The 54725-nt window shown below is 70.3% G+C and carries 59 protein-coding genes and 2 pseudogenes; 20 read left to right on the forward strand and 41 right to left on the reverse strand.

Annotated elements, in window-relative coordinates; all coding sequences use genetic code 11:
* The first annotated feature begins 46 nt into the window (after positions 1 to 46).
* Together dcd and ACWC09_RS33075 are read left to right on the forward strand one after the other, a co-directional pair.
* Entirely contained in the window at positions 47 to 622 is a 576-nt protein-coding gene (gene dcd, locus ACWC09_RS33070; protein WP_450854605.1) for a dCTP deaminase, read from the forward strand.
* Complete coding sequence (locus ACWC09_RS33075; protein ID WP_450854606.1) at positions 619 to 1125, forward strand: phosphoribosyltransferase; 507 nt, start codon at positions 619 to 621, stop codon at positions 1123 to 1125. Before dcd ends, ACWC09_RS33075 begins: the two co-directional genes overlap by 4 nt.
* An 82-nt stretch (positions 1126 to 1207) precedes the next feature.
* On the opposite strand, the gene ACWC09_RS33080 is transcribed toward ACWC09_RS33075, so the two are convergent.
* The 24 genes from ACWC09_RS33080 to ACWC09_RS33195 form a co-directional block, all read right to left on the reverse strand.
* Positions 1208 to 2176, reverse strand: coding sequence for a Yip1 family protein (locus ACWC09_RS33080; RefSeq protein WP_450854607.1), 969 nt, complete (start codon positions 2174 to 2176; stop codon positions 1208 to 1210).
* A gap of 62 nt (positions 2177 to 2238) precedes the next feature.
* Entirely contained in the window at positions 2239 to 2385 is a 147-nt protein-coding gene (locus ACWC09_RS33085; protein ID WP_450854608.1) for a hypothetical protein, read from the reverse strand.
* Between the two features lie 55 nt (positions 2386 to 2440).
* Positions 2441 to 3841, reverse strand: a complete 1401-nt coding sequence (locus ACWC09_RS33090; protein WP_450854609.1) for a hypothetical protein — start codon at positions 3839 to 3841, stop codon at positions 2441 to 2443.
* Between the two features lie 41 nt (positions 3842 to 3882).
* A complete protein-coding gene (locus ACWC09_RS33095; RefSeq protein ID WP_450854610.1) occupies positions 3883 to 5289 on the reverse strand; it encodes an FG-GAP-like repeat-containing protein in 1407 nt (468 codons plus the stop codon).
* Between the two features lie 70 nt (positions 5290 to 5359).
* Positions 5360 to 6838 carry an FG-GAP and VCBS repeat-containing protein gene (locus ACWC09_RS33100; protein WP_450854611.1) on the reverse strand — a complete coding sequence of 493 codons (1479 nt, stop codon included), beginning with the start codon at positions 6836 to 6838 and terminating at the stop codon, positions 5360 to 5362.
* 216 nt (positions 6839 to 7054) lie between these two features.
* Positions 7055 to 7300, reverse strand: coding sequence for a hypothetical protein (locus ACWC09_RS33105; protein ID WP_450854612.1), 246 nt, complete (start codon positions 7298 to 7300; stop codon positions 7055 to 7057).
* A 140-nt stretch (positions 7301 to 7440) separates the two neighbouring features.
* Positions 7441 to 8739 carry an FG-GAP repeat domain-containing protein gene (locus ACWC09_RS33110; RefSeq protein WP_450854613.1) on the reverse strand — a complete coding sequence of 433 codons (1299 nt, stop codon included), beginning with the start codon at positions 8737 to 8739 and terminating at the stop codon, positions 7441 to 7443.
* A 195-nt stretch (positions 8740 to 8934) separates the two neighbouring features.
* Positions 8935 to 9189: a hypothetical protein gene (locus ACWC09_RS33115; protein WP_450854614.1), complete on the reverse strand. Its 255-nt coding sequence runs from the start codon at positions 9187 to 9189 to the stop codon at positions 8935 to 8937.
* Positions 9186 to 9404: a hypothetical protein gene (locus ACWC09_RS33120; RefSeq protein WP_450854615.1), complete on the reverse strand. Its 219-nt coding sequence runs from the start codon at positions 9402 to 9404 to the stop codon at positions 9186 to 9188. The genes ACWC09_RS33115 and ACWC09_RS33120 overlap by 4 nt, the downstream gene beginning before the upstream one ends.
* 49 nt (positions 9405 to 9453) lie before the next feature.
* Positions 9454 to 10296, reverse strand: a complete 843-nt coding sequence (locus ACWC09_RS33125; protein ID WP_450854616.1) for a peptidoglycan-binding protein — start codon at positions 10294 to 10296, stop codon at positions 9454 to 9456.
* A gap of 141 nt (positions 10297 to 10437) precedes the next feature.
* Complete coding sequence (locus ACWC09_RS33130) at positions 10438 to 10731, reverse strand: hypothetical protein (protein ID WP_450854617.1); 294 nt, start codon at positions 10729 to 10731, stop codon at positions 10438 to 10440.
* Positions 10724 to 13126 carry a hypothetical protein gene (locus tag ACWC09_RS33135; protein WP_450854618.1) on the reverse strand — a complete coding sequence of 801 codons (2403 nt, stop codon included), beginning with the start codon at positions 13124 to 13126 and terminating at the stop codon, positions 10724 to 10726. Before ACWC09_RS33135 ends, ACWC09_RS33130 begins: the two co-directional genes overlap by 8 nt.
* Positions 13113 to 13949: a hypothetical protein gene (locus ACWC09_RS33140; RefSeq protein ID WP_450854619.1), complete on the reverse strand. Its 837-nt coding sequence runs from the start codon at positions 13947 to 13949 to the stop codon at positions 13113 to 13115. Before ACWC09_RS33140 ends, ACWC09_RS33135 begins: the two co-directional genes overlap by 14 nt.
* A gap of 134 nt (positions 13950 to 14083) precedes the next feature.
* Entirely contained in the window at positions 14084 to 15142 is a 1059-nt protein-coding gene (locus ACWC09_RS33145; protein ID WP_450854620.1) for a hypothetical protein, read from the reverse strand.
* A 22-nt stretch (positions 15143 to 15164) separates the two neighbouring features.
* Positions 15165 to 15752: a hypothetical protein gene (locus ACWC09_RS33150; RefSeq protein WP_450854621.1), complete on the reverse strand. Its 588-nt coding sequence runs from the start codon at positions 15750 to 15752 to the stop codon at positions 15165 to 15167.
* Between the two features lie 79 nt (positions 15753 to 15831).
* Positions 15832 to 16260, reverse strand: a complete 429-nt coding sequence (locus tag ACWC09_RS33155) for a DUF3592 domain-containing protein (RefSeq protein ID WP_450854622.1) — start codon at positions 16258 to 16260, stop codon at positions 15832 to 15834.
* Between the two features lie 108 nt (positions 16261 to 16368).
* The gene (locus tag ACWC09_RS33160; protein ID WP_450854623.1) at positions 16369 to 16731 is read right to left on the reverse strand and encodes a hypothetical protein; all 363 of its coding nucleotides are present in this window, start codon (positions 16729 to 16731) and stop codon (positions 16369 to 16371) included.
* 109 nt (positions 16732 to 16840) lie between these two features.
* Positions 16841 to 17491, reverse strand: a complete 651-nt coding sequence (locus tag ACWC09_RS33165) for a hypothetical protein (RefSeq protein WP_450854624.1) — start codon at positions 17489 to 17491, stop codon at positions 16841 to 16843.
* Positions 17492 to 17529: 38 nt separating this feature from the next.
* Positions 17530 to 17877 carry a hypothetical protein gene (locus tag ACWC09_RS33170; RefSeq protein WP_450854625.1) on the reverse strand — a complete coding sequence of 116 codons (348 nt, stop codon included), beginning with the start codon at positions 17875 to 17877 and terminating at the stop codon, positions 17530 to 17532.
* 65 nt (positions 17878 to 17942) lie between these two features.
* Positions 17943 to 18233 (reverse strand): hypothetical protein, encoded by a 291-nt coding sequence (locus ACWC09_RS33175; RefSeq protein WP_450854626.1) that lies wholly within the window; start codon positions 18231 to 18233, stop codon positions 17943 to 17945.
* Positions 18234 to 18326: 93 nt separating this feature from the next.
* Positions 18327 to 18902 (reverse strand): phage tail tube protein, encoded by a 576-nt coding sequence (locus ACWC09_RS33180; protein ID WP_450854627.1) that lies wholly within the window; start codon positions 18900 to 18902, stop codon positions 18327 to 18329.
* A gap of 113 nt (positions 18903 to 19015) precedes the next feature.
* Positions 19016 to 19423 (reverse strand): hypothetical protein, encoded by a 408-nt coding sequence (locus ACWC09_RS33185; RefSeq protein WP_450854628.1) that lies wholly within the window; start codon positions 19421 to 19423, stop codon positions 19016 to 19018.
* A 187-nt stretch (positions 19424 to 19610) separates the two neighbouring features.
* Positions 19611 to 19793, reverse strand: a complete 183-nt coding sequence (locus tag ACWC09_RS33190) for a helix-turn-helix domain-containing protein (RefSeq protein ID WP_450854629.1) — start codon at positions 19791 to 19793, stop codon at positions 19611 to 19613.
* On the reverse strand, positions 19790 to 20380 hold the full coding sequence (locus ACWC09_RS33195) for a hypothetical protein (protein ID WP_450854630.1): 591 nt from the start codon (positions 20378 to 20380) through the stop codon (positions 19790 to 19792). The genes ACWC09_RS33190 and ACWC09_RS33195 overlap by 4 nt, the downstream gene beginning before the upstream one ends.
* Before the next feature lie 236 nt (positions 20381 to 20616).
* Here ACWC09_RS33195 and ACWC09_RS33200 point away from each other — a divergent pair, with 236 nt between their 5' ends.
* Positions 20617 to 21081 (forward strand): helix-turn-helix domain-containing protein, encoded by a 465-nt coding sequence (locus ACWC09_RS33200; protein ID WP_450854631.1) that lies wholly within the window; start codon positions 20617 to 20619, stop codon positions 21079 to 21081.
* A gap of 196 nt (positions 21082 to 21277) precedes the next feature.
* Here the strand turns inward: ACWC09_RS33200 and ACWC09_RS33205 are convergent, their stop codons facing one another.
* The gene (locus tag ACWC09_RS33205) at positions 21278 to 21859 is read right to left on the reverse strand and encodes a hypothetical protein (RefSeq protein ID WP_450854632.1); all 582 of its coding nucleotides are present in this window, start codon (positions 21857 to 21859) and stop codon (positions 21278 to 21280) included.
* 331 nt (positions 21860 to 22190) lie between these two features.
* Positions 22191 to 23864, reverse strand: a complete 1674-nt coding sequence (locus ACWC09_RS33210) for a recombinase family protein (protein WP_450854633.1) — start codon at positions 23862 to 23864, stop codon at positions 22191 to 22193.
* On the opposite strand from ACWC09_RS33210, the gene ACWC09_RS33215 reads away from it, so the two are divergent.
* Positions 23814 to 24194 carry an antibiotic biosynthesis monooxygenase family protein gene (locus ACWC09_RS33215; protein ID WP_450854634.1) on the forward strand — a complete coding sequence of 127 codons (381 nt, stop codon included), beginning with the start codon at positions 23814 to 23816 and terminating at the stop codon, positions 24192 to 24194. The two genes, ACWC09_RS33210 and ACWC09_RS33215, sit on opposite strands and share 51 nt — an antisense overlap.
* 56 nt (positions 24195 to 24250) lie before the next feature.
* On the opposite strand, the gene ACWC09_RS33220 is transcribed toward ACWC09_RS33215, so the two are convergent.
* Positions 24251 to 24835, reverse strand: a complete 585-nt coding sequence (locus ACWC09_RS33220) for a TetR/AcrR family transcriptional regulator (protein ID WP_450854635.1) — start codon at positions 24833 to 24835, stop codon at positions 24251 to 24253.
* Between the two features lie 66 nt (positions 24836 to 24901).
* Positions 24902 to 25177, reverse strand: coding sequence for a GntR family transcriptional regulator (locus ACWC09_RS33225; protein WP_450854636.1), 276 nt, complete (start codon positions 25175 to 25177; stop codon positions 24902 to 24904).
* A 134-nt stretch (positions 25178 to 25311) separates the two neighbouring features.
* Between ACWC09_RS33225 and ACWC09_RS33230 the strand changes: the two genes are divergently transcribed.
* On the forward strand, positions 25312 to 25599 hold the full coding sequence (locus ACWC09_RS33230; RefSeq protein WP_450854637.1) for a hypothetical protein: 288 nt from the start codon (positions 25312 to 25314) through the stop codon (positions 25597 to 25599).
* Positions 25599 to 25880, forward strand: a complete 282-nt coding sequence (locus tag ACWC09_RS33235) for a hypothetical protein (protein WP_450854638.1) — start codon at positions 25599 to 25601, stop codon at positions 25878 to 25880. Before ACWC09_RS33230 ends, ACWC09_RS33235 begins: the two co-directional genes overlap by 1 nt.
* Positions 25881 to 25937: 57 nt before the next feature.
* Here ACWC09_RS33235 and ACWC09_RS33240 read toward each other — a convergent pair whose 3' ends face one another.
* Positions 25938 to 28244 carry a (Fe-S)-binding protein gene (locus ACWC09_RS33240; protein WP_450854639.1) on the reverse strand — a complete coding sequence of 769 codons (2307 nt, stop codon included), beginning with the start codon at positions 28242 to 28244 and terminating at the stop codon, positions 25938 to 25940.
* Between the two features lie 194 nt (positions 28245 to 28438).
* On the opposite strand from ACWC09_RS33240, the gene ACWC09_RS33245 reads away from it, so the two are divergent.
* The 6 genes from ACWC09_RS33245 to ACWC09_RS33270 all read left to right on the forward strand — a co-directional run bounded on the left by ACWC09_RS33245 (position 28439) and on the right by ACWC09_RS33270 (position 35327).
* Positions 28439 to 29458 carry an MraY family glycosyltransferase gene (locus ACWC09_RS33245; protein WP_450854640.1) on the forward strand — a complete coding sequence of 340 codons (1020 nt, stop codon included), beginning with the start codon at positions 28439 to 28441 and terminating at the stop codon, positions 29456 to 29458.
* Positions 29459 to 29552: 94 nt separating this feature from the next.
* Positions 29553 to 31397 carry a molecular chaperone DnaK gene (gene dnaK, locus ACWC09_RS33250; protein ID WP_450854641.1) on the forward strand — a complete coding sequence of 615 codons (1845 nt, stop codon included), beginning with the start codon at positions 29553 to 29555 and terminating at the stop codon, positions 31395 to 31397.
* The gene (grpE, locus tag ACWC09_RS33255) at positions 31394 to 32059 is read left to right on the forward strand and encodes a nucleotide exchange factor GrpE (protein ID WP_450854642.1); all 666 of its coding nucleotides are present in this window, start codon (positions 31394 to 31396) and stop codon (positions 32057 to 32059) included. Before dnaK ends, grpE begins: the two co-directional genes overlap by 4 nt.
* A gap of 45 nt (positions 32060 to 32104) precedes the next feature.
* Positions 32105 to 33286, forward strand: coding sequence for a molecular chaperone DnaJ (gene dnaJ, locus ACWC09_RS33260; RefSeq protein WP_450854643.1), 1182 nt, complete (start codon positions 32105 to 32107; stop codon positions 33284 to 33286).
* A gap of 5 nt (positions 33287 to 33291) precedes the next feature.
* A complete protein-coding gene (locus ACWC09_RS33265) occupies positions 33292 to 33738 on the forward strand; it encodes a heat shock protein transcriptional repressor HspR (protein WP_450854644.1) in 447 nt (148 codons plus the stop codon).
* 518 nt (positions 33739 to 34256) lie between these two features.
* A complete protein-coding gene (locus ACWC09_RS33270) occupies positions 34257 to 35327 on the forward strand; it encodes a sugar ABC transporter substrate-binding protein (RefSeq protein WP_450854680.1) in 1071 nt (356 codons plus the stop codon).
* Positions 35328 to 35369: 42 nt separating this feature from the next.
* On the opposite strand, the gene ACWC09_RS33275 is transcribed toward ACWC09_RS33270, so the two are convergent.
* From ACWC09_RS33275 to ACWC09_RS33285, 3 genes are read right to left on the reverse strand one after another with little or no spacing between them, the layout of a single operon-like run.
* Entirely contained in the window at positions 35370 to 36212 is an 843-nt protein-coding gene (locus ACWC09_RS33275; RefSeq protein ID WP_450854645.1) for a transglutaminase family protein, read from the reverse strand.
* 1 nt (position 36213) lies between these two features.
* The gene (locus ACWC09_RS33280; protein WP_450854646.1) at positions 36214 to 37146 is read right to left on the reverse strand and encodes an alpha-E domain-containing protein; all 933 of its coding nucleotides are present in this window, start codon (positions 37144 to 37146) and stop codon (positions 36214 to 36216) included.
* Entirely contained in the window at positions 37143 to 38687 is a 1545-nt protein-coding gene (locus ACWC09_RS33285) for a circularly permuted type 2 ATP-grasp protein (RefSeq protein ID WP_450854647.1), read from the reverse strand. Before ACWC09_RS33285 ends, ACWC09_RS33280 begins: the two co-directional genes overlap by 4 nt.
* A gap of 303 nt (positions 38688 to 38990) precedes the next feature.
* Here ACWC09_RS33285 and ACWC09_RS33290 point away from each other — a divergent pair, with 303 nt between their 5' ends.
* Positions 38991 to 40031 carry a LuxR C-terminal-related transcriptional regulator gene (locus tag ACWC09_RS33290; protein ID WP_450854648.1) on the forward strand — a complete coding sequence of 347 codons (1041 nt, stop codon included), beginning with the start codon at positions 38991 to 38993 and terminating at the stop codon, positions 40029 to 40031.
* Here the strand turns inward: ACWC09_RS33290 and ACWC09_RS33295 are convergent.
* Both ACWC09_RS33295 and ACWC09_RS33300 read right to left on the reverse strand, forming a co-directional pair.
* A pseudogene (locus ACWC09_RS33295) lies at positions 39994 to 40951 on the reverse strand (helix-turn-helix transcriptional regulator). The gene ACWC09_RS33290 and the pseudogene ACWC09_RS33295 sit on opposite strands and share 38 nt — an antisense overlap.
* A gap of 19 nt (positions 40952 to 40970) precedes the next feature.
* Positions 40971 to 41915 carry a helix-turn-helix transcriptional regulator gene (locus ACWC09_RS33300; protein ID WP_450854681.1) on the reverse strand — a complete coding sequence of 315 codons (945 nt, stop codon included), beginning with the start codon at positions 41913 to 41915 and terminating at the stop codon, positions 40971 to 40973.
* A 182-nt stretch (positions 41916 to 42097) separates the two neighbouring features.
* On the opposite strand from ACWC09_RS33300, the gene ACWC09_RS33305 reads away from it, so the two are divergent.
* Both ACWC09_RS33305 and ACWC09_RS33310 read left to right on the forward strand, forming a co-directional pair.
* Entirely contained in the window at positions 42098 to 42349 is a 252-nt protein-coding gene (locus ACWC09_RS33305) for a hypothetical protein (RefSeq protein ID WP_450854649.1), read from the forward strand.
* The gene (locus ACWC09_RS33310; protein WP_016437222.1) at positions 42346 to 42681 is read left to right on the forward strand and encodes a Rieske (2Fe-2S) protein; all 336 of its coding nucleotides are present in this window, start codon (positions 42346 to 42348) and stop codon (positions 42679 to 42681) included. Before ACWC09_RS33305 ends, ACWC09_RS33310 begins: the two co-directional genes overlap by 4 nt.
* 149 nt (positions 42682 to 42830) lie before the next feature.
* On the opposite strand, the gene ACWC09_RS33315 is transcribed toward ACWC09_RS33310, so the two are convergent.
* On the reverse strand, positions 42831 to 43244 hold the full coding sequence (locus ACWC09_RS33315; RefSeq protein ID WP_450854650.1) for a pyridoxamine 5'-phosphate oxidase family protein: 414 nt from the start codon (positions 43242 to 43244) through the stop codon (positions 42831 to 42833).
* 130 nt (positions 43245 to 43374) lie between these two features.
* Between ACWC09_RS33315 and clpB the strand changes: the two genes are divergently transcribed.
* Entirely contained in the window at positions 43375 to 45981 is a 2607-nt protein-coding gene (gene clpB / locus ACWC09_RS33320) for an ATP-dependent chaperone ClpB (RefSeq protein WP_450854651.1), read from the forward strand.
* A 36-nt stretch (positions 45982 to 46017) separates the two neighbouring features.
* Here the strand turns inward: clpB and ACWC09_RS33325 are convergent, their stop codons facing one another.
* On the reverse strand, positions 46018 to 46149 hold the full coding sequence (locus ACWC09_RS33325; protein ID WP_450854652.1) for a hypothetical protein: 132 nt from the start codon (positions 46147 to 46149) through the stop codon (positions 46018 to 46020).
* A 138-nt stretch (positions 46150 to 46287) separates the two neighbouring features.
* Between ACWC09_RS33325 and ACWC09_RS33330 the strand changes: the two genes are divergently transcribed.
* Complete coding sequence (locus tag ACWC09_RS33330; RefSeq protein ID WP_450854653.1) at positions 46288 to 46818, forward strand: YbjN domain-containing protein; 531 nt, start codon at positions 46288 to 46290, stop codon at positions 46816 to 46818.
* 19 nt (positions 46819 to 46837) lie between these two features.
* Here ACWC09_RS33330 and ACWC09_RS33335 read toward each other — a convergent pair whose 3' ends face one another.
* Complete coding sequence (locus ACWC09_RS33335; RefSeq protein WP_450854654.1) at positions 46838 to 48034, reverse strand: hypothetical protein; 1197 nt, start codon at positions 48032 to 48034, stop codon at positions 46838 to 46840.
* Between the two features lie 94 nt (positions 48035 to 48128).
* Positions 48129 to 48563 (reverse strand): annotated as a pseudogene (locus ACWC09_RS33340) (aminotransferase class I/II-fold pyridoxal phosphate-dependent enzyme); the annotation flags it as partial.
* 174 nt (positions 48564 to 48737) lie between these two features.
* On the opposite strand from ACWC09_RS33340, the gene ACWC09_RS33345 reads away from it, so the two are divergent.
* Complete coding sequence (locus ACWC09_RS33345) at positions 48738 to 49292, forward strand: Uma2 family endonuclease (RefSeq protein WP_128379781.1); 555 nt, start codon at positions 48738 to 48740, stop codon at positions 49290 to 49292.
* Between the two features lie 170 nt (positions 49293 to 49462).
* The gene (locus tag ACWC09_RS33350; RefSeq protein ID WP_450854655.1) at positions 49463 to 51556 is read left to right on the forward strand and encodes a hypothetical protein; all 2094 of its coding nucleotides are present in this window, start codon (positions 49463 to 49465) and stop codon (positions 51554 to 51556) included.
* Between the two features lie 214 nt (positions 51557 to 51770).
* Here the strand turns inward: ACWC09_RS33350 and ACWC09_RS33355 are convergent, their stop codons facing one another.
* The 3 genes from ACWC09_RS33355 to ACWC09_RS33365 all read right to left on the reverse strand — a co-directional run bounded on the left by ACWC09_RS33355 (position 51771) and on the right by ACWC09_RS33365 (position 54072).
* Positions 51771 to 52196, reverse strand: coding sequence for a cytotoxic translational repressor of toxin-antitoxin stability system (locus tag ACWC09_RS33355; RefSeq protein ID WP_450854656.1), 426 nt, complete (start codon positions 52194 to 52196; stop codon positions 51771 to 51773).
* On the reverse strand, positions 52193 to 52609 hold the full coding sequence (locus ACWC09_RS33360; protein ID WP_450854657.1) for a prevent-host-death protein: 417 nt from the start codon (positions 52607 to 52609) through the stop codon (positions 52193 to 52195). The genes ACWC09_RS33355 and ACWC09_RS33360 overlap by 4 nt, the downstream gene beginning before the upstream one ends.
* 272 nt (positions 52610 to 52881) lie before the next feature.
* Complete coding sequence (locus tag ACWC09_RS33365) at positions 52882 to 54072, reverse strand: pyridoxal phosphate-dependent aminotransferase (protein WP_450854658.1); 1191 nt, start codon at positions 54070 to 54072, stop codon at positions 52882 to 52884.
* A gap of 128 nt (positions 54073 to 54200) precedes the next feature.
* Here ACWC09_RS33365 and ACWC09_RS33370 point away from each other — a divergent pair, with 128 nt between their 5' ends.
* The gene (locus ACWC09_RS33370; protein ID WP_450854659.1) at positions 54201 to 54479 is read left to right on the forward strand and encodes a hypothetical protein; all 279 of its coding nucleotides are present in this window, start codon (positions 54201 to 54203) and stop codon (positions 54477 to 54479) included.
* The last annotated feature ends 246 nt before the right edge of the window (positions 54480 to 54725 follow it).

The following is a 54725-nucleotide window of genomic DNA, read 5'->3' on the forward strand; positions in this document are numbered from 1 at the left end:
GGCCCACGACAATCGTGGGCCCGCGCGCCTTGCGTATCCTCGGGGCGTGCTTCTCTCAGACAAGGACATCCGGGCCGAGATCGACGCCGGGCGAGTGGTGATCGATCCCTATGACGAATCCATGGTGCAGCCGTCGAGTGTCGACGTACGGCTGGACCGGTACTTCCGGGTGTTCGAGAACCACCGGTACCCGCACATCGATCCCTCGGTCGAGCAGGTGGATCTGACGCGGCTGGTGGAACCGGAGGGGGATGAGCCGTTCATCCTTCATCCCGGGGAGTTCGTCCTCGCCAGTACCTACGAGGTCATCACTCTTCCCGACGATCTCGCGTCGCGGCTGGAGGGCAAGAGCTCCCTCGGGCGGCTCGGGCTCGTCACCCACTCCACCGCCGGCTTCATCGACCCCGGCTTCTCCGGGCATGTGACGCTGGAGCTGAGCAACCTCGCCACCCTCCCCATCAAGCTGTGGCCCGGCATGAAGATCGGGCAGCTGTGTCTGTTCCGGCTCACCTCGCCGGCCGAGTTCCCGTACGGCAGCGAGCGCTACGGCTCCCGTTACCAGGGGCAGCGCGGGCCCACCGCCTCCCGGTCCTACCTCAACTTCCACCGGACCCAGGTATGAGCGACACGGCAGCCGCGCGGGAGAACCTGACCTACGAGGCGTTCGGCACCGCCGTCCGCGAGCTCGCGCAGACCATCGCAGACGACGGGTACGAGCCGGACATCGTGCTGAGCATCGCGCGCGGCGGGGTGTTCGTCGCCGGTGGGCTCGCCTACGCCCTCGACTGCAAGAACATCCACCTGGTGAACGTCGAGTTCTACACGGGGGTGGGGACGACCCTCGACATGCCCGTCATGCTCGCGCCCGTCCCCAACGCCATCGACTTCTCCTCCAAGAAGGTCCTCATCACCGACGACGTCGCCGACACCGGCAAGACGCTCAAGCTGGTGCGGGACTTCTGCCTCGACACGGTCGCCGAGGTGCGTTCCGCCGTCGTCTACGAGAAGTCGCACTCGCTGGTGAAGTGCGAGTACGTGTGGAAGCGGACCGACGACTGGATCAACTTCCCGTGGAGCGTGGAACCTCCGGTGATCAAGCGGGCGGGACAGGTCCTCGACGCCTGAGGCCCGGCGGTCGTCCTTCTCTTCGCCGTCGGGCGGGCTCCCCTCGGCGTCGTAGCCGCAGAGACCCAGGGCCGCCGGAAGCCTAGAACGTGCCCAGTTTCACGATCGACAGCAGGGCGATCAGCTGGATCGCGCTCGCGCCCAGTGCCTTCGGCCAGGGGAGGTCGTGGGAGCGGCTGACCATCATGGTCAGGAGGGCACCGGCGGCGACCCAGGTCGCCCAGCCCAGGCCCTGTACGAAGGTCGCGTCGCCGCCGAAGAACATGGCGAAGACCAGGCGGGGGGCGTCCGTGAGGGACATGATCAGCATGGAGAGGCCGACCGTGGGCTGCCAGGCGCCGTCGCCGCCGAGCTGACGGGCCAGGGTGTGGGTGACCACGCCCAGGACGAAGGACGAGAGCACCATCGCGACGGCCGTCGTCAGGACGATCGGGACCGCGTTCGCGAGGGTCGCGTCGATGGCGTCCTTGCGGGCGCCGTCGAAGCCGAAGACGGCCAGGAGGCCGTAGAGGAAGGTGACGACGAGGGCGGGGCCCCACATCGTGTAGTCCCGCATCTGGAGGAAGGTCTGGGCCGGGGAGAGGACGATCCCCCGGAGCAGGTCCTTCCAGTGGAGGCGGGGGCCGATGGGGCCGGAGGGCGGTTGCGCCGAGCCGGCGCGGTAGGTCTCGCCCTGGTTGTACGGGTCCTCGCCGACCGAGAACGCCTGGGTGTGGCCCGGGTTGTTGGCCGCGTACGGGTCCGGGTTGCCCTGCGGGGCGTAGCCGGCGCCGTCGCCGAAGTACTCCGGCTCGTCGCCCTGGCCGCCGTAGCCGCCGGTGTACTGCTGCTGTCCCGGGTACGGCTGCGGAGCCGGAGGGTAGCCGTACGACGGGCCCTGCGGCGTCTGCGAGCCGTGCGGGGGGTGTTGCGGTCGCGTTTGCGGAGCGCCGTTGTTCCGGCCGCCGCGTCCGTTCCTGAATCCAGCCACGTCTTCGAACGTACCTGGTCCCGGAGAGTGACGTGCCGGGCCCGGCGGTCCGGACCCGGCTTTGCTGCCGAGCTGTGACATCCCCTAAGGGAAACCAGGAGTGGGATCAGGGAGTTGCTCAGGGAAGTGCCGTACGGGCCGGTTCATCCCGGCATGACCTGGCCGAACCTCAGGTGGCCCGAGGGCGGCAGGCCCACCGAGGCCGGGCCGAAGCTGACCGCGTTTCTCGTGGTCAGGTCCGATGCCGAGCCGCGCAGGCTGTAGACGGCACCGGCCGAGTCGCGCAGCACGGTGACGCTGCCGGCGCTCCTGGCGCTGCCGACGGCGGGGGATCGGCCGGCGGGGTCAACCGCCCAGTACCGTCCCGTAGCTGGGGGTGCCCGAGGTGGGGATTGCGGTGGTCGACGGGCCGAAGGACACGGCCGTGCTGCCGCGCAGGGACCACACCGCGCCGTCGCCGTCGTTCTCGCCGGGGGCCGAGACCGTGAGGCCCGTGGCCTTGCCGAGCAGGACCCGGGCGCCGAACAGGTCGCCCTTCTCCGAGGTGCCGGGAACGCCGGCGGTGTTCTGGGTGTAGGTCTTGGCGCCGGTGGTCTTCAGGCCGGAGGCCGAGCCGTACAGGACCGTCACCGCGCCGGCGCCGGAGTTCTCGCCCGCCGCGCCGATCGCCAGGTCGGCGTAGCCGTCGCCGTTGACGTCGCCGAGGGAGACGCTGCTGCCGAAGCGGTCGCCGGTCTCGGCGGTGCCGGGGACGCCGGCCGTGTCCTGGGTGAGGACCAGCGGGTCGCGTTCGGTGTTGCCCGGGTCGTCGGGGCCGGTGCCGTAGACGATGGTGACCCTGCCGCCCTTGGCGCCGGACGGGTCGGCGGAGGTCTCGTGGTCGTTGCCGACCGCGATGTCGCCGTGACCGTCGCCGTCGATGTCGCCGATCGCGGACACGTAGCCGCCGGGCAGGGACTGCAGCCAGTCGGTGTAGTTGCCGATCGTGGTGTCGGGCACCCAGTCGGTGACCGCGGCGCCGGTGCCGGGCTGCCGGCCGTGCACGACCAGGCTGGTCTTCCCGGAGGTCGTCACGCCCCCGGCGGTCAGGCCGGTGAGGCCGTACGAGTCGGAGTAGGAGTCCGGGAATCCGGAGCCCGAACCGCCGTTGACACCACCGGACTTGGCGAACGGGCCGTCGACGAAGGAGAGCAGGAGCGGGCCGTTCGAGCCGACCGCGACGTCCAGGTCGCCGTCGCGGTCGAGGTCGCCCACCGCGAGCGACTGGCCGTAACGGTCGACGTCCTCGGGGAAGTTGTTGATGAGCGTACGGGCCCCGGACAGGCCGGACCTGGCGCCCCAGACGATGACCACGGTGCCGTTGTTGGTGTCGTTGTCGGTGTCCTCGCCGGGCGCGCCGATCAGCAGGTCCGCGTAGCCGTCGGTGTTCAGGTCCGCGGAGGCGAGCGCGCTGCCGAAGGCGTCCCCGGCCTCGGCGGTGCCGGGGATACCGGACGTGTTCTGGGTGATCAGCTGGTGCGTCGAGGGCTTGAGGCCGGACGCCGAGCCGTACACCACGGACACGGCGCCCGCCTTCGCGTGGCCCGCGACGGTGGCGGCGGGTGCGCCGATCGCCAGGTCGGCACGGCCGTCGCCGTTGAAGTCGTACGGGGCGGCGGCGGTCGCGGCGTGGGCGGCGGGCGCGGTCAGGGCGAGCGGGGTCAGTGCCGCCGCGAGGAGGGCGGCGGTGGCGGTGCGCAGGCTCATGAACGTCCTTGGAAATGACGGGAGTTGTCGATGACGAGGGGTCACTGGGCGATGGCCCAGCCGAAGTCGCCGTTGCCCTTCAGGGCGACGTTCGCGGCGGTGATGGACGCCGCGCCCGAGGTGGTCAGGCCGGAGGCGATGCCGCGCAGGACGGTGACGGCGCCATGGCCGTTCTCGCCTCCCGCGCCCGCGACGAGGTCGGCCCTGCCGTTCTTGTCGAGGTCGACGAGGCGGACGGACTGGCCGAAGTCGTCCCAGGACTCGGCGGTGCCCGGGACGCCCGCGGTGTTCTGGGTGTAGGTCTTGACGCCGGTGGTCTTCAGGCCGGAGGCCGAGCCGTACAGGATCGTCACGGAGCCCGCGCTCTTCGCGGAGCCGATGTCCTCGCCGAGGGCGCCCACCACCAGGTCGGCGTAGCCGTCGCCGTTGATGTCGCCGCTGCTCAGCGACGCGCCGAAGCCGTCGTCGGTCTCGCCGGCGCCGGGTACGCCGGCGGTGTCCTGGTTGATGATCTGCGGGGTCTGGTCGGGGTCGGGGCCGTTCGGGCCGCCGTACCAGACGCTGATCTGGCCGCCCTTGTGGCCGGAGGCCTTGTACTCGTACGGGTCCTGGGAGTCGCCGAGGACCAGGTCGCCGTACCCGTCCTTGTCGAAGTCGGCGACCGTGCCGGAGAAGCCGTCGGCCTTCGGCAGGTCCTTCTGGGCGTACTTGCTGCCGGTCCAGGTGAAGTAGCTGATGTCGCCGCCCTCGTCGCCGTCGACGGCGAAGGGGTAGAGGCGCTCGGCCGCGCCGTCGCCGTTCAGGTCGCCGGCGGTCACCTCGTACGTGGAGCCGACCTCGCCGATGGTGGTGTGGCTCGCCGGGGTGCCGGTGCGGGTGAAGGGGCCCTTGTAGAGGCGGGTGCGGTTCTGGCCGGTGAGGGTGACGTCGTTCTTCCCGTCGCCGTCGAAGTCCGCGACCGCGACTCCGGAGGCGAAGCCGCCCCATTCGGCGAGGTCGGAGGGCTGGGGCAGCCCGGCGCCGCCGGACAGGCCGGACTTGGAGCCCCACAGGATCGTGGCGGCGCCGACGCCGTCCCGGTCGCCGATGCCCTCGCCCGGAGCGCCGACGACGAGGTCCGAGTAGCCGTCGCCGTCCAGGTCGCCGGCGGCCAGGCTGGTGCCGAACTGGTCCTGCTCCTCGGCGGTGCCCGGGACGCCGGCGGAGTTCTGGGTGATCACGGTCCGCTTGGCCGCGGAGACCCCGGAGGAGGAGCCGTAGAGCACGACCACGGCGCCGGCCAGCTGCGCGGAACCGACCTGGGTGCCGGCGGCGCTGATGGCGATGTCCCGGTAGCCGTCGCCGTTGAAGTCGCCGGCCAGGCCCGAGGGGGCGGCGGAGGCGGCGGGCGTGACGCCGAGGAGGCCGGTGGTGAGGGTGGCGGCCAGGAGGAGGGTGCGCTTGCGCAAGGTGGGGGCTCCGGGGAGAAGGGGGAGGAGCCGGGCCCGAGGGTGAGGGCCCGGCTCCGGAACAGGGGGGTCAGTCGGCGAAGTTGGCGCCGAAGTACGGCGTTCCGGTCGTCGAGACGCCCGAGGTGCTCGGGGAGATCGTGCGGGAGCCGGTGGTGGTGATCGTGGTGCCGTCGGAGGGCAGGTAGGTCACCGCGCCGTTGCCCGCGTTCTCGGCGGAGCCCACGATCAGGTCGGCCTTGCCGTCGCCGGTGACGTCGTCGAGCTTGACGTCGAGGCCGAACTCGTCGCCGTCCTCGTCGTTGCCCGGCACGCCTGCCGTGGACTGGGCGAAGGACTGGGCGCCGGTGGTGGTGTCCAGGCCGCTCGCGGTGCCGTAGAGGACGGTGACCGCGCCGGTGTCGGTGGCGCTGCCGATGTTCTCGCCGGAGACGCCGATCGCGAGGTCGAGGAAGCCGTCGCCGTTGATGTCGCCGAGGTCCAGCTCGGAGCCGAACCAGTCGTTGTTCTCGGAGGTGCCGGGGACGTTGCCGGTGTCCTGGGTGATGCCGGTGGACCCGCTGGGGCCGCCCGCGGAACCGTAGGTGACCCAGACCTTGCCGCCCTTGGCGGAGTCGGGGATCGACGTGCCGTCACCCGTGGTGGCGTTCCAGTAGGCGCCGCTGACGATGTCGCCGTAGCCGTCCTTGTCGATGTCGCCGATCGCGGTGATCACACCGGGCTTGAGGGCCTGGGCGGAGGAAGTGCTCAGGCCGCTCGCGGTGCCGGGGATGTAGTAGTTGCGGTTCCAGCCGTAGTCGGTGTTGGTCTCGAAGCCGTCGACGACCAGATCGGTGCGCATGTCACCGTTGATGTCGCCCGCGGTCAGGTTCAGCGGGCCGTTGGCGTCGCCGCCGCTCTGGATGGGGGGCTTGATCGTGTAGCGGCCGCCGGGCGTGCCGGAGGTGGTGAAGCCGCCCTTGTAGACGTAGAGGGTGGAGGCGGAGCTGCCGACGGCCAGGTCGGCCTTGCCGTCGCCGTCGAAGTCGCCCGCGGCGAGGTTCTTGCCCCAGTAGTCGTGGCTGGAGGGGGCCGGGTCGGGGATGCTGACGCCCTTGCCGGTGATGCCGGAGGGCGAGCCCCAAAGGATCACCAGACCGCCGCCGTCGGTGTCGCTGCCGACGTCCTCGCCGGGGGAGCCGACCGCGAGGTCGTGGTAGCCGTCGCCGTTGAAGTCGGCGTACGCGGTCTCCGCGCCGAAGGCGTCGCCGGTCTCGGCGGTGCCGGGGTTGCCGGTGGTGTTCTGGCTGATGGTGGAGCGCTTGGCGGAGGAGATGCCGGTGGGGCGGGTGCCGTAGAGGATGACCAGCTGGCCGGCGTTCTTGTGGCCGCTGACGTAGGCGCCGGAGGCCGAGAAGGCGACGTCGCCGACCCCGTCGCCGTTGAAGTCGGCCCGCGGGACCTGCGTGGAGTCCGCGGCCGTGGCGGACACGGCCGAGAAGGTGAGCAGACCGCCCGTCAGAGCGACGGCGGAGGCCGTCGCGAGGGCGAGTCGCAGAGGCTTGTGCATGCAAGGTCTCCTGCAGCATGCGGGGATGCCTGGCGGGCATCCGCAGTCGATGGGGTGCGCGTCGACCTGTGTTCGCCGGGAGTTGTCCCGGCGTTCACACAGGTCGGGCGGCGATCAGGAGACCCTTGGCGAGGAGTAAGGGTTGTACGTGATTTCGGTAAAGTTCTGCGGCTGTTGTGGCGGGAGAGGCGATCGGTCTCCGTGCCGGAGGGGCGCTCAGCCCGCCAGGTCCGTGCCGAACGCGCCTCCCTGGGCCGTCGACAGACCGAGTGCGGTCGGGCCGAAGCTCGTGGACGCCGTCGTGGAGTAGAGCGTGGACGCGGCTCCCGGCAGGAACCAGGCGGCGCCCGCCGGATCGTTCTCCTGGGCGCCGATCGCGGTGAGGTCGGCGCGGCCGTCGTGGTTCACGTCGGAGGCGAGGAGGGCGGCGGTCAGCAGGGCGGTGCCGGTACGGGTGGTCAAGACGTCTCCAAAGGGCGGGGGCGATCCCCGGACCGGTCCCGGAGTCGCACGAGGTCGCTGAGAGGAGACCTCCGGTGGGAGGTAAGGGTTGTACGGGAGTTCGGTAATTCTCCGGGCCTGCTGGGACGCCTGCTGTGACGTCAGTCGTCCGCCAGGAACTCCGCCGTCGAGAAGGTGACCGCCGGCTTCCGCGCCAGCAGCCCCTTCTTCGCGCTCGCGCCCGGATAGACGGCGACCGTGTCCTTCGTCTCGCCCGCATACGTCCGTACGACGAGGTCGTCCCGCCCGTCCCCGTCGAAGTCGCCCGCCGTGACGACCCTCGTGGTGCCGTGGGCGGGTGGCTCGACGGTCACCATGCCGGTCGCGGTCAGGCCCGCGGCACGGGCCCGGAACACCTTCAACCCCGAGCCGCTGGAGACGAGTTCGGAGAGTCCGTCGCCGTCGAGGTCGGCGGTGTCGAGAAGGGTGCCGGGGGAGGGGAGGGTGGCCCGGGTGGGGGTGGGGAGGTCGTAGCGCAGGGACGTTCCGTCCAGGGTGCCGATCGCCGCGTCCAGGGCCTTGCCCCTGCCGAAGCGGCCGAGGGCGACGTCGAGGCCCTCGGGGAGGGCGGCGCCGGTGCGGGTGGGGCCGGCGGGGGAGCCGAGGACGACGGACGACCTGCTCGAGCCCTCCGTCGTACGGACCAGGAGGTCGTCGTATCCGTCGCGGTTCACGTCGGCCGCGGGGCCGGTGGGGAGTTCGCCGGTGGCGGGGAGGGGGGTGGCGGCCGCGCGGGGGGCTCCCTTACGGCTGAACGGGCCGCGCAGATAGGTGAGTTGACCGGCCGACGCGTGCAGCACCAGGTCCTGTGCGCCGTCGCCGTCGAAGTCGCCGCAGACCGGCTGGTCGGGCCAGTCGTTGCCGAAGCGGGCGCGGGCCGGGACGGTGAGGGGGACGGCGCGGGTGAGGCCGGTGGGGGAGCCGTAGAGGAGCTGCAGGGGGACCGGGGGCTGTCCCTGGCCGTCGTAGGGCGGGTCCGTCGACACCACCACGTCGGTGAAGCCGTCCCGGTCCAGGTCGCAGGTCGCCTCCGCGTCGAAGACGGCCGGGAGCCGACCCTTGGTGCGGGCCGCGTACTTGGCGGGGCTCAGCAACTGCCGGGCGCCCGGGGTGAGTCCGTGCGCGCTGCCGTAGACGATGCCGATGCCGGCGTCGTCGGCGTGGCTCTGGGCCTTCACCAGGTCGTCGAGGACGAGGTCACGGTGACCGTCGCCGTTGAAGTCGACGGCGACCCTGCTGCCCTTGCCGTGTGGGATCGGCAGCTCGGCGGGGGCGTTCGCGATCTGTACGGGGGTGTGCTTCGCGGCGCCCGCGTCGGCGCCGGGGCCGCAGGCCGCGAGGAGAAGGAGACAGCCGCAGACCGATGCCGTAACCGCCGCCCCACCTCTTCGCACGCGCACCGTCTCCCTCGTCAGCACCGTCGACAACGCCTGGGTAATGATGCACGTGTTCGAGATGCCGCGACAGCCTTCCTGCACAGGGGACAGCGGAGGCATGACCGCGGACGGACCGGGCGAGGGAAATCCGCCGGCGGTCGGGCAGCCGGTGTCCTGAGGACGGCCGGCCCGTGCCGGGGGCGGGCCGGCCGTATCCGGTCACCTGCCGACCGTCTCCCACAGCGCGAGCCCCAGCGCCGTGCACGACGTCACCGCCGCGAGGGACGGGAGGGGCCAGCGGGCGCGTTCCAGGGCGTCGAGGCGGTCCTCGTGGTCGCCGAGGGTCTTGTCGGTCTGGTCGGCGCGCTGGAGGAGGAGGGCGAGGTCGCCGCGGGTGGTGGCGAAGCCGACGTCGACGGAGCGGCGCAGGCGTTCGAGCTCCAGGGCGACCCCTTCGGCTTCTCGGGTGGTCATGACGGTTCCTCCTCCCTGCGCAGCCAGGACGGCAGCGCGTTCTCCACCGCCGGCATCGACATCAGCCGGCTGAACGCGGTCGCCGCCGCCACCAGCACCGCGAACGCCGGGAGGTCGGCGAGCCCGGGGGCGGCGGCGAGCAGAGGGAGCGCGGCCGCCACCGCCAGCGCGGTCTGGAACGTCGTACGGAGTGCTCTGCGGGTCGAGTCCTTCATGTCGTGGGCTTCCTTTCCCGTCTTCCCTTCCTCGGCTTCCCTGCGTGTCTCACACCCGCGGCACCCGCAGCTTCGCCCAGCTCGTGGCGCCCGGGACGCCGTCCGCGTCGGTGCCGCCGTAGCCCAGCTTGTGCTGCCAGGCCGCGTACGAACGGCGGTCCGCCGCCGTCCAGTCGGGTCCGGGCCCGACCTCGTAGCGGCCGCAGCCCTCCGCGACCAGGCGGCGGCCCATCGCCGTGATGACGGCGCTGCGGCGGCCGGCGGTGAAGAACGCGGCGCCCGGGAAGGGCTCGTACGCCGGCGTTGCCCGTGTGCCCAGTCTCCCGGCGACACGTGTGCGCATCGACGCCATCGAGAAGCTCGGGTCGATCTTGCGGGTCGTCCACTCCTTGTGGCCGATGACGTGGCTCGCACTCCAGCCGTGGGTCCGGCAGACGGCCGCCGCGACCTGCTCGACCGCCGCCAACTGGGCCTCGGGGTAGGGGTCCTTGCCGTTGCCCAGGTTCTCGATCTCGAAGCCGTAGAAGTGGGCGTTGCCGTCGACCGTGTCCACGCCCGGGCGGGACGGGAGGGCGGTCGCGGCGCGTACGGCGTCGTAGACGGCCTGCGAGCCCGATCCGGCATGGTTGGTGCGGCCGTAGCCGACGAGGTGGACTGTGCCGTCCTTGGCGATCACCGCGACGCACAGCGGGCCCGGAAGGTCGGAGCGGCCGGTGCGGCAGAGGGAGACGCTGTTCGTGCCGGCGGTGTGGTGCAGCATCACGCCGGCCACCGGGCCCCAGGCGCCGACGGAGTCGCGGTTGTGGGTGGACCAGTCGCCGTGCTCGACGACGGTGACGCCCTCCGCGCGCAGTGCGGCGCGGAAGGCGGTGGCGGACAGGGGTGTTGCCATGCGAAATGCCTTTCTGCGGTGGGGAGTTCAGGGGGTTCAGAGGATCGGGTCCACCCGGACTTGCCGCCCGGCGGCGCGGTGAACGCGGCCACCAGCGGGTCGCCGCTCGCGCCGGTCAGGGTGTCGGCGGCGGCGGAGCGGTCATCCGGTGGTCTCCTCGGCGGTGGCGGCGGTGTCCGGGTCGGTCTGTGCCGGCGCCGGCGCCGTGCTGCCGCCGCTCGCCGCCTCGGCCCGCTCGGCGCCGGTCTCCTCCGGCTCCGTCGGCGTCGGCTCCTCCTCCGCCACCCCCTCCGTGACGGTGACCGCCACCGGAGTGGCGACCACCCGCGTGTCGTCCCGTGCCTCGAAGTACGCGGTGAGGCTGGTCGCCACCGCCGTGGCCAGCTGCTGCAACTGCGCCTCGGCCAGCACGACTTCCGTCGTCGGCTCAGACATGAGCGCCCTCCTCGATCTCGCCCCAGGTCAGGCCCGACGTGGTGAGGTCCGCCAGCGTCGGGAAGGCGGCGGCGACCGAGGCGTACGTCGCGTAGGTCACGGTGGCCGGGTTGCTCGGCGCGTCCGGGGTGAGCCCGGAGTCGGCGGGCAGGGCGCCGGGGTCCATGCCGCGCAGGGTCAGGGTCTGCTGCACACCGCCCTCGGCGGTGGCGGCGGTGCGGATGCCGACGACCCAGGCGAGGGTGTCGAGTTCGGCGCCCGTGGTGTCCACGACCCGTACCGCGTCGCCGAGTTGGATGCGTGGGTCGTACAGCACGTCGACGTCACCGATGACCGGCACCGGCAGCACGCCTGCCGCGCGCATCGCCTGCGCGAGGTCGGCCGCCGAGCCGGCGTCCTGCACCCAGTCCGTGGAGTCGGCGGTGTACTCCTGGCGGCCGTAGAACTTCTCGCTGGCCACGCCGTTCGGGTCGTTCGCGGGGTCGTCCAGCAGGGCGATGGCCTCGCGGTCGACCGGGTCGGCGCTGGGCTTGAGCGTCTCCAGATAGAAGGACGGCTTGCCCGCCGTGGTGACCGTGTAGAGGGTCTGGGTGCTGCGGTTGCCGTACCGGACGACCAGGTAGCCGTCCTCGCGTCGGACCAGCATGTCCACCATGCCCTTGACGGCGGTGCCGCCCGAAGGGCTGGTGCCGAAGCGGACGTTGGTGCCGGGGGTGGCGCCGGTGTCGTCGTCGGTGCCGGGCGGGCTGATGTCGTACTCGTCGTCCGACATCAGGTACTTGACGGTGGTCGTGGCGCCGGGCTTGAGCACCCGGATCACATCGTCCTGGAGAGTCGTGCCGGAGACGCCGGAGATGCCCGTCCAGTCCTTGTAGGGCTGGGTGCAGTAGTTGCGGCAGGCGTCGATCTCCTCCGTCGCGGTCAGGGACGCGATCTCCCGGACGCTGGTGAGGGTGAGGTCGGGGGTGGCCGGCCGGGTGGCGAACCGGGTGTGGTTGCGCCAGCGGAAGACGCCCCGCTCGTCGAGCTCGGCGGTGGACATGCTCGCCTTGGCGATCTGCGAGACCACCTCCCACTGCGAGCCGGAGACCCGGGGGACCGTGTACGACGGCAGGATCACGTCGTCGAGTTCGACGCTCTTCGTCCAGCTCTGCGCGAACTCGGCGGCCGTCGGCATCGCCGCCATCCCGCTGGTGACCTGCAGGCATTCGGACGGCAGGTCGGTGAAGAGGCTGACCTGGCTCAGCTCGGAGGCCGGCTGGGCGGCCGAGGAGTCGCTGAACGTGGCGACACCGCCGATGAGCTGGCTGCCGTCGGGCGCGGTGAGCCGTGGCTGCACCGTCGGCTGGACGCTGGTGGTGCCGCCGCTCATGTCGAGATACGCACCGATGTGCCACACGCCCCGCTGGCCCAGCGCGGGCCACGTCCACTCGAAGTACCAGCCGCTGGAGACATCCGTGGACGCGATCCGCACCCACCGCTCGGCGAAGTTCACGAGCAGTTTCAGGAACCCGGTGTTGGAACCGTTCCGGTTCAACTCCAGCTGGACGACGACCAGATCGCCGTTCCCGATCCCGTCGTCGCCCGAAGTGCTGTCGTACCGAACCGAGTTGTTCACCCACACCTCGGCGAAGAGCCGACTGCCGGGCACGGTCACCCGGCTCCTGGGGAACCAACTCGCCCTGATCTGCTCCTGCTTGGGCACGAACGCCATCTCGTGCGGCGCGCCCGCGCGGCCGAAGGTGTAGGTCGCCGGGTCGGGCAGGATCTCCGGCTGGCCGTACGGCGTGGCGAACCCGCCGTGCAGCGTGGCGTACACCAGGGTCAGCGGCTTGCCCTCGACGAAGTCCGGGTAGCGCGGCGGCGGGCAGGCGTACAGGCCGCCCTGGCGCAGCAGTTCGGACACGCACCAGGTCGCCGAGGAGACCGGGCGCTGCCGCAGGAAACCCGCGTACGGCTTCGGCAGCACGGCCGGTCCGCGCAGCCGCTCCGCGCCGTCGAGGGCCGTGACCTGGAGCGAGTCGGTGCCGGAGGCGGCGCTGCGGGAGCGGACGGTGCCGCGGAACGCGGGCAGCGTGCCCGCCGTGCCGACGCCGCCCTGGTGGACGACGGACTGCCCGGGACGGGCGATGTCGCCGTTCGTGCGGTCGGCCCACGGCGAGTACAGCTCGGGCGCCGACCGGCCGCCGGTCCCGGAGAGCTGGACCTGGAGCTGGGCCGCGGACGAACCGGAGAAGGCGCGCATCGCGGCGGGCAGATCGGTCGCGTACGACCGCTCCAGCTGCCAGGACTGCACTTGCGCGGAGACGTCCCTGCCGCCGAGCCGGGTGGTGTGCCGGACGGTCCGTTCACCCGCGGTGAGCGCCGCCTCGGTGGAGTCGTCAGCCTGCTGCACCGGACACCTCCACCAGGTCGAGGCTCATGCTGCGGTACGGCAGCGGGCGGCCCGGGGCGTCGCTGTAGCCGGTGACCGACATCGGCGGCAGCCCGTCGCCGGGCACGCCGTCCGTAGCCGTGGCGCCGTAGGTGAGGCAGGCGCCGGCGAGGGGGTAGGTGCCGGCGGTGCCGGGCCTGACGGTCGGGGTGGCGAAGGCGGCGGCGGCCGGGGCGGTGCCGGTGACGAGGGGGCCGGTGGCGGTGATCGAGCTGATGTATGTCCCGTCGGCCTTCTTGAAGTCCACGCCGACGACCACCGTGCCGAGGGCGGCGAGGGCGGTCGGGGCGCGGAAGGAGACCTGCAGTCCGGGGGAGAGGGGGAAGTTGCCGACGGTCGCGGTGCAGCGCCAGCCGACGGTGCCGGCGGTGTCGGCGGCGGTGAAGGTGAAGGTGCCGGGGGCGGTGGTGCTCTCGGCGACCGTGCCGGTGCTGGTGGTCTTGAACCACTGCGCGAGACCGGTGATGTCGGTCGCGCCGGGCACGCCCGATCCGCCGGCCTGGGCGGGTGCGAGGACGTTCCCGGCGGCCGGGTCGACGACGTACACCGGGCCGGGGCCGTCGACACGGCGGGCGATGCGGTCGAGGGCGCGGGCGTGGACGGGGGCGAGCAGGTCCCAGGACAGCTTGAGGCGGCGGACGGGGGCCTGGTTACGGGTGACGGTGACCCGGCCGCCGAGCGACTTGAACTCCGTGACGCCCAGGTCGGCGCTGCGGTCGTAGGACTTGGCGGCCTGGTCGATCTCGGTCATGGCACCGGGCGGGCCGATCCAGAGGTTTCCCATGGGGGCTCCTGAGGGGTCTGGCTGCGGGCGTGGGCGTGGGCGTGGGCGTGGGCGTGGGCGTGGTCAGGGGCAGGGGCATGAAAAAGGGCCGACGGGCGTGAGCCGCCGACCGTGGGGTGGGTGTGCTGCTCGGGTTACCGCCGGGCGAGCTGCCGTTGCCCCAGGAACACCGCGCGGGCGATCTCCTGCGAGTCGACCTGCACGACGACGGGCCGGTCGGCGAGCTTCTCCACGGCCGCCGTGAGCGTCCGCAGTCCACCGCCGTGCCCGAGCATCCGCTCCAGCTTGGACAGCGGGACGACGGCCTCGTTCTCACCGGCCTCGCCGAGCAGGGCGAGGGTGCCGCCGGGGCGGGCGGTGACGACGCCGCCGGCCGCGAGGTGCGGGACGGGCACGTGCAGCCGCGGGAAGCCGAACGAACGGCCACCGAACTTCGGCACCCAGTCGGGGATGCTGATGTGGATGCCGGCGAGCGCGCCGAGCAGGCCGTTGAGGGCGGTGGCGAGGCCGGTCATCGGCGCGAGCATGGCGTTGCCGAGGCCGCGCAGCAGCGGACCGGCGTTCTTCACCAACCCGCCGACCGCGGACCCGATGTGCTTCATGGCGTACGAGACGCCCTTCTGCAGCAGGGCGGTGATCTTGTCCATGTTGACGAACTGCGCGATGAGCGGCGTGAGAAGCGTCATCACCAGGCCGAACGGATTCGCGGCCATGGCGAGGTTGAGCCCCTTCTGCGCGAGGGACGCCCCCTTGACGCCCTTCCCGAGCCCACCCATGGACTTCCCGCCCCTGTCGGCGTTCTTGGCGGCCTTCCCGACGGACTTCTCGACGGCGTCGGCCTGCTGCTTGACCCCCTTCAGCTCACCGTGGGCGCCCTTGGCGGCGGACTTGAGCTTGTCGAAGGAGGCCTTGAGCTTGTCGGTGGTGGTACGGGCCTTGTCGAGACCGCCGCCGCTCTGGGTGGCGTCGGTCCTGAGCTTGCCGAGAGAGGTGCCCAGTTGGTCGGAGCCGGTCCTGACCTTGGTGAGAGCCGGAGCGACCTGTCCTGCCGTCGACTTGATACGGCCCACGGCGGTGTCGGCGGTGCCGGCGGCCTGGCGCAGGGTGCCCACGCTCCCGCCCGCCTGGCTCAGCGCCGTACGGAATCGTCCTACGCTTGCGGTTGCCTGGTTCAGTGAGCTCGCGAGACCCACGGTTCCTCATCTCCTTCGGGATTCACAGGACGCCTTCGAGCTGCCGGACCCGCTGTTCGAGCGCGGCGAGGTTCTGGCCGGCGCGGGAGGCGCTGTCGGCCGCCCTGCGGGCGCTGCCGTTGGCGCTGCGCAGCAGGTTGTCGGCTCGCTCGGCGTCCTTCTGTGCCTTGTGGGCGACGTCCTGCGCCTGACGGGACGCGGACTTGGCGCGGTCGACCTGATGCTTGATGTCCTGCTCGAACTGGGCGACGCGCTCTCGCTCCGCCTCTCGCTCCAGCCGCGCGGCCTCCTCTTCCGCACGCTCCTTCTGCTTCTTCGCCTCCTCCTTCCGCGCGTCACTCCTGCCGTGGACCAGGTACTGGAGCGACAGTTTCGGGAAGAGCTGCTTGCCCGCGAAGGACAGGCCCTTCTCGTCGTATTTGAGAAGTGACGTGTCGAACTTCAGGAACTGGCCGCCCATGCTGGTGAGTTGGACCTGGACGTCCTTCAGCCACTCCGACTTGAGCTTGGGCATCTGGGCCGCGAGCACGGAGTTGGCCGTCTGCTGGGCCTGTTGCGCGGCCAGCGACCGCACCTGACTCGGGTCGTAGGGCATGGGACTCGAACCCATGGGAGCCTCCTCACGGGACGGATGTATGGAAAAACCCCCGCCCGAAGCCCGGGCAGGGGTCGCAGGGGATGTTCGCGGGTTATCCGAGGGCGGCCAGACCGGCGACGGCGAGGAAGACGAACAGGCCCGCGACAACGGCCAGGCCGAGTGCCACGACGACCACCATGTGCCGGTGGTGCACCAGCGCCGCCCCCAGGAGGTTCTTCAGTTCCGCCGTCCCGGGTGACTGGGGGTCGTACACGACTTTCACGGTGTTTCCGGGGGCCACGGACACCTGACGCATCGCGACCGACTCGGCGTAGTGCTCCGTGCCGTCGGGCAGCGTGTAGGAGAAGTGCACGGATCCCTCGTCCTCGTTCCAGGACAGTGAGGTGCACAGGCCGTCCGTCTCGATGCCTGATTCCTCGAGGCGCTGAGCCGCCCGGTACTTGCGGCGGGACTGGACGAGGGTGGTGCCGAGAACAGCCAGTACCAGGGCCAGGACGACCAGGTAGACGACGGTGCCCATCTCTTGCTCCCCCAACCCCCGTGCGGCGGACCGGACCTCATGATGACCGAAGTGATCGCGGGTGTCGACGGTCGACTTCCGTCCCACCGGCTCCGCTCTCACCGCCGCTCACGACGGTTCGTCATCGGGGTGCGGGCGGGCCGTCGAGGGGACGGACGGGTGCGTGTGCGATGCCGGGTGCGCGGGCTGCGAGCCCTGCTGGGGGAACGGCAGCACCTTCGCGCCGTCGGACGCCCCGCGCCCGGACTCGGCATCCGCCCGGCGCCGCTCCTCGTGCTCCCCCCGGTCCCGCCACCCCTGCCCGTACGCCCGGAACTCCCGCTTCTCGATCTCCGATCGTGTGGTGACCACGAGGTCGGGTGGTACCGGGCGGCCCCGCAGTCGCTCGGCCAGCGTTCGGCGTAGCTCGGTCGTGGCCTCCGCGTACTCCGTACCGCCCCACACCGTGTCCGTGCCCTCGTTCTTGGTCACTCGGCCCCCATCCCTTCGCACCCGCTCGACCGCATCTTCGAACGTATGAGCGATTACTCTTGGGGATGATACCCGACCGGTCTGTGATCACCAGGCGATAACACCGGTCTCACGCAACCTCGTAAGTACCGCTGATCCGGATGACGTTGCCGCTCGCGTAGGCCGTGCCGAGCACACCGGCGCTGCCGAGCTGGGTGGCCGTCGGGCTCGATGCCGAGGCCGGGCCCCAGAGCGTGTACGACGTCGCCCCGGTGCTCGCGTTCGGCTGGCAGGAGATCAGCGCACGTCCGCCGCTGATGGCCGCGATCCCCTGGAACTGCGGCAGGCCGCCCAGCGCACCCGCCGTCACCGGCAGACCGAGGCTGTAGCTCCCGCTGCCGTACGCCGTCGACGCACCGAACGTCACCAGCGTGGTGAAGTGACAGACCTTCCCGACGACCGCGTACCTGCCGGTCAGTGTGCCGTCGCCGATCGCCGGGTTCGTCGTGGTGGCGGTCCAGGTCGGGGTGTACGTGTTCCAGGCACCGAGCGCGATCCACGCGGAGCCCGTGCAGTAACTGAGCGTGCCGGGTGTCGTCAGCCAGGCGACCATGCCGGCGGCCGGGGTGGTGATCGCCGCATCCCGGGCGGCGGCGTTGGCGTAGCGGAGGATCGTGCGGGCGTCGATGCCCTCCGCCAGGGACTGGAGGTGGAGGGGGAGGTTGGCGGTGTCGGTGGACTGGGGGTAGGGGAGGCCGTTGAGCGGGGTGTAGAGGGTCATGGGGAATCGCTCCTACGAGGGCTGCTTGAGCCGGTGAACTATGAGAAGAACCGGGCCAGTTCGGCGGGACTGGGATTGCGGACGGCCGGCGGGTCGGGCTCCGTTTCCGGTACGGGCGGCTCCGCCGACGTCGATGTGCCGGGCCGCGGCACCGGCTTCGGGTACTCCAACGGCTCCGCGTCCTCGTCCCGGTTGACCGTCGCGAACATCCAGTTGGCCTCGGCGAGTTGGTCGACCGCGGCGGCGAGGAGGTGGTCGGTGACCGACCAGTCCGCCGCCTCGCCGTGCAGTTCGCGCAGCGTCGCGCTGTCCGACGGCAGATGCCGGACCAGCACCGCGAGCCGGCGTGCGGAGAGCCGGCCGCGGTGCCAGTCGAGCAGGTCCACGCCGTAGTGGCGGAGCAGGTCCGCCTCCAGAGCCTCGGCGTGCTCGTCGACGAACTCGCCGAGGCTCAGCCTTCCCCCAGGCCGAGCCCGGTCTCCTTGCCGTACGCCTCCATGATCGCGGCGATGTCCTGCATGGTGACCTCGTGCCGGTCGAAGCGCGCGAACTGGGCTTCGCCGAGCAGCACGCCCAGCAGGCCGTCCACGTCGTTGTCGTCGAGCTCCCGCAGGGCGCGGGCGGTCTTGCGGGTCAGCTCGGTGGGCAGCGTGAAGGTGTCGCCGTCGATGGTGAACGACCAGCTGCGGCCGAGCGCCTCCAGGCGCTGGGCGCGGGCGGCGCCGACGTCGAAGCCTGTCATGGATCAACTCCGTTCAGGGAAGGGGTGGGGCGCGGAGGGGCCGGGGCGCGGGAAGGTGTGGTGCGCCCCGGCCCACTCACGGAGGGGGGAGGGTCAGGCCGCGCTGTACGCCGGGTCCTTCATCAGGAAGCTGGCCAGCGGCTTGGTGTCGTCGGCCGACAGGGCGGTGAAGGTGACGCCGAGCTTGATCGAGGCCGTGCGGGTCAGCGACAGCTCCTCGGAGTCGGTGACCTGGCCGCGCGGGACGATGAAGCGGTAGGTGATGGCGCTGCCGTCGCTGAACTCGATGCCCAGCGCCTTCTCGTTGAACTTCGGGGCGGAGGCGAGGTCGTACTTGTAGATGCCCGAGCCGGTGGCGGTCTCGGCGACGGCGTCGCCGCCCATGAAGAAGGGCAGGGTGTCCTCGTTGAGCTGCAGCAGCTGGAACTTCACGGTCAGGTCGCGGTCCGAGTAGATGAACCGGGCCGGGGAGACCGACTGCCAGGTCTCGACCGGGTCCAGCTTGTCCTTCTTGGCGATCTTGATGCCGTCCTGCGAGGTGTAGCCGAGGTCCTTCCAGGCCGCCGCCCACGCGGCGGTGGTGTCGGCCGGCGCGGCCGTACCGACCGGGGCGACCAGGATGCGGCCGGTGCCGGCGACGCGGATCTCGCCTGCGTTGTTGCCTGCCATGCGTAACTCCTCTTGATGGGTTGGGTGTTGAGGGGTGGTGCCGGTGCCGGGACATGGCGAAGGCCCTGCCTCCGTCTCGGAACGGGAGGGCAGGGCCCGGTATGAGGGGGAACTCAGGCGGTGTGGATGCTCAGCCGCACCGTGGAGTAGTAACGGTTGGCCGCCGACCGGTTCCAGTCCGGCAGCCACCGCGGCCCGTCGGCCTCGACGACGTCGGTGACGCGCGCCGTGCCGTAGAGCGTGCCGCGCAGCGCGAGGAGCGCGGCGCGGACCGTCAGGGCCAGGGTGTGGGCGGTGGTCTTGTCGGGGCCGTAGACCTCGAAGTCCACCAGGGGCGTGTCGAGATGCTGGTCGTCGATCCAGGCCCCGCCGGAGCGGGAGACCAGGACGACCTGCTGGGTGCCGTCGAAGCCGGCCGGCGGGACGTTGTCCACGGTGGCGGCGGCGAGTTCGGCGCGGTCGGTCAGGAAGTCGACGACGAGTCGCTCGACGTCGGGAAAGGTGACCGTCGGATTGGCCACGGGATGGCCTCCCTTCGCGGTGCTTCTGTGGAGGGGCGGTGGATACAGCTCCGCCGCTGCACCAACTGTGACATGTTGCGAGCGCGAGCGCAACATGCGTTTTCCGGAACCTCTGGTGTCTCCTGAAAACGCAGGTGGCCCCGCCTCACCACAGGGGCACGACGGGGCAACAGGCTTGTTCCGTACGTCAGTTACGAGCGGACCGCCCCCGCGCGGCCCGCTCCGCGGCGAACACGTCCTCCAACCGGAAGAGATGCGTACGCCCTTGCCGCCCGGCGGCCGTCAACCGCCCCAGCTGAACCCACTTCCGTACGGTCGCCGGGGCAACTCCCGCTTCCTCGGCGGCCGTTGCGCCGGTCACCAGGGTCATCGGCCCACCCCTTCCTCCTCGTCCCAACTGTGCCTGTGCGCCGGGTCGTCGGAGCACCCGCACTCCGGATCACCGCACCGGCACCCGGGATTGACGCAGAGCACCGTCCCCGCGGCCGGCAGTGCGCGCAAGGAGACGGAATCGCACCAGGGGCAGCGTCCCTCGACCCTCACCATCGCCTCGGGAGTGCCGAGGGTGCGCCCACAACGCCGGGCCATACGGCGGCACTCGTCGAGGACGTGACGTGCGAGAACCGGGTGGTCGGCCACCTGGTCCAGCAGTAACGCGATCCGCGCCAGCCGCTCGGGAACCCCGACCCGCGCCGCCCTCCCGAGCCCGAGCCTGTCCCGGACGGCCTCCTCCAGTTCGACCACACCGTCGGTGATGTCCCGTACGGCGTCGGAGACATGGAGCCGAACGGGAGCCGAGCCCACGCCGCCACCGCCGCCCCGGGTACGGGAAACCAGGACGCCGGGGCTGCGCCCGCCCGGCGCCAACTCATCCAGAAGCTCAGGGAATTGGCGTATCAGAATCCGGATCCAGTGGGCTGCGCGGGTGGTGTCCCGGGTGGCGAGGTCGTTCGGCATGGCGGAGCGCTCCCATCGTGCGTGAGGCGAAGTTTGTTGCGTGTGCGCACCTAGCTTGTCATGTTGCGGGTGCGCGCGCAATCGGCATATGCGGAGCGAACGAACCTGCTGTAAGCGGACGAATCAACCCGCCGCCTCACTGGATTCTTACTGATGCGTGCGCGCAACCACATATTTCGCGTGCGCGCGAGCGCTAAAGTGAGCACGTCAGCGAGGGACAAGGGGAGCACCCACTCATGAAGAGCGACGCCGAGCACATCGAGGAATTCGCCGCCTGGATCGAGGACGTGATGCGGGCGCGCGGCTACGACATCGACAGCCCGCGCGGCGGCGGCAAGACCAAGCTGGCCGAGGACGCCGGCGTGCACCGCGCGGCCGTGACGAGACTGCTCCAGCGGCAGAGCATGCCCGACCTGGACACGATGCGGGGGCTCGCGCGCGCCCTGCGCGTCCCTGTCCGGGACGTCCTGATCCGCTCCGGCAAGCTGACGGAGGAGGACCTGCCCCAGTCCCCGGCGCCCCCGACGGCCGTATCACCGTCCCCCGGCGCCCCCGCCCTCTCCGCCGAACAGGCGGCGGCCGCCCTCGGTATCCCGGAACACCTGCGCTCGGCGTTCGTCCAGATCACCGAGCAGCTTCGGGTGGGGGCGGCGGGGGCGCCGACGCCGGAGGGCGGGGCGGACGGGCAGGCGGGGCCCTGAACGTCCGTCGGGCTGCCGGGTGCCGTGCCGTTCCAGACCCCCCGTGCCGCACGCCAGCGACGGTCAGTCGTCCAGCGCGACGCCCCGCCAACCCTCGTATCCGGCCAGCTTCCGGCGCGCGCCAAAGCGACCGTCCATCGCAGCGAACAGCGCCCGCTTACCCCCGGTGGTCCCCAGCGAGCGGGCAAGCACCGGCTCAGAACGCTTCCCAAACGGCAGACGTGCGCACGTGGACGCTGTGTGGCGCCGTGCCGAGACGCTTGACCCACTCAGCCGGATCGCGCAGCGGAGCCCGGAAGGCGTCGAACTGTGAAGCCAGTGACAGGAGGTGGGTCGCGCGGCCGTCGGGCGCCGACAGCATCTCGGACGCCACGGTGTCGAGCGATTGCAGGGTTTCCAGCGCGAACGGAGCCGGGGGAGTGGTGATGGCGGCAGCAGCTTGGCGCAGAGACGCGGCTTCCTGGTGCAAGGGCGCCCGTGCTCCCACTTCGGTGAGCAGCGCACTGGTGTCGACGGTGTCTGCCTGACGCTCCAAATCTGCGCGCCGTTCTCCAGCCTCAATGGCAGGGGCGTAGTGCCAGCGCAGCCCGGCGACCACGTCCGCCAGCCAGTCCCCCACACCCTTGCGAATCAGCGGAAGATCCCGCCACTCCCCGCCGGGCGTCGCCCAACTTGCCCCCGTCCACACGAACGGCAGTGGGTCACGAGCCTTGTCAGCATGCTGGGCGGCAGTCTCCAGCGCGCGACGGGCGGCCACGTCGTCTATGTACTTTCTCAAGATCCGACTCTCTGTAGTTGCGTCCGAGCCACGCCTTCCCGCTGCCCCCACGATCGCGAAGCGACCGAGGACCCCGATACGTGACCGAAGGTGGACCAAAGGTCAACCCTTAGGTGACTCAATGGACCCACAAAACTCCAGGTCAACGCCGGAATAGGTGAAAGGAGAGACCAATATGAACATCTACCGCTGTAGGGCAAACCGGGAACGGTGTCACCATCGTCATTCGTCACCGGCCGACGCCATCCACAGGGCCGCAATGCCCGCAGCAACGCCCACGGCCCGCCGCCGGAGGGATTCCAGCAACGGGCCGTAGACGGCGCTCAGGCGCCTAGCTGATTGGAGCCTCTGCCCAGTGCACAGTCACCCGATCCTCCGTGTTCGCGTTCCGGCCGCGGCCGATGGACTTAGCGATGGTGATGCGGTCAACGAAGAACGCCAAGAAGCTACGCCGGTCCTCCAGGCCCCAACTGCCCCACGTCGACTCTGGCCCCAGTGGGTCTCCCTCCGGGTCCGTCCACTCCGAGGGGATCGCAACCGTGCCAGCCTCGGCGGTTCCCAGTTCTTCCACGCGTCCGGCCGTTCGCGCCTCGTGCGCTGTCAACCGCTCCACGGACTCACGGAACATCTGGTCACCCACGGCACCCGCGTACAAGCCTGCCTGCCGGTCGACATACAGCGTGCGGAGCGCTTCGCGTACGTGCTCCAACTCAGCGCGGGCGGCTGCTAGTTCGGCCTGCCGCTCACCCGTGTCCGCTTGCGCTGCAAACCGGCGTGCGGCCTCGGCGAGCCATTCGAGATCTTCGGGGTCCAGCGCTGTCAGGCGGGACCACACCGTACGGGCCACCACGTCGTCGGCGACGTCCATGTTGATGGCCAAACCACCGTGCCCCGGTACGGCGCCGGACTGGGCCCGGTTGCACCGATAGAGCCGCTTACCCTCCCTCCGGTCGGTCACCATGGAAGACCCGCAGACGCCGCAGAAGAGCATCCCGGCGCCACCCAGCAGAGACGGCACCGAGCGGCCACCCTGGCGGACCACCTGGGGAGCACGGCCGTCGAGGACGTCTTGAAGGCGCCACCAGTCATCCGGCGGAATGATCGGCTCATGTGCAGCCAGCGGGGCCCCTGAGTCGTCGCGCAGGATGACGCGCTTGGTCCCCTGGCGTTCGGCAGCGTAGCCAGCAAGGCGCGGGTCACGGAGGATGCGGAGCACCGTGGACGACACCCACGTCGTACGCTCCAGCGGCTGGCTGATGCCTCGGGCCCGGCGGGCGGTCACACGCGCCGACATGTCCGCTGCTTTGGTCGGTACGCCCTCAGTGTTCAGCTTGCGAGCCATGGCCGATGCGGTCATGCCGCCCAGCGCCCAGGTCACCATGTCGCGCACGTACGGGGCCTCAGCGGGATCGGGGACCAGCCTGACCACCACCAGTTCCCCGCGCGGCTCACGCGTCGACTGGAAGCCGTACGGGGCCATGCCGGACACGTGGCTACCCGCTGCCCTCAGCGTCTCTTTCGTCGCCGTGATGTACGCCGACTTCATGTCGGACTCTTGCTGGGCCAACGCGGCGATAAGGCCGAAGATCGCGACGCCCATGGGGGTGGACGTGTCCAGGTAAGGCTCTTCCACGCTGACGAGCAGCACGCCGTGTTTGGCCAACTCCTCATTGATCAGCATGGCCTCAAGGGCACCCTGCCGAGTGAGGCGGGACAGCGAGAACACGACCACTGCGTCTACGTGCCCGGAACGAACGGCGGACATCATCTCCTCGAACTCCGGCCGGACGACCTTGGGGTCCCAGCCGGATTTGCCGACGTCGGCGAAGTGGCCCGCGTTGTCCCAGCCTTTGGCCGTGATCAGCGCCTCGCACTTGATCCGCTGTGCTTCGGGGGACGACGCGGAGTCGTCCTCACGCTTCCTTGACTGTCGGATGTAGGACACTGCGCGCACATGGTCCAGATTAGGAGTCCAGTCGGGGCCCCGTTTGACGAGAGGTGTCATGTGCCTAGCGTAGTAAAAATCAACGTGCTGACCGTGCCCGCCGAGCAGCGGGAGGTTCTCGAGAAGCGGTTCGCCTCGCGGGCCCACGCGGTGGAGGACTCCGACGGGTTCGAGTGGTTCGAGCTGCTGCGGCCCGTCGAGGGGACCGACACCTACCTCGTCTACACGCGCTGGCGTGACGAGGAGTCCTTCAAGGCCTGGATGGAAGGGTCGATGAAGTCCGCCCACCAGGGTGGGGGCGAGGGCGCCGAGCGCCCGAAGCCGGCGGCCAGCGGCTCGACGCTGTGGTCCTTCGAGGTCGTGCAGCAGGCGGGGCCGAAGGGCGCGTAGCGCCCGCGCGATGCGGTGGGGTCGGTGCCGTCGGGCCCCGGCCCCGGTTTGTTTGCCTACGAAGATTCGCAGTCGGGGCAGTTGAGCGGGGCACCCAGGCAGGCGTGCAGGGCCTGGCCGAGTCTGAGGTCCACGGTCGCCCTCTCGGAGGCGGGCTCTGGGATCGGGGGCGGGGTGAGTGCGTACGGCAGGGCCGTGGTGAGTACGGCGAGCGTGGTGGTGTCCTGTTCGGCGCCTCGGGGCAGATGGTCGGTGACATGTTCGCTCAGCCAGTGCCAGGCCAGTTGATGCCAGGGGGTGGTCGGGCGTAGAACGGCGGCGTACGTCAGCGGGGGCTCGGTCCGTGCCATGGCTCGGACGACCGGGTGTTCCCTCAGCAGGCCGGCGGCCCGGACGACTTTGCGGACCGCGAGGCAGGGCGTCGGCGGCAGCTGTCCGGGTACCTCCCGGGCTTCATGCAGTACGTGTCGCAGCTCGTGCAGCGTGGCGTCCTTGAGCAGCGCCTGGGGGCCGGCCCAGTTCCGGTAGACGAACGTGCGGTTGGTGCCGGCCAGGCGGGCGATGTGCGTCACGCCGACGCGTCGCGGCCCGTGCTCGGCCAGTGCGGCGAGCGCTGCGCGATAGACGGTGACTGTCCTCATGCCGGTGAGCATGGCTCCGGGGCGGGGTGGGTGTCCCGGAAAAGTGTGACGGATTCCCTGAAAGTGTCACGGTTTTTCGGGGGAGGGGTCCTGGTGGGCGGGGTCGGGTGGTTGCGGGGTGACGAAGGAGCCGAGGCCCACCTCGGCTCGGACGAGCCCTTCCGCCTTGAGGTGTGCCAGCGCCTTCTGCGCGGTCGAGGCCGCGATGCCGAACTCGTTGGACAGTTCGACGACGGACGGCACGCGCGCGCCCACCGGGTACTCGCCACTGGCGATACGGGCTTCTACGGCGGCAGCAACCTGGCGCCAGACGGGCCGTGTGCGGTCAAGCTCGGGGCTCATGCGGTTGACGCTAGAACTCTGCGGTAGACCGCGCGACCGCAGTAGACTGCAGTAGACCGCGAAGAAAGACCCCCGCGACGGGTGGAGCCGTCCGGGGGCGCGGCCACCAGCTGGAACTGACTGGAGCTGATGACGTGACCGACCTTATCCACCGTCTCCTCGCCTGGACGGGCCTCCTGCTCATCCCGCGCCGAACCGAACACGCGCCGCAGCCCCCTGCACCACCTCTCGCGTTGTCGCCCCTCCCGACCCACCGCAGCCCATACGGCCTCCCCACCCCCCTCGACGGCACCGCCACCATCGCCGTACGCCCCTACCTCACCGCCCACGAACAACGTCAACGGCGTCGCGAACTCGCCCTGGCCACCCTGGGGTTGGACATGCCCGGCCCGTACTGGATCCACGGAGTGGAGGTCGCCTGATGGAGCCGGAATCCCCGCGCCTGCTGCCCTGGCTCGGGCCCGAGGGCAAGCCCTGCTACCTGATCACCGATGACCACGGCGGCCTTGTCTCCCGCCTCGCCGACGCCACCGAATCCATCCAACTCGGCATGGGGACGGAACTCCTCGCTCACGCCCGAGACCTGCTCCCCGACGCGCCACCCGGTGAACTCCGTTTCCTCGCCGAGCGTTTGGCCGAGGCACTCCGGGACGTCCTCCGCGTCGCCGAGAGCCGCGGCCTGAGGCTGACCCACCTGAACTGAAACGCCGACGCCCCCACGTCCACGCAGGGCATGGGGGCGCCGCAATGGCCGTAGAACCTACTTCACCGGCTCCGGCTCCGGTGCGCTCTCCGTCTTCTCCTCGCCGGCGGGATCCACCGGCGTCCTCACGGAGTCGAGGAGCAGCTGGGCGACGTCGACGACCTGGATGGACTCCTTGGGCTTGACGCCCGCGGCGGAGCCGCTTTCAGCCGCAGCCTTCTTGCCGTTGACCGAGTCCGTGAGCATGACGAGGCAGAACGGGCAGGCAGTGGAGACGATGTCCGGGTTGAGGGACAGGGCCTCGTCGACGCGCTCGTTGTTGATGCGCTTGCCGATCCGCTCCTCCATCCACATGCGCGCGCCGCCGGCGCCGCAGCAGAAGCCGCGCTCCTTGTGACGGTGCATCTCCTCGTTCCGGAGACCGGGGACGCTCGCGATGATCTCGCGCGGCGGGCTGTAGATCTTGTTGTGGCGGCCCAGGTAGCAGGGGTCGTGGTAGGTGATGATGCCCTCGACCGGGGTGACCGGGACCAGCTTGCCCTCGTCGACGAGGTGCTGGAGCAGCTGGGTGTGGTGGATGACCTCGTAGTCGCCGCCGAGCTGCGGGTACTCGTTGCCGATGGTGTTGAGGCAGTGGGGGCAGGTGGCGACGATCTTCTTGGCCGACTTCGGCTTGGCGGACTCGGGGACCACCTTGCCGTCGTCGTCGAGCTCCTCGCCGAACGCCATGTTCAGCGCCATGACGTTCTCCATGCCGAGCTCCTGGAACAGGGGCTCGTTGCCGAGGCGGCGGGCGGAGTCACCGGTGCACTTCTCGTCGCCGCCCATGATCGCGAACTTGACGCCCGCGATGTGGAGGAGTTCGGCGAAGGCCTTGGTGGTCTTCTTGGCGCGGTCTTCGAGGGAGCCGGCGCAGCCGACCCAGTACAGGTACTCGACCTCGGTGAGGTCCTCGATGTCCTGGCCGACGACCGGGACCTCGAACTCGACCTCCTTGAGCCACTCCAGGCGCTGCTTCTTGGCCAGGCCCCAGGGGTTGCCCTTCTTCTCCAGGTTCTTGAGCATCGTGCCCGCCTCGGACGGGAACGCGGACTCGATCATCACCTGGTAGCGGCGCATGTCGACGATGTGGTCGACGTGCTCGATGTCCACCGGGCACTGCTCGACACAGGCGCCGCAGGTGGTGCAGGACCACAGGACGTCCGGGTCGATGACGCCGTTCTCCTCGACGGTGCCGATGAGCGGGCGCTCGGCCTCGGCCAGAGCCGCGGCGGGCACACCGGCCAGCTGCTCCTCGGACGCCTTCTCCTCGCCCTCCATGGTCTTGCCGCCGCCGGCCAGCAGGTAGGGGGCCTTGGCGTGCGCGTGGTCGCGCAGCGACATGATCAGCAGCTTGGGGGAGAGGGGCTTGCCGGTGTTCCAGGCGGGGCACTGCGACTGGCAGCGGCCGCACTCGGTGCAGGTGGAGAAGTCCAGCAGGCCCTTCCAGGAGAACTGCTCGACCTGGGAGACGCCGAAGACGTCGTCGTCACCCGGGTCGGTGAAGTCGATCGGCTTGCCGCCCGATGTCATCGGCTGCAGCGCGCCGAGAGCCGTACCGCCGTCGGACTCGCGCTTGAACCAGATGTTCGGGAACGCGAGGAAGCGGTGCCAGGCCACACCCATGTTGGTGTTCAGCGAGACCACGATCATCCAGATGAACGAGGCGCTGATCTTGATCATGGCGACCAGGTAGACCAGGTTCTGCAGCGCGGAGACCGAGAGCCCCTTGAAGGCCAGGACCAGCGGGTACGACGCGAAGTACGAGGCGTCGTAGCCGTCCACGTGGTGGATCGCGCCCTCCAGGCCGCGCAGCACGTAGATCGCGAGGCCGATGGTGAGGATGACGTACTCGACGAAGTACGCCTGACCCGACTTGGAGCCGGCGAAGCGGGACTTGCGGCCGGGGCGCGAGGGCAGGTTCGACAGGCGGATCGCGATGAGTACGACGATGCCGAGCACCGTCATCACACCGATGAACTCGGTGTACATCTCCAGCGGCAGCCAGTCGCCGACGACCGGCAGCGTCCAGTCGGCCTGGAAGAGCTGACCGAAGGCCTGTGCCAGGGTCGGCGGCAGCGTCAGGAAGCCGATGGCCACGAACCAGTGGGCGAAGCCGACGATGCCCCAGCGGTTCATCCGGGTGTGCCCGAGGAACTCCTTCACCAGCGTCACACTGCGCTGGTAGGGGTTGCCGGTGCGGGTACCCGCGGGCACCGGCTGGCCCAGCTTGAAGTACCGGACGAACTGACCGATGGCGCGTGCGAGCAGGGCAACGCCGATCACGGTCAGGACCAGCGACACGATGATCGCGGCGAGTTGCATGGGGGGCTCCCTCGGGCCTGCGAGGTTATTACTAAGCGGTAACTTATGCAGTCCGTCTGAGACTACCCTTATCTTCCATCGCACTGTAGCCAGGCGTGCAGTGATCTGGATCGCTGAGGGTCGCCTTAAAGGTTCACGACGATCCGATCGTGTTATTCATAACAAATTGGTGCATTCGCGCCTAACTTAGATCCGTGCTCTACGGGATCGTCGCCGCCACCTCCGCCCTGCTCCTCGCCGCCCTGCTCAGTGCCCTCGGTCGGGTGGCTGCTCTGCGCCTGGGCGTCGTCGACCGGCGGCGCCAGCGGCCCCTGCCGCTCTTCGGGGGTGTGGCCGTCGTGCTCGCCACCTGTCTGGTCGCCGTCGCCGGGGACCGGGTGGGGGTCGCCCGGCTCGGTGGTGGGGTGGGTCGGCTGCTGGTCGCGGGGGCGGGTGTCGCCGCGCTGGGGCTCGTCGCCGACGTGCGGCGCGTCAAGGCGCGCGTGCTGGTCGCCGGTACGGCCGTGGCGGCGGCCTGTGTGGTGCCGTACGGGGAGACGGGGATCGGTGGCGGGCTGCTCGCCGTCGGGTGGGTCACCTTTGTCGCCCTCTCCTTTCGGGCGCTCGATCACGCCGACGCGCTGGCCGGGACCGCGGGGGTGCTCACCGCCTTCGGGGTCGGGGTCTGTGCCGCCGTCGAGGTGATGGACGGGCTCGCGGTGCTGCTGAGCGTGCTCGCCGCCGCGCTGACCGGGTTCCTCATGCACAACTGGCATCCCGCGCGCGTGGGGCTGGGTGCGTGCGGGTCGCTGTTCGCGGGGTTCGTGCTCGCCGCCTCCGCCGTGTTCACGCGGGCCGGGTACGGGCTCGCCTCCACTGCGGGCGTGCTGTTTGCGCTCACCGCCGTCGCCGCGGCCGACGTACTCCTCGTGGTCCTGTCGCGGCAGCTGGCCGGGAGGCCCTTGTTGCGGCGCGGGCCCGACCATCTCGCCCATCGGTTGCGGCGGTTGGGGCTGACCCCGCAGGGGGTCACCGTGGTGCTCGGGCTCGCGGTGTTCGCCGGGGTGCTCGTCGGGGTGCTCGTGGACATGGGGTGGGTCGCCGGGTCCGGGGTGCTCTGGGTCGGGGCGGGGGTCGTGGCCCTCGTCCTCGCACTCGTTCGGGTCCCTGGTTCTTCCCCTAGGGGGTCTGAATCATCGCAGGTCACAGGCCAGTTGCGTGTAAGGAACGGATAAGAGTTGAGTCCCCATGACTCAGGTCTGTTGACCCATTGCCGGGCGTCATGCACACTTGAGTCCGTTCCACTCAAGTCAGCTGGAGGAAATCACCATGGCACGTGCGGTCGGCATCGACCTGGGCACGACTAACTCCGTCGTCAGCGTTCTGGAGGGCGGCGAGCCCACCGTCATCACCAACGCCGAGGGTGCCAGGACCACGCCGTCCGTCGTCGCCTTCGCGAAGAACGGTGAGGTGCTGGTCGGCGAGGTCGCCAAGCGCCAGGCGGTCACGAACGTGGACCGGACCATCCGCTCCGTGAAGCGCCACATGGGCACGGACTGGAAGATCGAGCTCGACGGGAAGCAGTTCAACCCGCAGCAGATGAGCGCCTTCATCCTGCAGAAGCTGAAGCGCGACGCCGAGTCCTACCTGGGCGAGAAGGTGACCGACGCGGTCATCACCGTCCCGGCCTACTTCAACGACTCGGAGCGTCAGGCGACGAAGGAAGCCGGTGAGATCGCCGGTCTGAACGTCCTTCGTATCGTCAACGAGCCCACCGCGGCCGCGCTCGCGTACGGCCTCGACAAGGACGACCAGACGATCCTCGTCTTCGACCTCGGTGGCGGTACCTTCGACGTCTCGCTGCTGGAGATCGGCGACGGCGTCGTCGAGGTGAAGGCCACCAACGGCGACAACCACCTCGGTGGTGACGACTGGGACCAGCGCGTCGTCGACTACCTGGTGCAGCAGTTCCAGAGCGGTCACGGCGTGGACCTCGGCAAGGACAAGATGGCCCTCCAGCGCCTCCGTGAGGCTGCGGAGAAGGCGAAGATCGAGCTGTCGAGCTCCACCGAGACCTCGATCAACCTGCCCTACATCACGGCCTCCGCCGAGGGTCCGCTGCACCTGGACGAGAAGCTCACCCGGGCTCAGTTCCAGCAGCTGACGGCCGACCTGCTGGAGCGCTGCAAGACGCCGTTCCACAACGTCATCAAGGACGCCGGCATCTCGATCAACGAGATCGACCACGTCGTCCTGGTCGGTGGCTCCACCCGTATGCCCGCCGTCGCCGAGCTCGTCAAGGAGCTGACCGGCGGCAAGGAGGCCAACAAGGGTGTGAACCCGGACGAGGTCGTCGCCATCGGTGCCTCGCTCCAGGCCGGTGTCCTCAAGGGTGAGGTCAAGGACGTCCTGCTCCTCGACGTGACCCCGCTGTCCCTCGGTATCGAGACCAAGGGCGGCATCATGACCAAGCTCATCGAGCGGAACACGACGATCCCGACCAAGCGGTCCGAGATCTTCACCACCGCCGAGGACAACCAGCCGTCCGTGCAGATCCAGGTCTACCAGGGCGAGCGCGAGATCGCGGCGTACAACAAGAAGCTCGGTATGTTCGAGCTGACCGGTCTGCCGCCGGCGCCCCGTGGCGTCCCGCAGATCGAGGTGTCCTTCGACATCGACGCCAACGGCATCATGCACGTGACCGCCAAGGACCTGGGCACGGGCAAGGAGCAGAAGATGACCGTCACCGGCGGCTCCTCGCTGCCGAAGGACGAGGTCGACCGGATGCGCCAGGAGGCCGAGCAGTACGCGGAGGAGGACCACCGCCGCCGCGAGGCCGCCGAGACCCGCAACCAGGGCGAGCAGCTCGTCTACCAGACGGAGAAGTTCCTCAAGGACAACGAGGACAAGGTCCCCGGCGAGGTCAAGACCGAGGTCGAGGCCGCCGTCGAGGAGCTGAAGACCGCGCTCAAGGGCGAGGACACCGCCGAGATCCGCACCGCCACGGAGAAGGTCGCGGCCGTCTCCCAGAAGGTCGGCCAGGCCATGTACGCCGACGCCCAGGCCGCGCAGGCCGCCGGTGGCGCGTCCGCCGATGACGAGGCGCCCAAGGCCGACGACGACGTGGTCGACGCCGAGATCGTGGACGACGAGCGCAAGGACGGTGCCGCGTGACGGAGGAGACCCCGGGCTTCGAGGAGAAGCCCGACGTCCCCTCCGGCGCGACCCCCGACGACGCCGAGCCGAAGGCCGCTCCCTCCTCCAACGGGGAGGGGGCGGCCCCGGCCGGGGACGCAGCAGTACAGATCGCCGGTCTGACGGCCCAGCTGGACCAGGTGCGCAAGGCGCTCGACGAGCGCACGACGGACCTCCAGCGGCTCCAGGCCGAGTTCCAGAACTACCGCCGCCGCGTGGAGCGGGACCGGATCACGGTCAAGGAGATCGCCATCGCGAACCTCCTGACCGAACTCCTGCCCGTGCTCGACGACATCGGCCGCGCGCGGGAACACGGCGAGTTCGTCGGCGGATTCAAGTCCGTCGGGGAGTCGCTGGAGACCGTCGCGGCGAAGATGGGTCTGCAGCAGTTCGGCAAGGAGGGCGAGCCCTTCGACCCGACGATCCACGAGGCCCTGATGCACAGTTACGCGCCGGACGTCACCGAGACGACGTGCGTGGCGATTCTGCAGCCCGGGTATCGCATCGGCGAGCGCACCATCCGCCCCGCGCGGGTGGCCGTCGCCGAGCCCCAGCCGGGCGCGCAGACGGTCAAGGCCGAGGGGGCCGACGAGGCTCCGGCGGCCGGCGACGACAAGGACAACGGCCCTGAGGAGGGCTGAAGTCGTAGAGAGTGAGCGGAACACCGGAAAGGGGGAGCGTCGAGGATGAGCACCAAGGACTTCATCGAGAAGGACTACTACAAGGTCCTCGGCGTCCCCAAGGACGCCACCGAGGCCGAGATCAAGAAGGCGTACCGGAAGCTCGCCCGCGAGTTCCACCCGGACGCCAACAAGGGCAACGCCAAGGCGGAGGAGCGCTTCAAGGAGATCTCCGAGGCGAACGACATCCTCGGTGACCCCAAGAAGCGCAAGGAGTACGACGAGGCACGCGCCCTCTTCGGCAACGGCGGGTACCGCCCGGGGCCGGGCGGCGCGGGCGGCTCCTTCAACTTCGACCTGGGCGACCTCTTCGGAGGCGGCGCCCAGGGCGGCGGCGGGAGTTCCGGCGGCTTCGGCGGCGGACTCGGTGACGTCTTCGGGGGCCTGTTCAACCGCGGCAGCTCCGGTACGACCCGGGTGCAGCCCCGGCGCGGCCAGGACATCGACACCGAGGTCAGCCTCAACTTCACCGAGGCGATCGAGGGCGCGACGGTTCCGCTGCGCATGACCTCGCAGGCCCCGTGCAAGGCATGCTCCGGCACCGGCGACGCGAACGGCAACCCACGGGTGTGCCCGACGTGCGTCGGTACCGGCCAGGTCGCCCGGGGTTCGGGCGGCGGCTTCTCGCTCACCGACCCCTGCCCGGACTGCAAGGGCCGCGGCCTGATCGCGGAGAACCCCTGCGAGGTCTGTTCGGGCAGCGGTCGCGCCAAGTCGTCCCGCACCATGCAGGTCCGCATCCCTGCGGGTGTCTCCGACGGGCAGCGCATCCGCCTGCGCGGCAAGGGCGCACCCGGCGAACGGGGCGGTCCCGCGGGCGACCTGTACGTCACGGTCCATGTCTCCCCGCACCCGGTGTTCGGCCGCAAGGACGACAACCTCACGGTGACGGTCCCGGTGACCTTCGCGGAGGCGGCGCTCGGCGGCGAGGTCAGGGTCCCCACCCTGGGCGGACCGCCGGTCACCCTGAAGCTGCCGCCGGGCACGCCCAACGGCCGCACCATGCGTGCCCGGGGCAAGGGCGCGGTCCGCAAGGACGGCACCCGCGGCGACCTGCTGGTCACCGTCGAGGTGAGTGTCCCGAAGGACGTGACGGGGAAGGCTCGTGACGCACTGGAGGCGTATCGCGAGGCGACCGCGGGCGAGGACCCGCGGGCGGAGCTGTTCCAGGCCGCGAAGGGAGTATGAGAGAGATGGACGGCCGTCGACGCAACCCGTACGAACTGACCGAGGAAACCCCGGTCTACGTCATCTCGGTGGCGGCCCAGCTCTCCGGCCTGCACCCGCAGACCCTTCGCCAGTACGACCGCCTCGGCCTGGTCTCCCCGGACCGCACGGCCGGGCGGGGCCGCCGCTACTCGGCCCGGGACATCGAACTGCTCCGCACGGTGCAGGCGCTGTCCCAGGACGAGGGCATCAACCTGGCCGGCATCAAGCGCATCATCGAACTGGAGAACCAGGTCGCCGCGCTCCAGCAGCGTGTCGTCGAACTCCAGGCGGCCGTGGACGGCGCGGCGGCGGCGATGCAGCAGCGCGAGGCGGCGGTGCACGCGTCGTACCGCCGCGACCTGGTGCCGTACCAGGAGGTGCAGCAGACCAGCGCGCTGGTGGTGTGGCGGCCGAAGAAGGCCAAGGACTAGGCGCACAGGCGCAGATGAGGAAGGGGCGGGGAGGCCCAGCGGCCACCCCGCCCCTTTCGCGTCTGTGCCGCGGCGGTCGCGCGTCCGGCCGGTTTCAAGTCGGTCCTTCTGTAGGGCATTTGGTGGGACGGATCTTTGCATGCCATTGACCGTCGTGTGAGTGGCTGGGTTTGTTCGGTCATTCGGTCGAGCCGGGGGTGGGGCCCGGAGCTGGCCCGATCGTCGAACCACCGGGAATCGGGTTGGATATGCGGATCTTTTCCTTCCTCCTGCCGGGCGTCGAGTGGAGGGTCGGTAAAGGGCGTTTGGAGGGGGTTCCGCCATGTCTTCACATGGTCAGCTGAGCGTGGCGTTGCGCACTCGTTAAGTAGTTCCGCTTGACGCCCGGGGGCGGCTCCGCGTTGGCTTTCCAGTCACGTCCCGAATCAGTCGCGTCCGTCCCGAATGCATCAGAAGTGAGCAGGCCAGTGAGCAGCAGCCCCACGCGTCGTATCGCCATAACCGTGGCAGCGTCCACGATGACCCTGTCGCTGGCCGGCTGCGGCATGCTGAACGTGTCGGGGGACAGCAGCTCGGCGAGCCCGACGAAGGGCAACGACCTCACGGTGGGCGTGCTGATGCCGGACACCATCAACACCCGCTACACCAACTTCGACTACCCGATCATGAAGAAGAAGATCCTGGAGCTCACCCACAACCAGGGTCGCGTCGCGTACGCCAACGCCGGGTCGTCCGCCTCCAAGCAGACCAAGCAGATGCAGAAGATGATCGACGACAAGGTCGACATCATCGTGCTGGACGCCGTCGACTCGCACGCCATCGCCACCCAGGTGAAGAAGGCCAAGGACGCGGGCATCCCGGTCATCGCCTACGACCGGCTGGCCGAGGGCCCGATCGAGGCGTACGTCTCCTTCGACAACGAGCTGGTGGGCGAGGTGCAGGCGCGTACGCTCCTGGACGCCCTGGGGTCGAAGGCCGACACCTCCGACAAGGTCATCATGATCAACGGTTCGCCGACCGACCCGAACAGCAAGCAGTTCAAGGCCGGCGCGCTGTCCGAGCTCAACGGCAAGGTGACGATCGCCAAGTCGTACGACACCAAGGACTGGGACCCCAAGGTCGCCGAGCAGGAGACGGCCACGGCGGCCAATGCGCTCGGCAAGGACAACATCGCCGCGGTGTACTCCGCCAACGACGCGATGGCGGGCGGCATCGTCAAGGCCCTCAAGGCGGCCGGCGTGACCCAGATGCCGCCGATCACCGGCCAGGACGCGGACCTCGACGCGGTGCAGCGGATCCTCTCCGGCGAGCAGTACATGACCGTCTACAAGCCCTACCCGGACGAGGCCGAGGCCGCCGCCCAGATGGCCGTCTTCAGGGTGCAGGGCAAGAACATCCAGTTCGACGCCCTGACCCAGGACAGCGTGGACAGCCCCAGCAACAAGAACATCCCCGCGCAGCTCGTCACCGTGACCGCCCTGACGAAGAAGAACATCAAGGACACGGTGGTCGCGGACGGCATCTACAAGGTCTCGCAGATCTGCACCAGCGCGTACAAGTCGGAGTGCGCGACGGTCGGCCTGAAGTGACGAAGCGGGCCGGGCGCCGACACCCGGCCCTCTCCCGTCCGTTCACGCCACCCGCGTGAACTCCACCGACACCTCCGGCGACCCTCCGGGCACGCCCCGGTAGATGCCCTTGTGCGGGGTCACGTCGTCGTAGTCGCGGCCCCGGGCCACCACCACGTGGGACTCGTCGGCGCGGACGCGGTTGGTGGGGTCGTAGCCGCACCAGTCGCCCGCCCAGTACTCGATCCAGGCGTGGCTCTCCCCGGCCACGGGACGGTGGAGTTCGGCCTCGCGCTCCGGGTGGAGATAACCGGAGACATAGCGGGCCGGGAGGCCCACGCCCCGCAGCAGGGCGACGGTGAGGTGGGTGATGTCCTGGCAGACGCCGGCGCCCTGCTCCCAGGCCTCCGCGGGGGAGGTGTTCACACTGGTCGCGCCGGGGAGGTACGACACCCGGTCGGCGACCAGCGCCGAGACCGCGACCGCCGTCTCGTGCGGGTCGAGCCCGGCCGCCGCCTTCCGCGCCTTCTTGACCAGCTTCGGCGGGACCGTCGTACGGCCCGTGGGGGTGGCGAACTCCAACAGGCGGGAGCCCGCGATGCGTTCGGCCACCTCGGCCCAGCTCGGCGCGGCCGGCAGCGGCTCCGCCGGGGACGTCTCGACCAGGCTGGAGGCGGTGATGACGAGCTTGCCGTGCGGGTCCATCAGGTCGAAGCCGGTGACCTGGGTGCCCCAGTAGTCCCAGTACGACCAGGTGGGCGTCGTCGGATTGACGGTGACCCGGGCGTCCAGGGTCGTCTGGCCGGGCAGCGTCAGCGGCGTCATCCGGACCTCGTTGTGCGAGGAGGCCGCGGGCTGGGCGTAGGAGACCCGGGTGGTGTGCTTGATGCGGAGGCGACGAGCCATGTCAGGCTCCTTCCTGGGCCCACTCGACGGGCCCCTGGTACGGGAAGAACCGCTCCGCCACCCCGTCGGCGGACGCCATGCAGGCCTGCTGCAGATCCCGCAGCAGGACCGGCAGCTGGTCTTCGAGGGTGTGGGTGTCCAGGTATTCGAGCCGGGTGCGCATCCGGCCGATCGGGCGGCGCGCCGGGTCCTGGCGCGGGCGGCCCAGCGCTGTCAGGCATTCCTCCGCCGTGGTCAGGGCGTGCAGCGCCGAGCGCGGGAAGTCCCGGTCCAGGAGCAGGAATTCGGCCACCCGCGAGGTGTCCCCGAAGCCGCTGTACACGCGGGCGAACGCCTCGTCGGCGCCGGACGCGCTCAGCAGGGTCGGCCAGTCCGGCGCGTGCGCCGCGTCCAGCACCCGGACCGACAGCAGCCGTACGGTCATGTCGACCCGTTCCAGACTCCGCCCGAGCACCACGAACCGCCAGCTGTCGTCGCGGCTCATGGTGGAGTCGGCGAGACCGAAGAAGAGGGCTGCTCGGCGTCGTACCAGTTCCAGGTAGGCGTACGGACCCGTGCGGCGCGCCGCCAGCCGCTGGTCGGCCAGCGCGTGCCAGGTGGAGTTGAGGCACTCCCACATCTCGGAGGAGACGGCCTCACGGGCGCTGCGGGCGTTCAGCCGCGCCGCGCCCAGCGCCCCCTCGATCGACCCCGTCGAACGGGCGTCGAAGGCCAGCTGGTCCAGGACCTGCTGCATGTCGCAGGGGCCGTCACCGGCGTCCATGCCGAGGATCGCGTACAGCGACCGGCAGGCCGCGTCCTCGTCGCGCCAGGGGTCCTCCAGCATGCGGTGCAGATAGGCGTCGAGAATGCGCCCGGTGGCGTCGGCGCGCTCGACGTAACGGCCGGTCCAGGTCAGGGCCTCGGCGATGCGGGAGAGGATCACGTCGTTCACTGCTGCTGCGCCCCTTCCTGTACGACGGTGGGGGTGCCGTCGGGTCCGAGCTGACGAGGGGCGACGTCGAGGGGGTCGCCGGGGCCGAGCGGCTCGGGCGACTCGGCCGGGCCCTCCGCGAGCACCCAGGTGTCCTTGGAGCCGCCGCCCTGGCTGGAGTTGACGATCAGGTTGCCTTCCTGCAACGCCACGCGCGTCAGGCCGCCGGGGAGGACCCAGACATCGTTGCCGTCGTTCACGGCGAACGGACGCAGGTCGATGTGGCGTGGGGCCATGCGCTCGCCCGCGAGGGTGGGGGAGGTGGACAGGGCGACCGGGCGCTGGGCGATGAAGCCGCGCGGATCGGCGGTCACTGCTTTGCGAGTGCGTTCGAGGGTGGCCTTGTCGGACTTCGGGCCGATGACGATGCCCTGGCCGCCGGCGCCGTCGACGGGCTTGACGACCAGCTGGTCGATCTGGTCGAGAACCGCGTCCAACTGCCCTGGTTCATCAGGTCGGAAGGACTCCACGTTCGGCAGAATCGGTTCTTCGGAGAGGTAGTAGCGGATGAGGTCCGGTACGTAGGTGTAGAGCAGCTTGTCGTCGGCGATCCCGTTGCCCACCGCGTTCGCGAGTGTGACGTTCCCGGCCATCGCGGCGCCCATGATGCCGGGGCAGCCGATCACCGAGTCGGGGCGGAAGTGGAGCGGGTCGAGGAAGTCGTCGTCCAGGCGCCGGTATACGACATGGACGGGCACCTCGCCGCGGGTCGTGCGCATCCAGACGCGGTTGTTGCGGCAGACCAGGTCGTGCCCCTCGACCAGCTGCACACCCATCAGCCGGGCCAGCAGGGCGTGCTCGAAGTAGGCGGCGTTGCTGGGGCCGGGGGTGAGGACGACGACCCGGGGATCCTGCGCGCCACCCGGGGCGGCGGCGCGCAGGGCGGCCAGCAGCCGCTGGGCGTATCCGTCGACCGGCAGGACGTGCTGCTCGGCGAAGAGCGAGGGGAAGATGCGCGTCATCGCGCGCCGGTTCTCGATGACGTACGAGACGCCGCTGGGCACCCGCACGTTGTCCTCGAGCACCCGGAAGTCCCCGGCCTCGTCCCGCACCAGGTCGATTCCGGCCACATGGATGCGTACCCCGCCCGGTGGCTCGACCCCGTGCGCGGCGCGGTGGAAGTGCGGGGAGTTGAGCAGCAGCCGCCAGGGCACCACGCCGTCCTCGAAGGCACAGCAGGGGCCGTAGGCGTCCGCGAGGTAGGCCTCCAGGGCCCTGACCCGCTGGCTCACCCCGCGTTGTATGAGATCCCACTCCAGGGCGTCGAGGATCCTCGGCACGAGATCCAGTGGCCAGGGCCGCTCCTCGCCCGCGAAGGCGTAGGTCACGCCCCGGTCCGTGAAGGCACGGGCCATCTGGTCCGCCCGGAACCGGAGTTCGCTCGGCTCGATCGGCTGAAGTGCAGCCAGCACCGGCTCATAGGCGGTCCTGACCTCACCTGGCCGCTCAAACATCTCGTCCCACGCGTCGGCCAACGCGTATGCGTCAAATATGTCCGCCATGAGGGGACGTTAGAGGCGCCGCGTAACAAACCGATCACCGCGGTATTTCCGGGAGCTTGCGCGGAAGGTCGTCTTCCGTCGTCGGGGGGCCGCGCGCGCCACCGTCAGCTTGTTGCAAGTCGACGGACGGGGGCCTGGAGAAACCCGGGCACAACGGTTGTTTACGGCGGTCTTGACGGAGAGAGCCGTGTTGCGGAGCCGGTTGTGTCCGCGCATAGTTGCGCTGCGGAAAGCGCGAGCGAACCGAAGCGAACCGTAGGGGCACGCCTGTACAAGAGGCTCGAACCGGGGGTGGGATGGGCGATGGCCGGGCACGGGACGGAGGAGCATCCTCACGGTGCCGACCGACTGTGCGAGGCCGGGGATCGCGTGTATTCCCGGGCCGTACGGCGGGGCCGCGTGGCGCGCCGGGACGCCGACCAGGTGCCCTGTCTGCTCGAACTCGCTCTGCTGCATCCGGACCCCGACGACATGGACTGGCTGGTCCCGACCTCTCCGCAGGAGGTCATGACCCGGCTGCTGCGCGGGGTGTACGACGAGGTCAGCTCAAGTCAGCGCCGGGTGGGGTCCGCGGTGGCGGCCTTCGAGTGGTACGCGGGCCTCGGGCCCTCGACACCCCAGACGGGCGCCGCGGAGGGCAGCGCGATCCGCGTGCTCGACGGGCTGTCCCGGATTCAGGCCGCGATGGACGAGGCGACGGAGGCCTGCACGACCGAGGTCATCACCGTCCAGCCCGGCGGCATCCGCCCCGAGCACGAACTGACCGAGGGCCTGCACCGGGCGCTCGCCCTGCGCGGGCGGGGTGTCAGGATGCGCGACCTGTACACCCACGTGGCCCGGCACGGCCAGGGGCTGCTCAACTACCTTGAGCTGATGGGCGGTTCGGTCGAGGCCCGCAGCCTGGACGAGGTGATCGAGCGGCTGATCCTCTTCGACCGCACGGTGGCCTTCATCCCCGCGAACGCGGACCGCACCCTCGCCCTGGAGCTGCGCCACCCCGCCCTGGTCGACTACCTGGGCACGGTCTTCGACCGCCTCTGGCGCCTGGCCATCCCCCTCACCGCCCCCCTCCCCGACACCGGCATCGAGGGCATCTCCCACCGCGAGCAGTCCATCGCCGCGCTCCTCGCGGAGGGCCACCAGGACGCGGTGATCGCGGAGCGGCTCGGCATCAGCGTCCGCACCTGCCGCGCCCACATCGCCCGCCTCTCCGAGACCCTGGGCGCCGCCAGCCGCACCCAACTGGGCGTCCGCATCGCCCAGGTGGGCCTCGACGGCCCCCGTCACCCCGCCGACGCGACGCCCGTCACTCTGCCCGGTCAAGAATCCCCGACCGCCCGATGAGATAGCCGAGCTGCGCCCGGCTCTCACTGCCGAGCGTCGCCGCGAGCTTGGCGGTGGGGGCACCTCCCGCGCGAGCGAATTCGAGCGTGGGGGAGGACGCGGGCGGTGCGGATGTTCATGCCGAGCCGCTCCGCGATGACGGCGTCGGTGTGGCCCTCGACGAGGAGGGCGGCGATGGCGTGCTGGCGGGGGGTGATGCCGTCCAGGGAGGCGGGTTGGGCGGCCTGCGGGTGCATGGGGGTGGCCAGGCACCAGAGGCGGTCGAAGGTGGTGGCGAAGTAGTCGATCAGGGCCGGGTGACGTACTTCGAGGGCGAGGGTGCGGTCCTTGTTGGCGGGGATGAAGGCCACGGTGCGGTCGATCACGACGAGGCGCTCGGTGACCTGGTCGAGGGTGCGTGCCTGGGCGTCGCCCCTGAGCTGCTCGTAGCGGGCCACGACGGCCGGGGAGTGGCGCTGGGTGTGCTGGTAGTCCAGCCGGGTGGCGGGGCTCTGGCCGTCGTAGGGCTGGATGGCCAGAAGCTCGTGGGAGGCGTCGGCCATGGCGGTGGTGATCGCCTCGTTGATGCGGTCGAGTCCGCTGTGGAAGCCGATGGCCGGCAGGTACGTGGCCGCCGTGCTCCGCCCGGGGATCCGCAGGAGCGGCTCGAACGCCTCGACCAGCCGCCGCTCGCGCCGGCGTTCGTCGGCGATGCGGTCCGCCGAGCTGTGCAGCAGGCGGTGGAGGACGACGGCCGGGTTCAACGGCTCCAGCCGGGTCGGGTCCGCGGTGGGCCGCAGCAGGCCCAGGGCGGCCACACAGGGGGTGGTGTCGGCCTCCGCGGTGCTCACGTGCCCCTCGCGCGGTGCGCGTTCGTACAGAGCCGCTCCTGGGGAGCACAGCTCTTGCGTACCGTGGTCCTGATGCGTCGCCTCGGTCACCGCGCTCCTCTCCCCCGGATCAGAGGTCCTGCTCCAGGATTCCCGACTGGGCGATGAGGAAGCCGAGTTGGGCCCGGCTGCCGCTGCCCAGGGCGGTGGCGAGCTTGGCGATGTGGGCCCGGCAGGTGCGCACGTTCATGCCCAGGCGCCGCGCGATCGCCTCGTCGACATGGCCCTCGACGAGGAGCTTGGCGATGGAGTGCTGGATCTCCGTGATGCCGTCGGGGGCGGTCTCGTACGGTGCTCCGGCGCTCAGCGGGACCGCGCGGGCCCACATGAACTCGAAGACCTTGATCAGGTAGCGGACCAGTCCGGGGTGGCGCAGTTCGAGGGCGATCTCCCCGTCGTCGCGGGTGGGGATGAAGGCGACGGTCTCGTCGCAGACGATCAGCCGCTCGACGAGTTCGTCGATCGTGCGGTACTCCACTTTGCCGTCGACGAACTGCGCCACGTAGGCAAGCGTCTCGGGGCTGTACCGGGCGGGGTGCTGGTACAGGGTCCGGATGCGGCAGCCCCGCTCGATCAGCGGCCGGTCGCGGTCCAGGGCCTTGGTGAGGACGTTTTCGAGACGGCGTCGGCTCGGCTGGACCGTGAGCATCTCGGTCTGGCACTGGGCGGTGGCCAGGTCGAGCGCCGCGTTGATCCGGTCGAGGCCCTCGAGCACCGTGATCGAGTGCGTCGTGGCCGTCGGCTGGGCACTGATGCTCATGAACGGCTCGAAAGCACCGGCGAGTTCGATGGACTCCCGCCTGCGCTGCGTGATCTCGTGCTCGATCGGATTGAGCCTCTGGGCCAGGGCGATCGAAGGGGGCACCGGACGTAGCCAGTTCGGGTCGTCCGGATCCGGATGAAGGAGGGCGAACTCCATCAAACAGGGTGCAGGCTCCACATCCGCACGGGCTACGCGTCCCGTCCGGAGAGCGTTGCCATAAAGGCGGTGCCCGTCCTCGCACAGGTCGGTCAGCCCGTGGGGATGTGTCTGCTTAGTCTCATTTATTGCCAAATCTCCACCCCCCAGGGTCCTGAACGTGCAGGAACATGATGCATCGTTTGTGTGGCCATGACGTGCCGGAATGGGCCATCGTCGTATTCGGACGGGGGAGAGGTGACCTTCAAATGAGGACGAAGCCGACTATGCATAAGAGAATGCTTCGCTCGGCGCTTGTCGCCGCCTTCTCCGCCGCATTGGCCTTCGGGGCGCTGGCCGGCCACGCGGGGACGAAGGGCGCTGTCGCACAGGACAGCAGTTGGCGCGTACAGGCCGCGGCTGCCGCCGGTGCCGGCGACAGCAGCTGGGTGATCGTGGCGTCGGACGCCCCGGGTGACAGCTCCTGGGTCGCCCCGGCAGACAGCTCCTGGGTCGCCCCGGCAGACAGCAGCTGGGCCGTCCAGTCATGACCACCCCACCCGACGACCGCTCCTTCCGCCGCGAGATGGCCACGGCCTACCGCTCGGGCTGGCACTTCATCGACCTGGTCACCGCGATCCCCCACTCCGGTGACTCGTTGATGGTGACGGTCTTCGGTGAGCCCGTGGTCGTCACGCGGGACGAGGACGAGGACGTCCGGGCGTACCGGTGTCTGCGGCGGCCTCGGGGGGCGCCGCAGCCCGTGCGATGTGCCATCCGGTACGGAATGATCTTTGTGAACCTCGACCAACGAGACCACCGGCTGGTGGAACCGGAAACCCCCGATGTTCGGACCATCTCAGCCACCCCCCGCAGTGCCTGACGCGAATCCCCCGTCGTAACAGTTCGCTCAGGTGCTTCCCCCCGCAGCGGCGTCACCGTGACCTGAACACGGTGACGCCGCTGCAGTTTTCGGCGGACATTTCCTGGTATCGGCCTGATCGTCCGGCGTGCCTCAGTGGCTGAAAGCCGTCAGCCCTGGCCCATGGCCCGCGTGAGCTCGATCTCGATGACCACGCGTGCCGGATTCGGCGCCGGCATCCGCTCGTAGCGCTCCGCGTAGCGCCGTACGGCCTCGGCCACCCGCTCCGGATCGGTCCGTACGAAGGCCCGTCCCTCCAGCGTGGCCCACCGCCGCCCGTCGACCTGGCACACCGCGACCCGCGCCCCCTCGGCCCCGGCCGCCCGCACGTGCGCCACCTTCGAGCTGGACTTGTTCGTGATCACCCGAGCGAGGCGCGCCTGCGGGTCGTATGTGACTCCGACGGGCACCACGTGCGGGCTGCCGTCCGGGCGCGGGGTGGTCAGCGTGCACAGGTGCCGTTCCCGCCAGAAGGTGAGATACGAGGGGTCGGGGGCACCGGGGTCCTGTGTGTAGGTCGCCATGGGTCCGGAACCTAGTCCCCGAACGCCTCCCCGCCGCACCTTGAGTGGAATAGACTCAACTTTGTGTACGCTGACTGAGTCAGTACTGGGAGACGGAGCCGACGGCTGACCGCAGGAGGAGAGAAGGAACGTGGACGCCGAGCTGACCAACCGGAGCCGGGACGCCATCAACGCGGCGAGCAACCGGGCCGTGACCGAGGGGCACCCCGACCTCACCCCCGCCCACCTGCTGCTGGCCCTGCTCCAGGGGCGAGGCCATCAAGAAAACGAGAACATCACCGACCTGCTGGCCGCCGTCGACGCCGACCAGGCAGCCGTGCGGGCGGGCGCGGAGAAGGTGCTCGCCTCGCTGCCCAGCGTCACCGGTTCGACCGTGGCGCCCCCGCAGCCCAACCGCGAGCTGCTGGCCGTGATCGCGGACGCGACCGAGCGGGCCCGGGACCTCGGCGACGACTACCTCTCCACCGAGCATCTGCTGATCGGCATCGCCGCGAAGGGCGGCGCGGCCGGTGACGTACTGTCCGGGCAGGGGGCCGACGCCAGGAAGTTGCAGGAGGCCTTCCAGAAGGCGAGGGGAGGACGCCGGGTGACCACAGCGGACCCGGAGGGCCAGTACAAGGCGCTGGAGAAGTTCGGCACGGACTTCACGGCCGCGGCGCGGGACGGGAAGCTCGATCCCGTCATCGGCCGGGACCAGGAGATCCGCCGTGTCGTCCAGGTGCTGTCCCGCCGTACGAAGAACAACCCGGTCCTCATCGGCGAGCCCGGCGTCGGCAAGACCGCCGTCGTCGAGGGGCTCGCGCAGCGGATCGTGAAGGGGGACGTTCCCGAGTCCCTCAAGGACAAGCGGCTCGTCGCGCTCGACCTCGGGGCCATGGTCGCCGGGGCCAAGTACCGCGGTGAGTTCGAGGAGCGCCTGAAGACCGTCCTCGCGGAGATCAAGGACTCCGACGGCCAGATCATCACCTTCATCGACGAGCTGCACACGGTCGTCGGCGCGGGCGCCGGCGGCGACTCCGCGATGGACGCCGGCAACATGCTGAAGCCGATGCTGGCGCGCGGCGAGCTGCGCATGGTCGGCGCGACGACCCTCGACGAGTACCGCGAGCGCATCGAGAAGGACCCGGCCCTGGAGCGCCGCTTCCAGCAGGTGCTGGTCGCCGAGCCGACGGTCGAGGACACCATCGCCATCCTGCGCGGGCTCAAGGGCCGCTACGAGGCCCATCACAAGGTCCAGATCGCCGACAGCGCACTCGTCGCGGCCGCGACCCTCTCCGACCGCTACATCACCTCCCGCTTCCTGCCCGACAAGGCCATCGACCTCGTCGACGAGGCGGCCTCCCGCCTCCGGATGGAGATCGACTCCTCGCCCGTCGAGATCGACGAACTCCAGCGCGCCGTCGACCGGTTGAAGATGGAGGAGCTGGCGCTGGAGAAGGAGACCGACCCGGCCTCCCGCGAGCGCCTGGAGAAGCTGCGCCGCGACCTCGCCGACAAGGAGGAGGAGCTGCGGGGCCTGACCGCCCGCTGGGAGAAGGAGAAGCAGTCCCTCAACCGCGTCGGCGAACTCAAGGAAAAACTCGACGAGTTGCGCGGCACCGCCGAACGCGCCCAGCGCGACGGCGACTTCGACACCGCCTCCAAGCTGCTCTACGGCGAGATCCCCACCCTGGAAAGGGACTTGGAGGCCGCTTCCGAAGCCGAGGAAGAGGCGTCCAAGGACACCATGGTCAAGGACGAGGTCGGCTCCGACGACATCGCGGACGTCGTCGCCGCCTGGACCGGCATCCCCGCCGGCCGCCTCCTGGAGGGCGAGACGCAGAAGCTGCTGCGCATGGAGGACGAGCTGGGCAAGCGCCTGATCGGCCAGAAAGAGGCTGTCCAGGCGGTGTCCGACGCGGTACGGCGCACCCGCGCCGGCATCGCCGACCCGGACCGCCCCACCGGCTCCTTCCTCTTCCTCGGCCCCACCGGTGTCGGCAAGACCGAACTCGCCAAGGCCCTCGCCGACTTCCTCTTCGACGACGAGCGGGCCATGGTCCGCATCGACATGTCCGAGTACGGCGAGAAGCACAGCGTCGCCCGCCTCGTCGGCGCGCCTCCCGGCTACGTCGGTTACGAGGAGGGCGGCCAGCTCACGGAGGCCGTGCGCAGGCGCCCGTACAGCGTCGTCCTGCTCGACGAGGTCGAGAAGGCGCACCCCGAGGTCTTCGACGTCCTCCTGCAGGTGCTGGACGACGGGCGTCTCACCGACGGCCAGGGCCGCACGGTCGACTTCCGCAACGCGATCCTGGTGCTGACCTCGAACCTGGGCAGCCAGTTCCTGGTCGACCCGCTGACCGGCGAGGAGGAGAAGAAGGAGCAGGTTCTGGAGGTCGTCCGGACGTCCTTCAAGCCGGAGTTCCTCAACCGCCTCGACGACCTGGTGGTCTTCTCGGCCCTGAGCAAGGAGGAGCTGGGCCGTATCGCCCGCCTCCAGATCGACCGGCTCGCGAAGCGCCTCGCGGAACGCCGCCTCACCCTGGAGATCACCGACGAGGCCCTGGCCTGGCTCGCCGACGAGGGCATGGACCCGGCCTACGGCGCCCGCCCGCTGCGCCGCCTCGTCCAGACCGCCATCGGCGACCGCCTGGCCAAGGAGATCCTGGCCGGCGAGGTCAAGGACGGCGACACGGTCCGGGTGGACGCCTTCGGCGACGGCCTGATCGTGGGCCCGGCCACGGGCAAGACCCTCTGAGCGGGGCCCGGGGAGCCACCGAAGGGGCTCCCCGGGTCAGCCGGCCAGCACCCAGATCGTGATCAGTGCCAGGAAACCGGCCACGAGCAGCGCGGGCAGCGCCAGAATGGCGGCCACCACCCCCCATCTGGTCCGACCCGCCGCCTCGCCGCCGTGTGTCAGTGCCATGGTCCCCACCCCTTCGCACACCGGCCGTCGGTCATCGGCCGGATCCTGTCAGCTGAGGGCTGACAGTACCGGTCGGGCTTGCCACCCCCCTCCCCGGATGAGGGAGGATGACTGAATCCGTACGAAGGGAAAATCACGGTGAGCATCGACCCGTCCTCGATTCCGAACTTCGGGGGCCAGCCCGAGCCGCAGCCCGGCGGACCGGCGGGCCCCGTCGTCCCGGATCAGGACCTCGTGAAGCAGCTCCTCGACCAGATGGAGCTCAAGTACGTCGTCGACGACGAGGGTGACCTCGCGGCGCCGTGGGAGCAGTTCCGTACGTACTTCATGTTCCGTGGTGAGGGTGACCAGCAGGTCTTCTCGGTACGGACGTTCTACGACCGGCCCCACCAGATCGACGAGAAGCCGCAGCTGCTCGAGTCGATCGACGACTGGAACCGCCGCACCCTGTGGCCCAAGGTCTACAGTCACACCCACGACGACGGCACCGTCCGCCTGATCGGCGAGGCGCAGATGCTGATCGGCACCGGCGTCAGCCTGGAGCACTTCGTCTCCTCCACGGTCAGCTGGGTGCGCGCCGCCATCGAGTTCGACAAGTGGCTCGTCGAGCAGCTCGGCCTGGAGCAGGAGATCGACGAGGCGGAGAAGCCCGGGGACGACGAGGAGTAGACCACCCCGGCACATCTTCCTAGAGGGGCTTGCCCGCGATCACGACCAGGTAGGCCCCGTAGACGAACGAGAGCCCGGCCAGGGCACCGACCACCACGGTCGCGTGCCGGGGCCGGGCTCTCGCCGTACGGACCAGGGCCCGGGCGAGCGGGATCAGGAGGGGGAAGGCGGGCAGCAGGAAACGGGGCTTGGACTCGAAGAACCCGGACCCGCCGACGGCGATCAGCAGGAGTACGCCGGCGTGGACGACCAGCGGCAGCGGGGCGCGGTCGGCGAGCAGCAGGGCGAAGAGCAGCACACCGACAGCGACGATCACCAACGCCATGGGGAACACGAACCGGTCCCCGTGCAGCAGCATCCGCTTCACGAACTGCAGCGATCCTCGCCCGAAGTCGAACCGCGACCCCCACAGCCGCTGCACCTCGAAGTACCCGCCGAGCAGATCGCCCCCGCGCCGGCCGACCCACAGGACGTACGCGGCCCAGCCGAGCGGCGCGAGCACCGCGCCCGTCCACAGCCTGTGGGTAACTTTTCCGCGCCGCCGCCAGATCTCGTACGCCGCCGCGGCGAGCACCGCCGCGGCGACCGCGAACCCGTTCGGCCGGGCCAGCCCCGCGAGCGCGGCCAGCGAGCCCGCCCACACCCACCGCCCGGTCAGCACCGCGTACAACGACCACGCGGCGAACGCGGTCAGCACGGGTTCGGTGTACGCCATGGACAGCACCACCGAGTGCGGCAGCAGCCCCCAGAGCAGCACCAGCGCGGTGCCGACGGCCCGCCCGTGCAGCCGCGCCCCGACGGCGTAGATCCCGCAGGCGGCCACGGCGGCCGCCGTCCAGGACACCAGCAGCCCCGCCGCGCCCCCGCTGAGCGGCGTCACGGCCAGCACCGCGCGCACGAGTCTCGGATACAGCGGGAAGAACGCCAGGTCGCTGTAGACGACGCCGGGCCGCATGGACAGATTGCGCCCGTACCCGTGCGTGGCGATCCCCAGATACCAGAGCGAGTCCCAGGACCGCCCGAGCAGCGCGAGCGGATTGCGCCCCGCTCTCCAGGCGACCAGGGCGAGGGCGGCGACACCGAGCAGCCGGGCGGCGAGGAACACACCGAGGGCGGTGCCCATCGCGACGGCCGGATGCGTCTGCGCGCGGGTCTTCGTGCCGGGGCGCCCCGGCTCGGTGACGGAAGGGCGTGGAAGGGTACTGACGTGGGTCACAACGGCACATTGCACGGCAAAAGGAACATATGCGAGCAATGAGCATCCGGGCGGGTGTGAATTCACCCCGCCCGGCGTGTCGGTGTGAGGCCGCTCAGGCGAGCGTCTTGAGGCGTTTCACCGCCTCCTGCAGCACCCCCACCTGCTTGCAGAACGCGAACCGCACGAAGGGTGCCCCCGCCTCCCGGTGGTCGTAGAAGACCGCGTTCGGGATGGCGACGACGCCGGCGCGCTCGGGGAGGGCCCGGCAGAAGGCGAAGCCGTCACTCTCGCCCAGGGGGCGGATGTCGGTGGTGATGAAGTACGTGCCTGCCGTGCGGAACACCTCGAAGCCCGCGTCCGTCAGGCCCGCCGCCAGGAGGTCCCGCTTGGCCTGCATGTCCTCGCGGAAGGCGGTGAAGTAGCCGTCGGGGAGGGCCAGGGCCTCGGCGACCGCGTACGGGAAGGGGCCCGCGCTGACGTACGTCAGGAACTGCTTCGCCGAGCGGACGGCGGCGGTCAGGGCCGGGGCCGCCGTCACCCAGGTGACTCCTCGTTGGCCTACCTATTCCTGTGTGGTGCGACCAGGCCCCGCTGCGGACCTCCGGCACCGGCGGTGAGCGGGCGGCACAACCTGTCCGGACCGGTCTCCGGGCCCTACCGCAGGGCTCGGAGACGCGGCACTGTCCGTCGTATCCTGACCACACACGGGAAGGAGCCGTCCATGAGCGTCGACGCGATCGTGCACACCGAGTTCCCCAAGGGATACACGGTCCTGTTCGGAGCTGACGGAAAGGTGATCATGACTCCGCAGAGCTTCGAGCACTCCAGCACGATCAAGTCGATGCAGTACGACACGATCGTGTCCCTCGGACGCCATGCGAAGACCGCCTCCGACGTCTACATCGACTTCCCCGCCGACGAGAACTCCGCCCCGGATCTCGTGATCCTTCGCGAGGACGCCCGCCGGGAAGGCAAGCGCTACGGCTTCGAGGACGTCCTGCTGATCTCCGAGGTCGTCTCGACCTCCTCCGCGCGCAAGGATTACGACGACTGCACGGCCAAGTACGGTCGCTACGGCATCCCGATCTACCTGGTCGTCGACCCGTACGCCCAGGAAGTCGTCCTCCACACCCAGCCGACCGCCACCGGTTACATCGCGGCACACACCCACAAGTACGGGACGGGCAAACTCCCCATCCCCCTGGCCGACGGCCGCACCTTCACCCTCGACCTCGACGAGCTCCCGCGCCCGGAGCCCGAGGCAGACGCCCGCTGACGAAGCTCCCGGCGTGGCCAGTCCCCTGCCGTGAGGCCGTACGACGAAGTCCGGTTCCTCGCAAGGAGGTTCGAAGCCGCGGTGGCTGTGGGTGACAACCACCATGTCCGGCCCCTGAGGCCGATAGCGTGGAGCGGCAAGGACTGCTGCTGACAGGGTGGACGAATTTCATGCGGATGCGGTTCGAACCCGAGGCCGAGGAAGAGTTCGAGGCGGCGTGCGGGCTGCTGGTGGACCGCCTCGTCCGGTGGGCCGGGGAGCAGGGGCTGCCGGTGGACGGGTTCACGGCTGAGACGGCACTGGACTACCGGCACCGGGCGACTGCCGACGGCCGACTGGGGTTGTGGGAGTCGCGCCATGTGGAGGAGCTCCTCCTCTCCTGGCTTCCCCAGCAGGTCACCGAGCTTCCCGGGGAGGAACGCGCCGACGCCCCGGGCACATTGGGCACGCTGCTGCGCTTTCTGCACGCCGCGCAGTTGGCGGACCCGCGCGGCCCCTCGCTCCAGGATTCCCTTGCCGCGGTCGACAGGGTCGCGGAACAGCATCTGGCGGCGATGACGGACCGCACTCGCTGGGGATTGGCGAAGTTCTGGGCGATGACGGCCGCGGAGCAGGGCGTGGACGTCCAGGACGGGGCGGCGTTTCAGCGCTTCGCAGAGCAGGCGCAGCGTGGGGAGGTCGCCTACGATCAGCAGGCTCTCGCCGCGATCATGGAACGGCGGCTGACCGGCCGCGCGCTGTCCGGCGTGGCCCGGGCCGAGCCGCAACTGCCCGTGATGCTTCCCCCGGACGACGAACTGCGCCGACGGGCCGAGGCGTCGACGACCGTGGCGCAGTTGCGCGGACTCGCCGAATGGGCGGGGCAGGGCGGCCGCCCGGTGACGGCGACGGGACGGCTGCGGATGGCGGAGGCCCGCGAGCTGGTGGACGCACTCGGCACCGGCGACAAGATCGACGGCGTGCGATCTTCGGCCGACCTGCCGCGGCTGGGACTGCTGGTGGAGTGGGCGAAGAAGGCGCGCCTGGTGCGGGTGGTCAAGGGGCGGTTGTACGCGGTGGCCAAGGCCCGGCCGGTGCTGGCCGACCCGCTCCAGCTGTGGCTGCGCGCCTTCGACGCGTGCTTCGAACTGCGGCAGGCCCTGATCGGGGCGCGCAGCGGCTGGCACGTCGAGTCGATGCTCTTCGACGTCTACGAGGACGTCCTGGACGACGTGCTGAACACGCTCTACAGCCTGCCGTACCCGATGCCCTGGCCGCGGCTGCGCGACACGGTACACCTGGCTTATCGGACCTCCTTCCAGCTCGACGCCGGGTTGGACCTTCAGCACCAGATGTGGTTCGAGCACGCCGACCGGGACCTGCGCGCGGTGCTCGACCTGCTGGACGACCTGGGCGCGATCGAGCGTGACCGTGGGATGGCCGATCCGGTGTTCCTCGACATCGACCTCTCCGATGCCGGTCCCGAGCTGCTCGCGGACATGCCGCCGGAGCTCGCGGAGCTGCTGGGCGTCGCGGGGGCGGCGACGGACCCGGCGGCGCGGGAGCGTGCCGATGCCAGGCGAGAGGAGCTGACCGCCGGGCCGGTCGAGCTCATCCGTCTCACCGAGCTCGGGACCCGGGCCGTACGACAGCGGTTGCTGGCGGCCGGCAGGGACGCACCGTTGGTCGGTGAACTGGCCCAGGCGTCGGCGGCGGGCCTGCTGGGGGTGCTGGCCGAGGACTACGACCCGGACGCCGCCCGCACGGAGCTGGCCGACTGGATCACGGCCCGCGGCGAGCGGGAAGGTGCCCTGCGGCAACTGACCGACGCCGTAAGGACCATGACCTTCCGTACACCTGCGCAGGCGATGCTCGACGTGCTGTCGGCGGCGTTGCCGGACGGTGAGGGCGAGGGGCTGCTGCGCACGCTGCGGCGAGACACACAGCTGGCGCCGCTGGCGCTGAACGCGCTGGCGCACCGTGAGTTGCTGTCCCCAGAGGACATGACCGATGCAGAGTCTCTGCTGGTACTCGCCGAGAGCCTGCTGCAGCTCGTGGAGTTGGCGGGCGGCGGGGACGGCGCCGAGGAGACGCTGCGCGCCCAGGGCTCCCAGGCCAGGGACGCGGTTGCCGCCGCGTTGGACTCCGCGCACCCGGACCGGGCCGGACTCGACGAGCTCAGGCAGCTGGCGGCCCGGGCACTGGGTGCCCACGGCGCCCGCGTCGGCCGCGCCCAGAAGGCTCGGCGCTCCTCGGGCAAGAGCGGCCGCAAGCGGCGCCGCTGACCGGGCAACACCGCCTGCTCCCCCAGGCGCCGGGTGCGCCGGCGCTGGCATGGTAGTCGGGCGGAGGGAAACCGATGGGTCCCGGTGCCGTACGTCCTCGGTGGCGCGTTACCGTCGTGATCCGGGGCCGACGTAGTCGTGGGCCGCCCCAGGGAACCCGCCCTTCCCTGTGCGTCCCAGGTGTTGGTGCCCGCCCTTCGCGTCGGGGTGGGGCTCAGCTCCCGTCCGTCCAGTACTTCTGGAGTCTCGCGACCGCCTCGTCCTTGGTCATCCCCGCCACGGTGTCCTCGCCGACTCCCACACGGTGGATGAGCAGGTGCACCAGGTCAGCGGGAAGGGCCTCTGTCGGTGTCTCGGGGGCACCTCGGTCAGGCAGCTCGCCCTGCTGCGCGCAGGCCCAGAACTCGTCCTCGCTGACGTCCAGTTGGTCCCGCAGGATGTGTCGCCACATCGCGGCGCCGTACGTGGTGCGGTCCACCGGGTGCGAGATTCTGGTGCGCAGGATCCGGCCGTCGTGCAGAGTGAGTTCGTAGGTCACGTGATGGGTACCGGTGCGCCCGCGTGCGTCCCGGACGCGTTCCCACTTCTCGGCACGGCAGAAACGGTCATGGTTCTCACGGTCGGGCTGGGGCCACGTCACCGTGGAGCACCCACCAGCCAGTCGCGCAGCTGTCCGTCGTCGCTGAGCGCGATCAGCTGCACCAGGCCCCAGTTGTCCGCGTGGTTGGGTGCGGTCCGCAGCCTGTCCTGCCAGTCCTCGGCATACTCGCGAAGGACCTGGACCATCTCCCCTATGGCTTCGTCGAAGGTAGCCCCGTCGGCGGCCAGCGGCAGGCCTGACAGAAAGACGGACCAGCCGCCCGCCTCGGCGACCACCTCCGCCTTCGAGGGGCACACCAGCGACAGATACCGGCGCAGCCGCTCCACGTCCACGACTGCCGAGCGCCCGGAGTCACGGCGTACGGTCGCCACCCGTCCCTCGTCGGCCGCGTCGAGGAGGTCCTTCAGGTGTGCGCGCGCCTGGGTGTAGCTCTCGTAGTGGACCGCGGCCATGACCTGCCTCCTTGTTCGTCCCGACCCCTCCAGGTTCGTCCCGACCCCTCCAGCGTGCACTCGTCAGCCAAGTACGTCAAGTACTTCACGTACCTCGTGGGAGGTGCGGTCGCTGGAGGCGGGGTCTCCAGAGTCTCCGGTCGTCCGCCTCGTCCCGGCGCAGCGTCCAGCTGACCTCGGACGGCCTCGCGGCGGTGAGATCCACGCGAGACACCGCCCAAGCCCAACCGCACATGGCAATACCGACAGGTAGGTGGCCGGCCCGACCTCGTTCAGGACGCGAGGCGCTGCAGGCGGCTGGTGGCCTCGGCGAGAACGTCGTCCCTCTTGCAGAAGGTGAAGCGCACCTGGCTGCGGCCGGCGTCGGGGTCGTCGTAGAAGACGGAGTTGGGGATGGCGACGACGCCGCAGCGTTCCGGCAGGGCGCGGCAGAAGGCGTAGGCGTCCTTCTCGCCGAAGGAGGTGATGTCGGTGGTGATGAAGTACGTGCCCTGGGGTTGGTAGACCTGGAACCCGGCCGCGCGCAGGCCGTCGCCGAGCAGGTCGCGCTTGCGCTGGAGGTCGGTGCGGAAGCTGTCGAAGTACGCGTCCGGCAGGCGGAGAGCTTCGGCGATCGCGTACTGGAAGGGGCCCGCGCTGACGTACGTCAGGTACTGCTTTGCCGTTCGGACGGCGGCGACGAGCGGGCCGTTCGCCGTCACCCAGCCCACCTTCCAGCCGGTGAAGGAGAAGGTCTTGCCGGCCGAGCCGATGGTGACCGTGCGCTCCCGCATACCCGGGAAGGTGGCGAGGGGGAGGTGCTCGGCGTCGTCGAAGACCAGGTGCTCGTAGACCTCGTCGGTGACGACGAGCAGATCGCGCTCCACCGCCAGCTCGGCGATCGCGGTGAGCTCCTCGCGGGTGAGGACCGTGCCGGTGGGGTTGTGCGGGGTGTTGACGAGCAGGAGGCGGGTGCGGTCGGTGACGGCGGCGCGGAGCTCGTCGAGGTCCAGGCGGAACGAGCCGCCGTCCGGCCGCAGGGTGACCGGCACGCGCGTGCCGCCCGCCATGGCGATGCAGGCCGCGTAGGAGTCGTAGTACGGCTCCAGGGCGACCACCTCGTCGCCGGGCTCCAGCAGGCCGAGCAGGGCCGCGGCGATGGCCTCCGTGGCGCCGGCGGTGACCAGCACCTCGGTGTCCGGATCGAACGACAGCCCGTACCGCCGCTCCTGGTGCGCGGCGATCGCGGTGCGCAGCTCGGGGATGCCGGGACCCGGCGGGTACTGGTTGCCGCGCCCGTCGCGCAGCGCCCGTACCGCCGCCTCCCGGACCTCCTCGGGGCCGTCCGTGTCGGGAAAGCCCTGGCCGAGGTTGATCGAGCCCGTCTGCAAGGCCAGCGCCGACATCTCGGCGAAGATCGTCGTCCCGAACTCGGCGAGCCGGCGGTTGAGGAGCGGGCGGGTGCTGGAGGTCATGCCGGCCATCCTGCGCCGAAGCTCTGGAGTTCCTCAACTCCGCTTTGGCCGGTGAGACGGCGGGGCATTCCCCGTTCACGCACAGCACGAGGCGCCCACGGGGGACGCTTCGGGGGACTCGAAAGGACGGTGGCGCCATGTTCACCGGCTTCATCGTGGCGGCGATCGCACTCGCCTGCATCGGGATCGTCGCGTCGGCGGCGCGCAAGGGCAGGACCGGCAGCGGACACGGCAAGCGGTCCCGCGGCAGCGGCAGCAGCAGTGCCAGCTGGTGGGCCGGGGACGGCGGGGGCTCGTCCGGCGGGCACCACCACTCCGGCCACTCCTGCGGTGGCGGTCACTCCTGCGGAGGCCACTCGTCGTGCGGCGGCGGGTCGTCGTGCGGGGGCGGGGGCGGCTGCGGAGGAGGCAGCTGACGCGCGGTGGGTATCCGCGCAACTACGGCGGCCGTGGCGTGCGCCACGGCCGCCGTGGCGTACGCCGTAGTTGAACAGTTGAGCTGAGGGGCCCACGGAGGGATGGAAACCCCACGAACTTGGGTAAAAACGCTGTGGTGGCGCCACCGTTCATGATTCCCTCTAAATCACCTGACGCAGCCCTCGGACGTCCTGGGCAAGGCCGATCCGACGCCACGACTGGGCTGACCGGGCGGATCTCCCGGT

Source organism: Streptomyces sp. NPDC001617 (assembly GCF_053596855.1).

What these genes read in the sequence shown, in the direction of transcription:
- ACWC09_RS33180 (WP_450854627.1), bottom strand. Translation starts at nt 18,902, where the DNA reads ATGGCAGGCAACAACGCAGGCGAGATCCGCGTCGCCGGCACCGGCCGC.
- ACWC09_RS33140 (WP_450854619.1), bottom strand. Translation starts at nt 13,949, where the DNA reads ATGGGAAACCTCTGGATCGGCCCGCCCGGTGCCATGACCGAGATCGAC.
- ACWC09_RS33175 (WP_450854626.1), bottom strand. Translation starts at nt 18,233, where the DNA reads ATGACAGGCTTCGACGTCGGCGCCGCCCGCGCCCAGCGCCTGGAGGCG.
- ACWC09_RS33120 (WP_450854615.1), bottom strand. Translation starts at nt 9,404, where the DNA reads ATGAAGGACTCGACCCGCAGAGCACTCCGTACGACGTTCCAGACCGCG.
- ACWC09_RS33195 (WP_450854630.1), bottom strand. Translation starts at nt 20,380, where the DNA reads ATGCCGAACGACCTCGCCACCCGGGACACCACCCGCGCAGCCCACTGG.
- dnaK (WP_450854641.1), top strand. Translation starts at nt 29,553, where the DNA reads ATGGCACGTGCGGTCGGCATCGACCTGGGCACGACTAACTCCGTCGTC.
- dnaJ (WP_450854643.1), top strand. Translation starts at nt 32,105, where the DNA reads ATGAGCACCAAGGACTTCATCGAGAAGGACTACTACAAGGTCCTCGGC.
- ACWC09_RS33305 (WP_450854649.1), top strand. Translation starts at nt 42,098, where the DNA reads ATGCTTCGCTCGGCGCTTGTCGCCGCCTTCTCCGCCGCATTGGCCTTC.
- ACWC09_RS33080 (WP_450854607.1), bottom strand. Translation starts at nt 2,176, where the DNA reads ATGTCACAGCTCGGCAGCAAAGCCGGGTCCGGACCGCCGGGCCCGGCA.
- ACWC09_RS33075 (WP_450854606.1), top strand. Translation starts at nt 619, where the DNA reads ATGAGCGACACGGCAGCCGCGCGGGAGAACCTGACCTACGAGGCGTTC.
- ACWC09_RS33215 (WP_450854634.1), top strand. Translation starts at nt 23,814, where the DNA reads ATGGTCCAGATTAGGAGTCCAGTCGGGGCCCCGTTTGACGAGAGGTGT.
- ACWC09_RS33350 (WP_450854655.1), top strand. Translation starts at nt 49,463, where the DNA reads ATGCGGATGCGGTTCGAACCCGAGGCCGAGGAAGAGTTCGAGGCGGCG.
- ACWC09_RS33315 (WP_450854650.1), bottom strand. Translation starts at nt 43,244, where the DNA reads ATGGCGACCTACACACAGGACCCCGGTGCCCCCGACCCCTCGTATCTC.
- ACWC09_RS33270 (WP_450854680.1), top strand. Translation starts at nt 34,257, where the DNA reads ATGACCCTGTCGCTGGCCGGCTGCGGCATGCTGAACGTGTCGGGGGAC.
- ACWC09_RS33290 (WP_450854648.1), top strand. Translation starts at nt 38,991, where the DNA reads ATGGCCGGGCACGGGACGGAGGAGCATCCTCACGGTGCCGACCGACTG.
- ACWC09_RS33265 (WP_450854644.1), top strand. Translation starts at nt 33,292, where the DNA reads ATGGACGGCCGTCGACGCAACCCGTACGAACTGACCGAGGAAACCCCG.
- ACWC09_RS33240 (WP_450854639.1), bottom strand. Translation starts at nt 28,244, where the DNA reads ATGCAACTCGCCGCGATCATCGTGTCGCTGGTCCTGACCGTGATCGGC.
- ACWC09_RS33220 (WP_450854635.1), bottom strand. Translation starts at nt 24,835, where the DNA reads ATGAGGACAGTCACCGTCTATCGCGCAGCGCTCGCCGCACTGGCCGAG.
- ACWC09_RS33155 (WP_450854622.1), bottom strand. Translation starts at nt 16,260, where the DNA reads ATGGGCACCGTCGTCTACCTGGTCGTCCTGGCCCTGGTACTGGCTGTT.
- ACWC09_RS33345 (WP_128379781.1), top strand. Translation starts at nt 48,738, where the DNA reads ATGAGCGTCGACGCGATCGTGCACACCGAGTTCCCCAAGGGATACACG.
- ACWC09_RS33115 (WP_450854614.1), bottom strand. Translation starts at nt 9,189, where the DNA reads ATGACCACCCGAGAAGCCGAAGGGGTCGCCCTGGAGCTCGAACGCCTG.
- ACWC09_RS33165 (WP_450854624.1), bottom strand. Translation starts at nt 17,491, where the DNA reads ATGACCCTCTACACCCCGCTCAACGGCCTCCCCTACCCCCAGTCCACC.
- ACWC09_RS33090 (WP_450854609.1), bottom strand. Translation starts at nt 3,841, where the DNA reads ATGAGCCTGCGCACCGCCACCGCCGCCCTCCTCGCGGCGGCACTGACC.
- ACWC09_RS33125 (WP_450854616.1), bottom strand. Translation starts at nt 10,296, where the DNA reads ATGGCAACACCCCTGTCCGCCACCGCCTTCCGCGCCGCACTGCGCGCG.
- ACWC09_RS33225 (WP_450854636.1), bottom strand. Translation starts at nt 25,177, where the DNA reads ATGAGCCCCGAGCTTGACCGCACACGGCCCGTCTGGCGCCAGGTTGCT.
- ACWC09_RS33285 (WP_450854647.1), bottom strand. Translation starts at nt 38,687, where the DNA reads ATGGCGGACATATTTGACGCATACGCGTTGGCCGACGCGTGGGACGAG.
- ACWC09_RS33310 (WP_016437222.1), top strand. Translation starts at nt 42,346, where the DNA reads ATGACCACCCCACCCGACGACCGCTCCTTCCGCCGCGAGATGGCCACG.
- ACWC09_RS33370 (WP_450854659.1), top strand. Translation starts at nt 54,201, where the DNA reads ATGTTCACCGGCTTCATCGTGGCGGCGATCGCACTCGCCTGCATCGGG.
- ACWC09_RS33150 (WP_450854621.1), bottom strand. Translation starts at nt 15,752, where the DNA reads ATGGGTTCGAGTCCCATGCCCTACGACCCGAGTCAGGTGCGGTCGCTG.
- ACWC09_RS33235 (WP_450854638.1), top strand. Translation starts at nt 25,599, where the DNA reads ATGGAGCCGGAATCCCCGCGCCTGCTGCCCTGGCTCGGGCCCGAGGGC.
- ACWC09_RS33325 (WP_450854652.1), bottom strand. Translation starts at nt 46,149, where the DNA reads ATGGCACTGACACACGGCGGCGAGGCGGCGGGTCGGACCAGATGGGGG.
- ACWC09_RS33130 (WP_450854617.1), bottom strand. Translation starts at nt 10,731, where the DNA reads ATGTCTGAGCCGACGACGGAAGTCGTGCTGGCCGAGGCGCAGTTGCAG.
- ACWC09_RS33100 (WP_450854611.1), bottom strand. Translation starts at nt 6,838, where the DNA reads ATGCACAAGCCTCTGCGACTCGCCCTCGCGACGGCCTCCGCCGTCGCT.
- ACWC09_RS33275 (WP_450854645.1), bottom strand. Translation starts at nt 36,212, where the DNA reads ATGGCTCGTCGCCTCCGCATCAAGCACACCACCCGGGTCTCCTACGCC.
- ACWC09_RS33200 (WP_450854631.1), top strand. Translation starts at nt 20,617, where the DNA reads ATGAAGAGCGACGCCGAGCACATCGAGGAATTCGCCGCCTGGATCGAG.
- ACWC09_RS33365 (WP_450854658.1), bottom strand. Translation starts at nt 54,072, where the DNA reads ATGGCCGGCATGACCTCCAGCACCCGCCCGCTCCTCAACCGCCGGCTC.
- ACWC09_RS33210 (WP_450854633.1), bottom strand. Translation starts at nt 23,864, where the DNA reads ATGACACCTCTCGTCAAACGGGGCCCCGACTGGACTCCTAATCTGGAC.
- ACWC09_RS33190 (WP_450854629.1), bottom strand. Translation starts at nt 19,793, where the DNA reads ATGACCCTGGTGACCGGCGCAACGGCCGCCGAGGAAGCGGGAGTTGCC.
- ACWC09_RS33360 (WP_450854657.1), bottom strand. Translation starts at nt 52,609, where the DNA reads ATGGCCGCGGTCCACTACGAGAGCTACACCCAGGCGCGCGCACACCTG.